The sequence below is a fragment of the Actinomadura mexicana genome (genome assembly GCF_900188105.1).
GTDB classification, from domain to species: Bacteria; Actinomycetota; Actinomycetes; order Streptosporangiales; family Streptosporangiaceae; genus Spirillospora; species Spirillospora mexicana.
This window is the reverse complement of sequence record NZ_FZNP01000016.1, coordinates 111604-166117: the sequence shown is the minus strand read 5'-3', so window position 1 is coordinate 166117 and position 54514 is coordinate 111604. Positions and strand designations below refer to the sequence as shown.

The window sequence follows — 54514 nt, the reverse complement described above, 5'->3', positions numbered from 1 at the left end:
TCGGCGTCGGCATGAAGACCCTGTCCAACTACACCAACCACATCGCCCACACGCCGCTCGACCCGGCCTGGAAGGAGCAGGAGTGGACGGCTCCCTCCTGACACCGCCCCCTCACACCGCGGCGGGCCGGGCTTCGGCTTCCGCGGCCGCCGACGGCGCGGGCTCGGGTTGCGCGCCGCGGCGGGCCGACGCCGCCACGACGACGGCGAGCACGGCGAAGATCGCGGCGGCGATGGCGCCGGTGGTGTGCAGGCCCGCCGTGAACGCGGCGTGGGCGCCGTCCAGCAGCTCCTCGGCCCGCGCGGGCGGCAGGCGGCCGCTGTCGGCGACGGCGCCGGCCAGGGTGCGGGACGCGGCCCCGCCGACGTGGTGCATCCGGGCCTGGTAGACCGAGGCGCCGACCACGCCGATGACCGCCAGCCCCAGCGATCCGCCGAGGTAGTTGCCGGTCTCCGACAGCGACGCCGCAGAGCCCGCGCGTTCGGGCGGGACGGACCCGACCACCAGGCCGGTGCCCAGCGCGAACAGCGGGCCGGTGCCGAGGGCCAGGACGGTGATGCCGGCGATGACGGTCGCGGGCCCGTCCGACACCGTCAGCGGGAGGCAGCCCGCCGCCGAGACCGCCAGTCCGGAGGCGATCGCGGTGGCGGGACGGATCCGCCTGGCCAGCGCGGGCGCCGCCATCGTCCCGGCCGCGACGCCCAGCCCCATCGGCGCGAACAGCACGGCCGAGGCCAGCGGCGAGTGCCCCAGCACGTCCTGCAGGTACTGGGTCACCATCAGGCCGGTCCCCGCCATGGCGACGCCCGCGAGGACCAGCGAGACCAGGACGGCGCCGAGCGGGCGGCCGCGCAGCAGCCGCAGGTCCAGCAGCGGATGGTCGAGCCTGAGCTGGCGCCGGACGAACATGGCGCCGGCCACCGCTCCCCCGGCGAGCGCGGCGGCCGGGGCGGCCCCGCCGCGGCCGTCTGCGAGGGCCAGCTGCTTCATCCCGTACACCAGCGGCAGCACGGCGGCCAGGGAGAGCGCGACGCTGAGGGGGTCGATCCGCCGTCCGGCCGACCGGTCCCGGAACTCCGGCAGCAGGACCGGCCCGGCCGCCAGCAGAAGCGCCATGACCGGGACGGCGACCAGGAACACCGACCCCCACCAGAAGCGCTGGAGCAGGAGCCCGGCCAGCACCGGGCCGAACGCCCCGCCCGCGAACTGGCAGGTGGCCCAGATCGCGATGGCCTTCCCGCGCTCGCGCTCGTCGCGGAAGATGTTGGTGATCAGCGCCAGCGTCGAGGGCATCAGCGTCGCCCCCGCCACGCCCAGCAGCGCCCGGGCGGCGATCAGCGTCCCCGGGTCGGGGGCGTAGGCGGCGACGGCCGACAGGACGGCGAACGCGGCGGCGCCGACGAACAGCAGCCGGCGGCGTCCGATCCGGTCGCCCAGCGTCCCCATGGTGATGACGAATCCGGCGACCATGAACCCGTAGGCGTCGCTGATCCACAGCTGCTCGGTGCCGCCTGCCCCCAGGTCGGCGCTCAGCCGCGGCAGCGCCAGCAGCAGCGCCGTCATGTCCATGGCCATCAGCAGCGACGGCAGCGCCAGGACGGCCAGCGCGAGCCACCCGCGCGTCCCGGCGCGGACCGCCGCGGTGCCCTGCCCGTTGTGCTCCATATCGGTGTTTCCTCGTCGGATCGGGATCACTGTCACGGGGTGGTCGGAGTGGGCGCGCGGTTCTCGACATCGATCCGCGAGGAAGAATGGGAAAGGCTGTCGAAGACGGCCGAGCGGCTCCGACGTCTCCCGTGCGAGGCGCCACCGGGGCGCCGGACCGGAGGGGAGACCACCGTGAAGTACATGCTCATGCTGTACGCGTCCCAGCGGGCCTACGACGAGATGGCGGGGAACGTGCCCGAGGACGAGGCCGTCTGGTCCGGCGAGGAGCTGGCCGAGATGTATGCGTTCATGGAGAAGTTCAACCAGGACCTCGTCGACTCCGGGGAGTTCGTGGACGCCCAGGGGCTGGCCGCGCCCGTCCACACCCGCCGCTTCCACACCAAGGACGGGGTGCCGGCCGTGACCGACGGCCCCTACCCCGAGACGGCCGAGGTGCTCGCCGGGTACACCGTCATCGAGTGCGACAGCTTCGACCGCGCCTCGCAGATCGCCGCGCGGCTCGCGCAGTGCCCCGGCCCGGCGGCGGCGCGGGAACGGGCGTACGCGGACCTGCGGCCGATCGTCGACGGGCGCGCCGACCTGGAGCCGTGACCGTACCGCCGGAGGGCGACTGGGACCTGCTGCGCCCGCTGGCGCCGCAGGTCCTCGGCGCGCTGGTCCGCCGGTACGGGCATTTCGACACCGCCGAGGACGCCGTCCAGGAGGCGCTGGTCGCCGCCGCGTCGCGGTGGCCGGAGCAGGGGGTCCCCGCCGATCCGCGCGCCTGGCTGATCACGGTGGCGTCCCGCCGGCTGACCGACCTGCTGCGCGCCGAGCGGGCCCGCCGGCGTCGCGAGGACGTCCTGGCCGCGTGGACGCCGCCGGACGCCTGGCTCGCGCCCGCCGCCGACCGGCCGCCGCCGGGCGGTGACGACACCCTGGTCCTGCTGTTCCTGTGCTGCCACCCGGTGCTGGCGCCGGACCTGCAGATCGCGCTCACCCTCCGCTCGGTCGGCGGGCTGACGACCGCCGAGATCGCCCGCGCGTTCTTCGTGCCCGAACCGACCTTGGGGCAGCGCATCAGCCGCGCCAAGCGGCGCGTCCGCGACAGCCACGTCCCCTTCCGGATGCCCGCCGCGGACGAGCGTCCCGCCCGGGTCGCCGCGGTCCTGCGCGTCCTCTACCTGATCTTCACCGAGGGCTACGCGAGCACGGCCGGGTCTCACCTGGCCCGGGGCGAGCCGGCGACCGAGGCGATCCGCCTGGCCAGGATCGTGCACCGGCTGCTGCCCGGCGACGCCGAGGCGGCCGGGCTGCTCGCGCTCATGTTGCTCACCGACGCGCGCCGGCCCGCTCGTACGGGCCCGGGCGGTGACCTCGTCCCGCTCGCCGAGCAGGACCGGAGCCTGTGGAACGCCGGGTACATCGCCGAGGGAGCGGAGCTGCTATCGGCGGCGCTGCCACGCGGGCCGGCAGGCCCCTACCAGGTGCAGGCCGCGATCGCCGCGCTCCACGACGAGGCCGCGACCGCGCGGGACACCGACTGGCCGCAGATCGCGGCCCTGTACGGAGTGCTGATGGAGCTGGCGCCCAACCCGATGGCGGCGCTCAACCACGCCGTAGCCGTGGCGATGGCCCGCGGGCCGGGCGCCGGGCTCGCCCTGGTGGAGGAGTTGCGGGACGACCCGCGGATCGCCGGGCACCACCGCATGCACGCCGTCCGCGCCCACCTGCTGGAGATGTCCGGCGACACCGCCGCCGCGCGGGCGTGCTACCTGGCTGCGGCCGCGCGCACCCACAGCCTGCCCGAGCAGCGCTACCTCAACGCCCGCGCCGCCCGCCTGGCGGGGACGGCCGTGCGGCCCGAAGGTCCGGCAGGCGACTAGCCGCGCATGCGGGTGATCGCTTGCGGGGTCAGGTGCCGCGCGAGCTCCTCGAGGAGGCCGACGATCTCGGCGACCCGTTGCGGGTCGTCGGTGTCCAGGGCCGCCGCCAGGGCGGTGTCGACGTTACTCCCTGCTCGGCGCGGATGTGCACGAGTTCCCCGGCGGCCACAACGGCAACACCACCCACCCCCGCGCCTACGCCGCCGCCCTGCGCAGTGCCCTCGCCGCCCTCTGAGGGCGGCCGTCACGGGTTCGGCGCGGCCGTGAGGGCGCCCGCGCGGGCGGCGGCGCCCGCGGACGCGGCGGCCCGGTCGGCGGCCGGCTCGTCGATCGGCTCCCCGGTGATGAACAGCCGGTAGTACAGGGGGGCGACGGCGAGGCGGACGACCTCGGCCGCGTCCGTGCCGGCGGGGGCCTCGCCTCGCTCGACGGCGCGCCTGACGATGACGGTGGCCTGCTCGTGGCGCCGGGCGAAGAACGCGTGCAGGGAGCGGGCGGCGTCGCCGCTCTGCGCCGCGGCCAGCACGAACGCGCGGGCGATCGGGCCCTGCACGGGATCGGCGAAGCCGGCCACGACGAGCCGGGCGAGGGCGCGCAGGTCGCCGGCGAGGGTGCCGGTGTCGGGGATCGGCCACGGTTCGGCGGCGGCCATGCCGAGGGCGTCGGCGATGAGGCCGTCGGCGCTGCCCCACCGCCGGTAGACGGTGGTCTTGTGCACCCCGGAGCGGGCCGCCACCGCTTCGACGGCGAGCCCCTCGTAGCCGTGCTGGGACAGCACGGCGAGGGTCGCCTCACGAACGGCGTCGCGCACCCGCGCGGTGCGTCCGCCGGGGCGGACGGTCCCGGGCCCGGAGGCGGTCACCGCGCGGCCCGGCGGTCCCGGCTGGTGTCCACGCTCCGATCGTAACGCAACTCCGGTTGCGTTAACTTCGTCCTTGGACGGAAACAGCAGTGGAGGGACGAGGGGGACGACATCCATGCCAGAGGGTTCGCACGTCACGATCAAGGAGTTCCGGGTGTCCGGCCCGGACGCGGGGCCGTACAGCGTCGCCGCCGGGCCGGACGGGGCGCTGTGGTGCACGCTCGTCCACGAGGGCCGGATCGCGCGGATGGCGCCGGACGGGGACCTCACCGTGCACGGGCCCGTCCCCGCCGGGCCGATGATCATCACGGCGGGTCCGGACGGCGCGCTGTGGTTCACCGCGTTCCACGGCGACGCGATCGGCCGGATCACCACCGCGGGCGAGGTCACGCCGTTCGCCCTGCCCGGGGGGTGGGGTCCGTGCGGGATCGCGGCCGGGCCGGACGGGGCGCTGTGGTTCACCCGCATGCACGCCGGCGGCGTCGGCCGGATCACCGTGGACGGCCAGGTCAGCGCTTTTCCCGTGCCGGGAGAGGGCGCGATGCCCTCGATGATCGCGGCGGGCCCGGACGAGGCCCTGTGGTTCACCCTCAACCAGGGCAACGCCATCGGGCGGATCGCGCCGGACGGGCAGGTCGCCGTCCACCCGCTGCCCACCGAGGGCTCCGCGCCGGTCGGCATCGCCGCCGGGCCGGACGGCGCGCTCTGGTTCGCCTGCATCGGCACCGGGCACATCGGGCGGATCACCACCGACGGGAAGGTGACCGAGTTCCCGCTGCCCGACCGGGCCGCCCGCCCGCACGCCATCGTCGCCGGGCCCGGCGGAGACCTGTGGTTCACCGAGTGGGCCACCGCCCACGTCGGCCGCATCAGTCCCGACGGCCGCATCGACGAGCACCCTCTGCCGATGCCCGGATGCGAGCCGCACGGCATCGCGGTCGGCCCGGACGGCGCCCTGTGGGTGGCGCTGGAGACCGGCGCGCTCGCCCGCGTCTCCGTCGCCTGACCCGCCCCCGGCCCTCGGGGACCGGACGGTTCGAGCCGCGCCGAAACGTGCGCGGGCCACCGTGGGCGGCATGGGTTCCCCAACACACGCGACCGAGACCCCCGCCCGGCAGGCCGGCCCCGCACCCCGGCGCGGGGTGATGCTCGCGATCCTGTGCGCCGGGATGTTCCTGGTGCTGCTGGACGTGACGATCGTCAACGTCGCGCTCCCCGGCATCGGCCGGGCGCTCGGCACCGGCCTGCCCGGCCTGCAGGGCGTCGTGGACGGCTACGCGGTCGCGATCGCGGGGCTGCTGCTGGGCGGCGGTGCCCTCGGCGACCGGATCGGGCACCGCCGGATGACGCTCACCGGGTTCGCACTGTTCGGGCTGGCATCGCTGGCCTGCGGGGCCGCGCCCGGCGCCGGCCCGCTGATCGCGGCGCGGGTCGCGCAGGGGGCGGGCGCCGCGCTGCTGCTGCCCGGCGGCCTCGCCCTGATCACCGCGTACTACCCCGGACGCGCCGAGCAGGCGCGGGCCCTCGGGGTGTGGGCCGGGATCTCCTCCACGGCGCTGCCGGCCGGGCCGCTGCTGGGCGGGCTGCTGGTCGACACGATCGGCTGGCGGTGGATCTTCCTGCTGAACGCGCCGATCGCCGCGGCGGCGATCGGCGGCGTCCGCGCGCTGGTCCGCGAACCCGACCGCGCCCGGCCGGGCGCCGCGCTGGACCGGGCGGGGATGGTGCTCGCGCCGCTCACCCTCGGCGGCCTGGTCTGGACGGTCATCGCCGCAGGCCACGGCCACCGCGACGGCGCCGCCGCCACCGCCGTGCTCACCCTGGCCGCCGGGACGGCGTTCGTCCTGGCCGAGCGCCGCGCCGCCGCGCCGATGGTCCCGGGCGGGCTGCTGCGGGCCCCGGCGTTCCTCGGCGCCGGCGGCATCGCGCTCATCATGAACCTGGTCACCAACGGGGTCCTGTTCGTGGCGACGCTGCAACTGCAGCAGGCCGGGCACCGCTCCGCGCTGGTCTCCGGGGCGATGCTGCTGCCGATGGCCGCGCCGCTGGCGGTCCTGGCCCCGGTGAGCGGGCGCCTCACCGCTCGGTTCGGGACGCGGATGCCGCTCGCGGCGGGCACCGCCGTCGCCGCGGCGGGGTCCTTGTCGCTGCTCGGCGCCGGTCCCGGCGGCGGCTATGCGGCGCTGCTGCCGGCGCTGCTGGCCATCGGGATCGGGGACGGCCTGATCGTCACCGCGGTGGTCGCCGCCGCGATGCGCGCCGTCCCCCCGGCGCACGCCGGGCTGGCCGGCGGGTTCAACAACACCGCCCGGCAGGTCGGGACGGCGCTCGGCGTCGCCGTCTACGGGGCGGTCGCGGGTCCCGCACCGCACCCGGCGTTCGCCTCCGGCCTGCACGTCCTGGCCTGGGCGAGCGTGGCGCTGTGGCTGACCGCGCTGGCCCTCACCCGCGTCGTCCCCGCCCGCTGACGGACCGAAAACCGGTTGGCAGGACCGGCGGCTCGGCCCTAGAACGGTCGCATGCTGCACAAGTACCCCCGGACCCGGCACATCGCGGGCTCCCGGCTCCAACCGGGCGACCACGATCTTGCCGCCGTGCCGTTCGAGGCGATCGCCGGGCGGTTCCTGGTCGTGGAGGAGAAGCTCGACGGCGCCAACGCCGGCATCAGCTTCTCCTCCGGCGGCGAGCTGCGGCTCCAGAGCCGCGGCCACTACCTGACCGGCGGGCCGCGCGAGCGGCAGTTCGGGCCGCTGAAGGCGTGGGCGGCGTCGGTCCAGCACGTGCTGCGCGAGCGCTTGCAGGACCGGTACGTCCTGTACGGGGAATGGCTGTACGCCAAGCACACGGTCTTCTACGACGCGCTCCCCCACTACTTCTGCGAGTTCGACGTCCTCGACCAGACCGACGGGACGTTCCTGTCGACCGAGCGGCGCCGCGAGCTGCTCGCCGGGACGCCGGTCGTGTCGGTGCCCGTCCTGCACGAGGGCCCGCTGCCGCACTTGGCCGCGCTGACGAAACTGGCCGGCCCCTCCACCTGCCGCACCCCGCGCTGGCGGGACGCGCTGCGCGCGGCGGCCGAGGCGGGCGGCGCCGACCCCGGCCGCGTCGCCGGGGAGACCGACGCCTCCGAGGAGATGGAGGGCCTCTACATCAAGGTGGAGGAGGGCGGGAAGACGGTGGACCGCTACAAGTGGGTCCGGCCGAGCTTCCTGACCGCGATCCTCGACTCGGGCACCCACTGGCAGGAGCGGCCCATCGTCGCCAACGGCCTGGCCGACCCGGAGGTGCTGTATGCGGGTGTTTGAGGAGTTGTGCCCGGCGCCGCCGCACTGGACCGTCCCGTGGGAGCGGATCCGGGACGCCTTCGCCTGGGTGCGCGACATGGCCGGCGTCCCGCAGGACGCCGTCTACCACGGTGAAGGCGACGTCGAGACCCACACCCGGATGGCGTGCGAGGCGCTGGCGGCGCTGCCGGGGTGGCGCGCCCGCCCCCCGCGGGAGCGGGTCCGCCTGTTCACCGCCGTGCTGATGCACGACATCGCCAAGCCGCACTGCACCGCCCGGGACGACGACGGGCGGATCACCGCGCGGGGCCACTCCCGCCGCGGCGACCTGATGGTGCGGCGCATCCTGTGGGAGCTGGGCGCACCGGTCGCCTGGCGCGAGCATGTGGCGGCGCTGATCCGCCACCACCAGGTGCCGTTCTGGGCCCTGGAGCGCCCCGACCTGCGGCAGATCGCGTTCCGCGTCAGCCTGCTGGCCCGCAACGACGACCTGGTGCTGCTGGCCTCCGCCGACATCCTCGGCCGGATCTGCCCCGACACCGAGGAGCTTCTGGACAACGTCGCCCTGTACGGGGAGTACTGCGCTGAGCAGGACTGCCTGGACGCTCCGCGCGCCTTCCCCTCCGACCACGCGCGGTTCTGGTACTTCCGCAAGCCCGACCGCGACCCCGGCTTCGCCGCCTACGACGACACGCGCTGCACCGTGACCGTCCTGTCCGGGCTGCCGGGGGTCGGCAAGGACCACTGGATCGCCGCGCACCGCCCGGACGTGCCCGTCGTCAGCCTCGACCGGCTCCGTGCCGAGATGGGCGTCGACCCGGCCGGCGACCAGCGCGCCGTGGCGGCCGCCGCGCACGAGCGGGCCCGCGAGCACCTGCGCGCCGGGCGGTCGTTCGTATGGAACGCCACCAACGTGTCCCGGCAGCAGCGCGAGCTGTGCACCGGCCTCGTCGCCGGCTACCGGGGGCGGGTCGAGGTCGTCGCGCTGGAGGCGCCGCCCCGGGTGCTGCGGGACCGCAACCGGGCGCGCAGCTCGCCGGTCCCGGACGCGGTGATCGATCGTCTCGTGCGCCGGTGGGAGACCCCGGATCCGACCGAGGCGCACCGGGTCGACTGGCTCAGCACGGCCTGAGCCGATCGGCGGGGCCCCGCCGATCGGCCGAACGCCGCCCGTTCACCGCGTGTCGGGGCGCCGCCACGTTTAGCCCATGCGCACGGGGAACGCCCTTTCCAGGTTTCACAACGTGGAGGGGGCCTGGAGGCATGAGCATCGTGCGGCAGCAACACGACGGCGACGGCCAGGCCGGGACGGCGGGCGCGCACCGGCAGGACTTCGGGAGCGCGCCGGAGTTCCGCGCCGAGCACCATGAGGCGGGAACGGGCGAACTGGTCCGGCAGGCCGCGCAGCAGGTGTCGGACCTGATGCGGGCCGAGATGCGCCTGGCCGTCGCGGAACTGAAGGACAAGGGCCGCCACGCCGGCACCGGCGCCGGCCTGTTCGGCGGCGCCGCGCTGGTCGCGCTCTACGGGGTGGGGGTGCTGCTGGCGGCGGCGGTGGCCGCGATCGCGCTGGCGCTGCCGGTGTGGGCGGCAGCGCTGATCATCGGCGTGTTCCTGCTGGTGGTGGCGGGCGTGCTGGCCGTGATGGGCCGGGCGCAGACCAGGCGGGCCACACCGGCCAAGCCCGAGCAGGCCATGGACGAGGCCAAGCTGGCCGTGGCCGAACTGAAGGAGAGGGCGACGCACCGATGACGATGCAGGGCAAGCACGGCGCCGAGGCGGGCACCGAGGAACTGCGTCAGGAGGTCGACCGGGCCCGGCACGAGCTCGGTGAGACGGTGGAGCAGCTCGCGGCGAAGGCCGACGTGAAGGCCATGGCGCGGCAGAAGGTCGAGCAGGCGCGCGGCAAGGCCCGCGACGCCGCGGCGTCGGCGCGGGAGATCGCGGGGTCCGAGCAGGGCAAGGCGAGGGCGCGCCAGGGCGGTGTGGTCATCGCCTCGGCTGGCGCGCTCGCGCTGGGCGCGGTGTGGGTGCGCCGCCGCCGCACGTCGCGGACCACGTCGCACATGCGGTCGCACCGCGGTCGCAAGGCCCCGGTCCAGGTGCGGATGCGCACCGGGCAGAAGCGCGCCGTCTCGGTACGCCGCACCGCCCGGCGCTGAGTGGCCGGGAAGAGGACACGTCATGAGCAAACGGCCGGAAGCACCCACCGACCTGCCCGCGCGTTCGTGGGGGCAGACGCTCAAACGCACCTTCGGCGAGTTCCAGAAGGACAACCTCTCGGACTGGGCCGCCGCCCTCACCTACTACTCCATCCTGTCGATCTTCCCGGCGATCCTGGTGGTGGTGTCGCTGGTGGGCCTGGCCGGCCAGTCGGCCACCGACAACCTGGTCAAGAACGTCGGGAGCCTGGCTCCGGGCGCGGTCCGGGACCTGCTCGTCAGCTCGATCAGGCAGCTTGAGGGCGGTGCCGGAGGCGCGGGCGTCGTCGCCCTGCTGAGCCTCGCGGCCGCCGTCTGGTCGGCGTCGGGCTACGTCGGGGCGTTCATGCGCGCCTCCAACGCCGTCTACGACGTCCCCGAGGGACGCCCGTTCTGGAAGACGGTGCCGCTGCGCATCGGGGTGACGCTGCTGACGCTGGTGCTGCTGTCGGCGTCGGTGATCGCAGTGGTCGTGTCCGGGCCGCTGGCGCGCAAGGCCGGCGACCTGCTCGGGCTCGGCTCCGAGGCGGTCACCGTCTGGGGCATCGCCAAGTGGCCGGTCCTGGTGGTGGTGGTCGGCTTCCTGTTCTCGCTGCTGTACTGGGCCTCCCCCAACGCCAAGCGCGGTTTCCGCTGGGTCACGCCGGGGAGCGTGCTGGCGATCGTGCTGTGGCTGGCGGCCTCCGGCCTGTTCGCGCTGTACGTGGCGAACTTCGCCTCCTACAACAAGACCTACGGCAGCCTCGCGGGGATCATCATCTTCCTCGTGTGGCTGTGGATCACCAACCTGGCGATCCTGCTGGGCGCCGAGCTGGACGCCGAGCTCGAACGCAGCCGCGCGATCGCCGCCGGGCAGGCCCCCGAGGAGGAGCCGTACGTGGAGTTCCGCGACACCCGCGCCTTCGACGAGGACGAGCGCCGCGAGACCGGCGTCGAGGACGAGCGCAGCGTCGAGGACGAGCACGGGGCGCACCGGCTGTAGCGCAGGGCGGCGGGCGGAGCGTGTTACCGGGGAATTACGGGTCGCACAAGACCGAATCCCCTGAATAGGATCATCGCATGCTCCGTCCCGCCTACCCGATCGAGACCGAGCGGCTGATCCTGCGGCCGTTCCGCGAAACCGACCTGGAGGGCCTGTACGCCTACCAGTCCCTTCCCGAGGTGGCGCGCTTCTTGTACTGGGAACCCCGCTCCCTGGAGGAGTCGCGGTCGTTCCTGAAGCAGAAGATGAGCGCCTCCACCGTGGAGAAGGAGGGCGACTGGCTGGTCCTGGCGGTGGAGTGGCGCGAGACCGGCGAGTTGATCGGCGAGGTCAACCTGCAGTGGCGCAGCCGGGAGCACCTCCAGGGCGAGATCGGCTACATCTTCAACCCCGCCTACCACGGCAAGGGGTTCGCCACCGAGGCCGCCGAGGTGGTGCTGCGGCTGGGCTTCGAGGGGCTGGACCTGCACCGCATCTGCGGGCGGCTGGACGGCCGCAACGCCGCGTCCGCCCGCGTCCTGGAGCGCCTCGGGATGCGCCGGGAGGCGCACCTGGTGCAGAACGAGATCGTCAAGGGCGAGTGGAGCGACGAGGTCGTCTACGCGATGCTGCGCCGCGAGTGGGACGCCCGCGCCGGGTCCTGACGGGGCCCTGCCCCGGGCCACGGTCACCGCCCGGCCTGTTCCCGAAGGGCCTGTGCCAGGTCGCGGACGTGGCCGCGCAGCTCCTCGGGCCGCCGGATGACGAACGGGAAGCCCAGGCCGGCCAGCATCCGCGCCATCCCGTCCAGGTGTTCGGCGCGCGTGGTCATCGATACTCCCCCGGCGGCCTCGGTCAGCGTCGCCGTCGTGGCGGGGATCCGGCGCCGCGCCTCGGTGAGGGTCGTCTCCAGCAGCACCTCGACCTCGTGGGTGTAGGGCACGCGCGCCAGTGACCGGGTGACGTGCTGGACGGGGTCGACGTCACCGGGGGGCTCGAAGCGGGCGGTGCCGGGCTCGGCGGCGGCGACGCGGTCGACGCGGAACGTGCGGATCTCCCCGCTGCGGTGGTCGTGGCCCGTGACGTACCAGCGTCCGGAGTGGAAGACCAGGCCGTAGGGGTCCAGGTCCCGCTCGGTCTCGGTGCCCTGCCAGGACCGGTAGCGGATCCGGACGCGGCGCTTCTGTCTCGCCGCCGCCGCGAGGGTCAGGACGGCTCCGGTGTCAGGTGCGGCGGAGTCACGGGCGGCGAGGGTGAACCCGAGCGTGTCCCGCAGCGCCTGGACGCGGTCGCGCAGGGCCGCGGGCAGGACGCGCTGCACCTTGGCCAGGGCGCTCTCGGTGGCCTGCCCGGGCAGGCCCATCCGCCGTCCGGCCAGCAGCCCCAGCACCACGGCGGTGGCCTCGTCGTCGGTGAGCATGAGCGGCGGCAGCTTGTAGCCGGGCATGAGCCGGTAGCCGCCGTAGCGTCCGCGTTCGGCGACGACGGGGACGCCGAGGTCGTCCAGGCGGGCGGCGTAGCGGCGGACGGTCCGCTCGTCCACGCCGAGCCGCCGCGCCAGTTCCGCCCCGCCCATGCGGGGGTTGGCCTGCAGCAGTTCCAGCATGGCCAGGACGCGGGTCGTCGGATGGGACGGCGCGGGGTGTGGCACGGGTCACTCACTTAATCCGGGCGGATCCTGTCCGGTATCGAGCCTAGCGTGGGGATCACATCCACCGAGAGGACGGCCGATCATGGCAACTGGCAAGGCGACGTTCGTACTGGTCCCCGGGTACTGGCTCGGCGCCTGGGCATGGGACGAGGTGGCGGCGGACCTGCGGGCCGCGGGCCACGAGGCGCACGCGGTGACGCCGGCCGGGCAGGCCGAGCGGGCCACCGGGTCAGCACCCGGAGCCGACGTCGGCGCGCAGGTCGACGACCTGGTGCGGGTCATCGAGGAGGGCGACCTGACCGGGGTCGTCCTCGTCGCGCACAGCGGCGCGAACATGGCGGTCACCGGCGCCGCCGACCGGGTCCCCGAGCGCATCGCCCGGGTCGTCTACGTCGACACCGGCCCCATGCCGTCCGGCCTGGCGGGAATCGACTTCCACGACCCGGCCTCGCGCGCCGACCTGGAGAAGGCCGTCGCCGAGCACGGCGACGGCTGGAAGATTCCGGTACCGGCGTTCGATCCGGAGGAGGACCCGGCCAACCTCGCCGGCCTGACCGGCGAGCACCTGGCCGCGATGCGCGAGCGCGGCACGCCCCAGCCGTTCGGCACCGCGACGCAGGCGCTCACCCGCCCCGACCCGCTGCCGGCCGCGCCCCGCACGCTCATCGCCACCACTATCCCGCTGGCCGCGGTCAGGGAGATGGGCGAGAGCGGGCACCCGGTCTTCTCGATGATGACCGGGCCCGGCTGGACCTACCACGAGCTGCCGACCGGGCACTGGCCGATGTTCTCCCGGCCCCGCGAGCTGGCCGCGCTGCTGGCCGGGACCGCCGCCGGCGGGGCCTGAATCACTCACTTCTCCACAGCCGCACGGAGAAATCTTGTAACCGGCCCACCTAGATCATTTCGGTGGAGGCGAGGACACTCTGCGGAAGTCGCACGGCCGCGGGGGTCGGGCCTGATCCGCGAGGTGAGCCTTGCACACGACACCGACCGTCCGCCGCCGACCGCACCGGGTGACCTGGCGGCGCTCGCTGGCCTCCGGGGCGGTCACCGCCGTGCTGGCGGCCGGCCTCGGCGCGGTCGGCACCGGTCCCGTGCAGGCGTACGCGGGACCGGTCAGGGCGGACGACGGGGCGCGCATCACCGCGGAGAAGAAGATCGCCTCCCGCGAGGTCGACGTCGCCATCGACTCCCCCGCCCTGGGCAAGGCGGTCAAGACCCGCATCCTGCTGCCGAAGAACTGGACGCGGAACGCGACGGCGACGTGGCCGGTGCTGTACGCCTACCACGGCGGCCAGGACGACTACACCTCCTGGACGCGCAACACCGACATCGAGGCGTGGGCGGCCAAGTACAACGTCATCGTCGTCATGCCGGAGGGCGACAACGGCTCCTACACCGACTGGTACAACTACGGCAAGGGCGGGACGCCCCGGTGGGAGACCTTCCACACCGCCGAGGTGCGCCAGTTGATGGAGCGCAACTACCACGCGGGCGCGCTGCGCGCGGTGATCGGCAACTCCTCCGGGGGTGCCGGCGCGATGTCCTACGCGGCCCGGCATCCGGGGATGTTCAAGTACGCGGCGTCGCTGAGCGGGACCCTGTCGATGCGCTCGATCGGGATGCCGGCGCTGCTGATGTTCACCAACGCGGGCAACGGCCAGGACCCGTTCGCGATCTGGGGCGTGCCGTGGTCCGACGACGCCAACTGGGCGGCGCACGACCCGTACTCGCTGGCGCCCAAGCTGCGCGGCACCGGCCTGTTCTTCTCCGCCGGCACGAGCGGGCGCCCCGGCCCCGGCGACCCCGACGTGGCGCCGTGGGACATCGGCCTGCTCAGCGAGATCGCGGTCGGCGCGAACAACAGGGACTTCCAGAAGCGGCTGGAGCAGCTGAAGATCCCCCACACCGCCCACATCTACGGCGACGGCCGGCACAACTGGCCGGCGTGGGTGCGTGAGGCGGCCGCGGTGTGGCCGGCGCTGATGAAGTCGATCGGCGCGCGCCGGGTCTGACGCGCGCCGCCGCGTCCCCTGGTACTGACCCGGCCCGTTTCCGGTGCGGCTGCGGCTGCCGGCCCGGGACCGGGCCGCCGCGCGTGCGGCCCGGTCCGGCGGTTCAGTAGCCCAGGCCGTGCCCGAACGGGTAGAGGGCGGTGTCCGGCTCGTCGCGGGCCGGGACGGCGACGGGCAGCCGCCCGCGCGGGTCCAGCTCGCCGAACAGGACCTTGGCGGCCGACCGCAGCGCCTCGGCCGTGTAGGAGTAGGTCGCCAGGTAGGTGGTCGTCTCGGGGAACCAGGCGATGTCGTAGGGGTCGCGGACGGCGACGACGACGACCGGTCGGCCGGTGGCCACGAGCGCCCGGACGAGGTTGGTCTGCCCGGGCCCGTTGTGGCCCGGTTCCTGCTTGACGTCCCAGGCGCGGTTGGTGACGGCGACGACCAGGTCCTGGTCCCGGGCGGCGGCGACGGCCTCGTCGATCTGGGCCTGACCGGGGCTGATGCCGGTCTGGCGGATGGTCGTGGCGGCGCCGCGGCGGGCGATCTCGGTGCCGAGGGACGCGGTGGTGGACACGCCCCATCCGGTGACCAGGACCTTGCGGGCGCCCGGGCGCAGTGGCAGGATCCCCGCGCCGTTCTTGACCAGGGTGGTGGTGCGGTCGGTGGCGCGCTGCGCGGCGGCCAGGTGCTCGGGCGTCCCGACGACCTGGCCGATCTTCGACTCGTCGGCGTAGGGGTCGCGGAACAGGCCGCGCCGCTGCTTCAGCTCCAGGATCCGGTAGACCGACTCGTCGATGCGCTTCTCGGTCAGCTCGCCGGACCTGACGGCGTCGACGACCGCGGCGAGCTGGCGGGGGAACACGCCGTCGCCCTGGGCGTCGGCGGGCGGCTTCAGCAGGACGTCCACGCCGGCCTTGAGGGCCAGGACGGGGATGTTCTCGTCGCCGTACTTGTCGCGGACTCCCTGCATGTCCAGGGCGTCGGTGACGACGACGCCGCGGTAGTGGAGGCGGTCGCGCAGGATGCCGGTGAGGATGGGCCGCGAGAGGGTGGCGGGGTCGCCGGAGGGGTCCAGCGACGGCACGACGATGTGCGCGGTCATGATGGAGTCGACGCGCTGCTCGATCGCTGCGCGGAACGGGGGCAGGTCGAGGCGCTCCCATTCGGCGCGGGTGTGGTCGATGTGCGGGACGCCGGTGTGGCTGTCGGTGGTGGTGTCGCCGTGCCCGGGGAAGTGCTTGACGGTCGGGGTCACTCCCCCGGCCCGGTAGCCGCCGATCTGCGCGGTCACCATGTCCGACACCAGGGCGGGGTCGGAGCCGAAGGACCGGACGCCGATGACGGGGTTGGCCGGGCTGACGTTGACGTCGGCGTCGGGCGCGTAGTCCTGGTTGACGCCGACGGCGCGCAGTTCGCCGCCGGTGATGCGGGCGAGCGCGCGGGCGTCGCCGGTGCGGCGCCCGGCGGCCAGGGCCATGCTGCCGGGCGACTGCGTCGCGGGCGGCTGGACGCGGGCGACGATGCCGCCCTCCTGGTCGATGGCGATCGTGGCGGGGACGCGCAGCGGCTGCGCCGCGGCGGCGCGCTGGATGCCGTTGGAGAACGCGGCGAGCTGCCGCGGGTCGGTGACGTTGTCGCCGTAGTAGATGAAGCCGCCGGGGTGGTAGCGGGCCATGACCTGCGCCGCGTTGTCGACCCCGTACAGGCTGCGGTTGGCGGCGACGTCGGCCGGCTCCGCGGTGGTGGCGCTCTTGCCGTAGATCTGCAGGACGAACAGCTGCGCGGCCTTGTCCTGCAGCGACATCGACCGCAGGATCCGCATCAGCCGCGGATCCTTGCCGGCGTGCGGCGCGGCCTGCGCGGCGGACGCGTCCACGCCTCCGAGGCCGGTCACCGCGAGTGCTCCGGCCGCGAGGCCGGCGAGCCACCGGCGGCGGCGCGTGCGGGGACGGTACATGACGGCTCCCTCCCGCCCCCGAGTTGCTTGATGATCAAGGTTCCTCCCGGCACGGTAGCCGCGGCGGGCGGCTCCCGTCCACGGCAATGCTCGACGATCCGCCCCGGAACCGTCCCCGATCCGGTAAAACCTCAGCCGCGGCGCAGCCACCGCCACCAGCGCGCGGGGGGCGCGTCCGGAGTGGTCAGGGGATGCTCCTCCACCTCGTAGCGGCGCACGTAGGCGCCGACGAACGCCTGGAGGCTGGCGCCGAGCGGGATCGCCAGCAGCACCCCGATGGGCCCGGCGACGGCGGCGCCGGCCAGGATGAGCCCGAACGCGACCGCCGGGTGCATGTCCAGGGTCCGGGCGGTGATGCGCGGTTGCAGCAGGTAGTTCTCCAGTTGCTGGTAGGCGATGATGAACAGCAGGATCCACAGCGCCGTGCTCGGTGACCTGGTCAGGGCGATGAGCACCGGCACGGCGCCGGCCAGGTAGGTGCCGACGGCGGGGATGAACTGCGAGACCACGCCCACCCACAGCGCCAGGGCCGCCGCGTACGGGACGCCGAGCCCGGCCATGGCGGCGTAGTGGGCGATGCCGGAGATGAGGGCGAGCAGTCCCCGGGAGTAGATGTAGCCGCCGGTCTTGTCGACGGCGATCTCCCAGGCGCGCAGGACCTCGCGCTGGCGGTGCGGCGGAAGCAGGGAGCACACCGTCCGGCGGAACCGGGGGCCCTCGGCGGACAGGTAGAAGGTGAACAGCAGGACGCCGAGGGTGTTGAACAGGACGCCGACGGCGGTGGTGCCGAACCCCCACACGTTCGCGGCGAGGCCCGACAGGTGCCGCGACAGCGCGCCGGTGACCGTGGGGAGCCGCTGGAAGACGGTCTGCTGCGACAGGTGCGTCCCGAACGTGGCGTTCACCCATCCGACGAACCGGCGGACGTAGCCGGGGAACCCGCCGATGAGGTTGGTGGCCTGGGCGGCCAGCAGCGACCCGATGCCGCCGAGGAACCCGGCGATGAGCAGCCCCACGACCACGAACATCGCCGCGGTCGCCAGGCCGCGGCGCCATCCGCGCGCGGCGAGCCAGTTCACCGCCGGCTCGATCGCGAAGGCCAGGAACAGCGAGATCACCAGCAGCAGCAGCAGTTCGCGCAGCCGCTCCAGCAGCCACAGGCCCGCCAGGAACGCCAGCACGCTCCCGCCGGCCAGCGCGAACGCCTTGGGCAGCCACGGCGGCATCTGGTGCGACCGTTGGGGGGCGTGCGCGGCGGCCTGCTCGGGGGCGGGGTCGCCGGACGTGTCGCCGGGCGGCTGGCCGGGCGTCTGCGGCATTCCTGCACGTTAACGGCGTCCGAGCGGGCATACCGGACGCCCCGCACCGAGGCAGGGGCAAGCTTTGCCGGGATTTCAGGCCCCGCCGCGGTCGTCCCCCGCCGGGGTCAGGGCCGGTGTCGCCGTCATCCCTCGATGGCCGCGGTCAGTTCGCCTCACCGTAGGACCCGGCTCCGACAGGCCGCCGTGAGCAGATCCCGAGCCGATGCCGTGTCGTGTTCGCCGGCGGCCCGCGGTGGGTTCAGGTGAGCCTTTCGAGGAGTCGCCGCGCGAGCCGCGGTTCCTGCCCGCCCGGGACCGCGCCGTGCTGGGCCGGGATGGTGCTGGCGCGGGTTAGGGGGCGAAGGCGCGGAGGGTGACGTCCACGAGCGCGTCGGCGTACTCGGGGGTGAGCGGGCCCGAGCGGTGCAGCCAGCGCTGGTAGAGCGGGGCGTACAGCACCTCCAGCACCAGGTCGAGGTCGGCGTCCGCGCGCAGCTGGCCCGCCCGCTGGGCGTCGCGCAGCCGTTCCTTCTTGGCCTGGTCGAGCGGGCCGGCCAGCTTCTCGCGGTACAGGGCGGCCAGGTCCGGGTCATCGATGATCTGCGTGTTGAGCGCCCGGAGGGGCGCCTCGAACGCCGGGTCGGCGAACTCGGCGACCGTCGCCCGCATGACGGTCCTGAGGTCGGCCTCGACGTCGCCGGTGTCGGGCAGCCGGACGCCCTTCTCCCCCTCACTGAGCGCCAGGAACGAGTCGAAGACCACCGCGCCCTTGGACGGCCACCAGCGGTAGATGGTCTGCTTCCCGACCCCCGCCCGCGCGGCGATCGCCTCGATCGTGACCTTGGCGTACCCGAGTTCGGAGACCAGCTCGCGCGCGGCGGAGAGGACGGCCTGCCGGGATCGCTCGCTGCGCCGTGCGGGGTTCGGTTTCCTGGTGCTGGACACGGTCGGGATCATACCGCTAACGAGACGAGACGCTCCGTCTTGACGAAAGAGCGCCGCATACCCATACTCATGACATACGAGACGAACCGTCTCGTCTCTGCAGAGTGAGGGAAGTGTGCATGACGACCGCCCGCGTATGGTTCATCACCGGCGCGTCCAGGGGCCTGGGCAGGGCCTTCACCGAGGCCGCGCTCGCCGCCGGGGACCGCGTCGTGGCGGCCGCGCGCGACCTGACCCCGCTCGACGACCTGGCCGCCGGCCACCCCGGCCGCCTCGCACGGCTGACGCTGGACGTCCGCGACCGCGCCGCCGTGCGGGCGGTGGCAGACCGGGCGGCGGCGACGTTCGGGCGGCTGGACGTCGTGGTCAACAACGCCGGAGCCATGCTGCTCGGCATGGTGGAGGAGGCGACCGAGGAACAGATCCGCGCCCAGTTCGACGTCAACTTCTTCGGCGCGGTCTGGGTGACCCAGGCCGTGGTGCCGCACCTGCGCGAGCAGGGCTCCGGCCACATACTGCAGGTCACCACGATGGGGACCGGCGGCGGGGTCGCGTCCGCCGGGTTCTACGCGGCGAGCAAGAGCGCGCTCGACTCGGTGGGCCAGGCGCTGGCGATGGAGGTGGCACCGTTCGGGATCAAGGTGACGATCGTGCAGCCCGGCGGATACGGCACGGACCTGTTCACGCGCGGCACCACGGCGACCCGGCCGCTCCCGGATTACGAGCCGCTGCGCGTCCGGCTGGCCGAGATGTGGGGCGAGGACGCCGGCCCCGATCCGAGCACCGCGGCCCCCGTGGTCATGGAGCTCGCAGACCTGGACGAGCCGCCGCTGCGGCTGATCGTCGGCGCCGCCTCCTACGACATGGTCCAGCAGATGGACCGGGCACGCGCCGAGGAGTACCGGGCCTGGGAGCACCTCAGCCGCAAGGCCCCCGGCTGACCCGAACCTGTCCGCACCGACGAGAAGGAGGTGGCGTCCTGCGCGCCCCCGCCCAACTTGCACTCGACCAGATCACCAAGCGCTACGGCACCCGCGTCGTCCTGGACCGGGTCTCGCTCACCGTCAAGCCCGGCGAGCGGCTCGGAGTGATCGGCGACAACGGGTCCGGCAAGTCGACACTGCTCAAGCTCATGGCGGGCGCCGAGCGTCCGGACAACGGCGAACGCACGGCCGTCGCGCCCGGCGGAGTCGGGTACCTGCCGCAGTCGCTCGCGCTGCCGCCGGAGGCCACCGTCGCCGACGCCGTCGACCTGGCCCTGGCCGACCTGCGCGACCTCGAAGCCCGGATGCGGGACGCCGAGCGCTCGCTCGGCGCGGCGGGCGCGCAGGGGCGGGACGGCCTGGACGCCTACGCGGAGGCGGTGGCGCGGTTCGAGGCGCGGGGCGGCTACGAAGCCGACCTGCGCGTGGAGGTCGCGCTGCACGGGCTCGGGCTGCCCGGCCTCGACCGGAGCCGCCCGCTGGGCACGCTCTCCGGCGGAGAGCGCTCCAGGCTCGTCCTGGCCGCCACGGTCGCGTCCGCCCCCGAGCTGCTGCTGCTCGACGAGCCCACCAACGACCTGGACGATCAGGCCACGGCCTGGCTCGAACAGCGCCTGCGCACCCACCGGGGCACCGTCGTGGCGATCACGCACGACCGGATGTTCCTGGAGCGGGTGACCACCGCCGTCGTCGAGGTGGACGGCGGGCGGGTGCGCCGCTACGGCGACGGGTATGCCGGTTACATCGCCGCCAAGGCCGCAGAACGCGCCGCGCAGGCGCGTGCCCACGAGGAATGGAGGACGGAGCTGGACCGGCATGCCGCGCTGGTGGCCGCCAACGCGGGCCGGCTCGCCACGATCCCGCGCAGGACGGTCAAGGCCGGCATGGGTACCGGCGCCTGGCGGGCGCGCTCGCGCACCCACGGGGCCGCCGGGCGCATCCGCCAGTCACGGCAACGGCTCCGGTGGCTCAACGACCACCCCGCCGCGCCGCCCCCGGAGCCGCTGCGCTTCACCGCCGTCCCCGCCACCGCGGGCGCCGCCGGGGACGAGGTGGCCGCGCTCGACGGCGTGGTGGTGCCGGGGCGGCTCCGCCTGGAGTCCCTGACCGTCCACGCCGGTGAGCGGCTGCTGGTCACCGGTCCGAACGGGGCGGGCAAGACCACTTTGATGCGGGTCCTCGCCGGAGAACTGAGCCCGGACGCGGGCGGGGTCAGGCGGACCGGCCGGGTCGGATTCTTCCGGCAGGACGGACCGACAGGCGCAGGCCACCGCACCGTGCTGCAGGCCTACGCGCACGGACGTCCCGGAAGCCCCGACGAGCACGCGGACGCCCTGCTTGCCCTGGGGCTGTTCCGGCCGTCCGATTTGGAGCTGCGCCTCGGGGAGCTGTCCCGTGGGCAGCGCCGCCGGGTCGAGCTGGCGCGGCTGGTGAGCGAGCCCCGGGACCTGCTGCTGCTCGACGAGCCGACCAACCACCTGTCGCCCATGCTCACGGAGCAGTTGGAGGAGGCGCTGGCCTCCTACCAGGGCGCGCTGGTGGTGGTCACGCACGACCGGCGCCTGCGCGCCGCGTTCACCGGCGCCCGCCTCGAACTGGCCGAGGGACGCCCGGCATCGCCGGTCAGGCCAGGCCGTGCCGGACGATCGTGAGCAGGCGGCGGACCTGGCCGGGGTCGGTGCAGGAGGCGGCGATGGCGTGGGCCAGTGTCAGCACCTCGGTCACGGTGAGGTCCCCGCGGACGTCGCCCGCCTGCTGCGCTCGGGCGAGGAGCTTCTCCGCGGTGGAGGTGAGCGCGGCGTGCCAGCGCGCGAACAGCTCGGTGCGCCGTGCGTCGTCGCCGCCCGCTCCGGCGAAGGCCGGGGCGCGCCCGGTCGCGACCTGGACGGCGAAGGCCTCCAGCCAGGCGTGGAGCGCCTCGCCGGCGTCCGCCTCGGCCAGGAGGGCGGCGCCCCGGCCGCACAGGGCCGCGACCTCGTCGGCGTAGACGGCGGCGAGCAGGTCGTCGCGGGTCGGGTAGTGCCGGTAGAGGGTCGCGTTTCCGACGCCCGCGCGCTTGGCGATCTCGTCCAGGGGGGCGCCGGGGCCCCGCCGGTCGAACAGCTCCCTGGCGGCCGCGACGAGCAGGCGCGCGTTGCGCTCGGCGTCGGCGCGGCGCGCCCGGCCGGGGGCGGCGGTCATCGCGGCTCCCTGGTTGTCGAACGGGGACGTTCCCGGTTAGCCTAGCGGGGCACTAAACGGGGATATCCCCGTTTAGTGCTTACGGCCGGACCCCGAGGAGGAGCGATGGCCTTCACCACTGACGACCGCACCGAGATCACCGAGCTGATCTGCATGCACGGCCACCTGTGCGACGGCGGGGACCTGGACCGGCTGGAGGAGCTGTTCACCCCCGACGTCGTCTACGACGTCTCCGACTTCGGGCAGGAGCCCCTGCTCGGCGTGGCGGCCTGCGCCGCCGCCGCGCGTGCGCTGGGCGGGCTCAACCCCGTCGGGCATCACGTCACCAACATCGTCCTCACCGAGACCGCCGGCGACCGGGTGCACGCGCGTTCCAAGGGGCTCGGCGTCAACGCCGACGGCACCGTCGGCAGCGTGACCTACGAGGACACCGTGGTCCGCACCTCGCGCGGCTGGCGGATCAGCCACCGGACGGTCCGCGCGCACCGCACTCCCCTGGGCGGACGCCTGTGACCCGCCGGCGGGCCCGGGAGTAGAGACCTGCCCACAGAGGCTGCACGAAGTAGCCCAGGCGCAACGCCGCGCCCGCTGTCTCGGGTTCCTCGACTACCTGCGGACCTCGGTCGCCGCGAAGGTCGAGGGCGCGCCCTAGCCGCAGGTGCGAGCGGCCGCGGTGCCGCCGGGCACGAACCTGCTCGGCCTGCTCAACCACCTGACCTTCGTCGAACGCGCGAACGAGGTCCTCGAAGGGTGCGCCGGCCTCGGCGCACCCGTTCCCCGACCGCGGCCGGGACGCCCCGCCCCCAGCATTCGCTGGGCACTGGCGCACATGATCGAGGAGACCGGCCGCTGATCTCGCCGTCCCCCGGCCCGGCGCGCGGGAGACCGACCGATGACCGTCGTGGACGGATGAACGCGTCGGGCTGGGCGTTGAGGCGCCCGCCGTACGGCGGGCGCCGGAACCGGTGGGCGCGGCGACCCGGAAGCGCGCGGAGTCGGTCGCACGGCGCACTCGGGTGATCTTGAGACCTCAGACACGGGTCGACGCGCGTCCGAGATCGCCCCCGAGTCCCCGCAGCAGGGTGTCCACGATGGAGGTGGTGAGGGCGTCGACGTCGGCGTCCGCGGTTCCCCCTTGGGTCACCTCGTGTATGAGCGCGTAGTAGCAGCGTCGCGCCCACGCGACGTCGACGTCGGACCGCAGGAGTCCGGTGGCCTGCGCGCGCCGGAAGAGCCGGTCGCACTGCTCCAGCACGTCGGCGTGCATCCGGGCGATCTCCGGATCCGCGGAACCGGCGGCCCTGGTCATGGCGAAGCCCCAGCCGATCTTGACGCGGAGCACGTCCGCGGTGACCCGGTAGAGCACGACCAGCGGTGGGGCGGTGTCGGACACGGCGCCCTCGACGGCCGCGGCGAACTGCTCGGTCGCCCATCGGGTCAGGGCGTCGACGAGCGCTTCGCGCGTGGCGAAGCGCCGGTGGACGGTGGTGCGGGCGACGTCGGCGGCCTCGGCGATCTGTTCCATGGTGGCCGTGGGATCGCTTGAGAGCACGCGTTCAGCGGCCTCCAGGATCGTGCGCACCGTCCGTTCCGCGTCGGCGCGGAGCGGCCTACCTCCGACGCGCAAGCGCGCCTGCTGCGATGTCACCCGCACACACTACATCCTGGTAGCCATATCGCGATAACTTGCAACATCAGTGTCGCAAGTTATAGCTTCAGTGCGTCGTCATCGATGCACAGAGGAGGCATGGAATGGATCTGCAGCTGAGTGGGCGAACCGCCGTGGTGACCGGGGCCAGCCGAGGGATCGGGCTGGCCACCGTCGCGGCGTTGACGGGCGAGGGCATGCGCGTGGTCGCGGCCGCGCGGACGGTGACGCCGGAGATCGAGGAGCTGGGGGCGATCGCGATCCCGGTGGATCTGGGGACGGCCGACGGGCCGGCGCGGCTGGTCGAGGCGGCGCTGGCGGAGCTGGGTGAGCTGGACGTGCTCGTCAACAATGTGGGCGGGGGTGACGGCGGAGCGACGGGCGGATTCCTGTCCTTCGACGATGAGCAGTGGGAGGAGATCTACGGGCTGAACCTCTTCGCGGCGGTCCGCACGACCCGTGCCGCGTTGCCCGGTCTGCTGCGGCGCGGCGGTGCCGTCGTCAACGTCTCCTCGAACGGCGCGCGGATCCCGCACGCCGGCCCGGTCCCGTACACGACGGCGAAGGCGGCCCTCACGGCGTTCGGGAAGGCGCTCGCGGAGGAGTTCGGCCCCCGGGGCGTCCGGGTCAACACGGTGTCGCCCGGGCCGGTGCGCACGGCGATGTGGGAGTCGCCCGACGGCTACGGCGCCCGGCTCGCGGCCTCGCTCGGACTGGCGCGTGAGCAGCTGGTGGCCGGGCTGCCCGCGACGATGGGCATGATCACGGGGCGCCTCGTGGAGCCGGCCGAGGTCGCCGCGCTGGTCGCCTACCTCGCCTCACCGCTCGCGGCGAGCACCACCGGAGCCGACCACATCATCGACGGCGGGGCGATCAAGACGGCCTGACGGGAGGCGCGCGGGCCGGCAAGGTGCGCCCGTGCGTCCACCTCGCCGAGCCCGGGGTCACCCGGATCGTCACCGTCCCGGTCGGGCGCGGCGGCGTCTTCCCAGACCGCGCGGACGGCGCCGGGGCCGGGGATGAGCCCGAGCTCGGTGTCCGCGGCGAACTGGCGGGCAGCCTCCGGGTGCCACGGCCATGCGGTCACGCGAAGCTCCTGACGCGTGACCTACCCCGCGGAACTCGAATACGGGAATGTATTCGGATACCGTGTTGTATCTTGATGGGCATGGCACGGGAGACGCGCGCTGAACGACGGCGGCGCACGCGCGAGGAACTGGTGGCGTCGGCGGTGCGGCTGTTCGCCGAGCGCGGGGTCGCCTCGACCTCGGTCGAGGCGATCGCGGAGACGGCCGGGTACAGCCGTGGCGCCTACCACAGCAACTTCGAGACCAGGGAGGAGATCCTCGACGCCGTCGTCGCTCGCGTGGTCGGGAGCCTGGGACCGGAACTGGTCGCCGTGCTGCGCGGCCAGGGCAGTGTCCTGGACAGGCTCGCGGCCTATGTCCGCGGCTTCCTTCTGTACTGTGCGCGGCGGCCCGTGGAGACGCGCGCCCTGGTCGCGGTCGTCGCCCACCGCACCGCAGCGGCGGCCGCCGTATATGACGAGCTCGTAGCGGCGTCGCTTGCCGACGTCATCGCGCTGCTGGAGGAGGGACAGCGCAACGGCGAACTGCGCGTTTTCGACCCCGTCATGATGGCCTCGATGCTCCGCCGCACCCTCGATGCCGAAGGACTGCGGGTCGCACACGGCGCTCCCGTGGACTCCGTCGGCGACGAACTGGTCGCCACGTTCAGCCGAGCGACACGCTCGGCCCCCTGATCGAGAGGCTGAAGTCATGCCCGCGCGGACCTTCCGCCAGATGGTGCTTCGTGAACGCCCCGCCGGCGGCATCACCCCCGGCACGTTCGCCGAGCAGCGCAGCCCCATGCCCGCACTCGACGACGGTGACGCCCTCGTCGAGGTCGTCTGGCTCGGCATCGACGCCACTCAGCGCACGTGGCTCAACGCTGGCGCCACCTATACGGCACCGGTCGGGATCGGCGAAGTGATGCGCGGCAGCGGTGTCGGGCGTGTGGTGGCCTCCCGGAACCCGGCGCTGCCGGAGGGGCAGTGGGTCTACGGCGACCTGGGTTGGCGGGAGTACGTCGTGGCGCGCGAGGGCGGTCTGTTCGGGGTCAACCCGGTGCCGGAGGGGATAGATCCGCGTCACATGCTGACCGTCTTCGGCGTGAGCGGGCTGACGGCGTTCGTCGGGATGTCTGGTGTCCTGAACGTCACCGAGGCGGACACGGTGCTGGTCACCGGCGCGGCGGGCAGCGTCGGTTCCCTGGCCGGGCAGATCGCACGGCTTCTGGGCGCTCGGGTGATCGGCACCGCCGGTTCGGCCGAGAAGGTCGCTTGGGTGAAGGATGTCGCGAAGTTCGACGCCTGTGTGGACTACCGCGCCGACAGCGTTCCGGACGCGTTGCGCGAGTTCGCGCCCGCCGGCCTCACCGCCGTTTTCGACAATGTGGGCGGTGTGCTGCTGGAGAACGCGCTCGACCGGCTCGCCGTCCATGCGCGCATCGCACTGTGCGGGTCGATCTCGTCCGGCTACACGGCCGCGGGATACGGCGCGGGTCCCGCCAACTACATGCAACTCGCGTTCCGCCGAGCCCGCATGGAGGGGTTCCTGTTCTTCGACCACCAGCCCCTCTTTCCCCGAGCGCTCTCTCACCTCTCCGGGTGGGTATCGGCCGGCGACCTGCGCTGGGCCGAGGACGTCGTCGATGGCCTTCCCAATGCCCCCGCCGCGCTGCAGCGCCTCTTCGACGGCGCCAACCTCGGCAAGCAGTTGGTCAGAATGACCTCGGCCGAAACGAAGGCGGACTGAATGACGGAGGTCAAGCAGATACTCCAACAGCAGCTGTCCACCGCTTGGGCACTGCTCGACCACCACGTCCAGCAGTGGCGCGACGACGACCTGTTCTGGGAACCGGCACCGTCGCACTGGACCATGCACCAGGTCGAGGACGGTTGGGCGCCCGACTTCGCCGACGTCGAGCCCACTCCCGTCCCAGCCCCCACGATCGCCTGGCTGACCTGGCACATCGGCTGGTGGTGGTCCACGGCACTCGCTCATCTGGAGCAGACCGACATCCCGGCGCGCGAAGCCATCAGCTGGCCGGGCACCTGCACCTCGATCACCGCATGGCTGGGGGACATCCACCAGGCGTGGCGAACGGCGCTGTCGGCCACCGACCGCCTTGACGACCGGTCGGCGTTCCCCTGGCCCGAAGAGGCGGGCCGCACCGTCGCCGACATGTGCGCATGGGTGAACATCGAGCTCACGAAGAACGTCGCCGAGATCGGTCAGCTCCTGATCCTTCGACACGCACAACTCTGACCACGAGTACACCCAGGCTCTCCGCAGCACAGCGGGCGACCGCGCCGCCGCGGGCGCGAGAGGGGAGACGGCGGCTTCGGCGGTCCCGCGTTCGAGCAGGCGGCCGTCGTCGGCCGTCCCGCCGGATCGAACTGATCACGTCCACGGTCGACGGGGCGGCAGGACAGGCCGGGACATCATCGCGGACGACTGCGCGGCATGTGTCGCCGGATGTGGCGGGCCCGCCGCAGTCACGAGGCACCTGGTGGCCCGGGTCGCGTTCGGGAACGGAGGGCCGCGAAGAGGCGGGCGACGTGCTCGGCGAGGGTGGCCTGGTCGGCCGCCTCGATGAGCAATGCGCCGTAGCGGGCGGAGGGCCAGGGCACCAGGGCCCACCAGCGGCCGGTCGCCCTGCCGTACCAGGTGATGACGCGGGGGCGAGGCGGTGCCGGCAGGACGCTGCCCCGGCGGTCGTAGGTCATGCCCGTCCACTCGCGAGACCCGGCCGCAGTGTTCATGGCGCGGCCGTCCGCAGGACGTGGACGATGCGGTCGGCCACGCCGACGATGTCGTCGGCCGGTCCGGCCTCCTGGCCCCACGTCCACCAGAAGGCGCACCCGTCGCAGGTGATGGCGTCGGCGAGGCGGGGCGCGTCGGGGTTGGCGACCGTGAGTGTTCCGGCGCGCAGCACCGTCCTCCATCCGCGCGCATCGAGTTCGTCGGCAAGGCACCGAAGTGCGTTCGTCGTCTCCATGAACACGGACCGTAAAATGGCGAGCACGCTATGCGTTCACTGGCGTGAACTCGCAGCGAGCAGCCCGGTCCCGGCCCGCGGGTCAGTGGGGCAAACCCATGCGGGCGGCCATGCCGCGCAGTTCACGGCCGCCGGCGTCGGTGCGGGCCTGGCTGAGCAGGACGGCGACCGCTTCTCGTACCGGCGTGTTGTTGCGGATCCACTGGGGTGCGGTGTTCTCGGCTCGGCGAAGCCAGCGGATCGCCTGGTCCTTGGTCTTGCGGTCGCGGGCCAGGCCGCGTCCGACGTCGGCGAGGAAGGCGGCGTGCCGGCCCTTCCTGCCGGTGAGCTTGGTCTCGTCGACGACGCGGGCGAGGTCGAGGACGGCGCCGCCGCGCCGGCCGCATTCGACGTTGACCGCGACGTTCCATACGCCGACGTTGCTGGTCGAGAAGCTCATCCAGTTCTCGTCGGGGGCGTCGGGCATGGTCCGGGCGAGGCGGGCGGCTTCGGCTGTCCAGTCGGTGGCGCGTCCGGCGTCGTGGGTGACGGCCGCCGCGAGGGCGGCGGACAGGGTGAGCATGCCGAGTACCTGGGCGCCGAGTTCACTGCGGGCGTGCGGTTCCAGGCGGTTCGCGGAGCGTTCGGTGGCGCGCAAGGTCCGGTCCCATGAGCCCGCGCGCGGCATGGTGTGGATGCGCAGGAAGTCGGACTGGCCGCGGCGGACGGGGTCGTCCAGGATGGTCGCCGCCTGCTCGGCGCGGACGGCCGCCAGATGGGCCAGGTCGGGGTAGCCGAGGTCCTTGGCGGTGAAGGCGGCCGCGACGCAGGCGTCGACGAGGGTCTCCAGCGCGGTGCGGTGGGCCGCTTCGTCGGCGGGGTCGGCGGCGTGCAGGTGCAACTCGTCCAGCAGGTCGGGCAGCACGTGTCCGACGCGCACGTAGTCGCAGGCCTGGTGGTGGGGTTCGACACGGGCCATCTCGGCGACCAGTTCCAGCAGTGGGCGGGCGCGTTCGACGGCGGGGTCGCTCAGGTCGTTGGTCTGGAGGGCGAGCCTGATCGGGGGGATGACGGCGTGCGGGTCGGCCTGCCCGTGGTCGGGGCCGAGGTGGGGGCCGCCGACGAGGTCGGTCTCGGAGACTCGGAGGGCGTCGGCGAGGGCGGCGATGTGGGAGCGGCGGTCGAGGCTGCGCTGCCCGCGTTCGGCCATGGACAGGAAGGATTTGGATAAGCCCGCCTGTCCGGCGAGTTGGTCGAGGGTCATGCCGCGCCAGCGGCGCAGGGCGCGCAGTCGGGCGCCGATGGTGGTCTCCTGGTGCATCGCCGCACCTCCTCGTGAGGCATCCCGCCCTCCAGGCTACGGCCCTGCGCGGGCGTGCGGTGGTGGATCAGGGACGGGTGTCGGCGAGGAGGCGTTTGCGCTCGGGGGTGTAGTGCCACCAGGGGCGGGCGGGCTTTCCTTCGGCCTGGTCGACGGCTGACATGACGGTGTCGAGCAGGCAGGGGTCGAGGCGGCGGCCGTGGGCGGCCGACATCCGCTCGTACAGCTCGACGGGGTCCTGCCCCTCGAGGTCGGCGACGGCGGTGACGCCGATGCGGTCGAAGTAGGCGGCGACGGCCGGTCCCACGTTGGCCAGTTCGGAGAGTTCGCTGCTCATGGGGCCAGCGTAAGCACGGTGGTGCGGCGCGGTCTTGTCGGAATCGGTCAGGGGACGGCGATGTCGAGGGCCTTGAGGCGGGCGGGGTCGGCGACCATCTCGTAGCCGGTGACGCGGCCGCCGTGGACGGTGACGGCGAGGGCGAGCAGGAGGCGGCCGTGCGGGGCGACGACGGCGCCGACCGCGCCGTCGATGACGGCGGGTGCGGCGTATCGGGCGCGGCGGCCGAACAGCTGCATCTCGCGGGCGACGGAGTCGGCGCCGCGCAGGACGGCGGGGCGGCCGGGGGTGAGTGCGGCGCGGTCGGCGCGGCGGACGACGTCGGGGGCCAGCACGCCGAGGAGGGCGTGCAGGTCGCCGCTGCGGGCGGCGGCGAGGAACGCCTCGACGACGCGGCGCTGTTCGGCGAGTTCGGGTTGCGGCGGGGTGCCGGCGCCGCGGACGCGGCGGCGGGCGCGGCTGGCGAGTTTCTTGGCGGCGGCCGGGGTGCGCTCGACGATGGGGGCGATCTGGTCGAACGGGACGGCGAACACGTCGTGCAGGACGAAGGCGACGCGTTCGGCGGGTCCGAGGGCGTCCAGGACGACGAGCATGGCGCGGCCGACCGACTCGATGAGGACGGCCTCGGTCTCGGGGTCGCCGTCATCGGTCTGGACGGGCGAGTGCCATCCGTAGGGTTCCTCGCGCCGGGAGGTGCGGGCGCGGAGCATGTCGAGGCAGATGCGGGCCACGACGGTGCGCAGCCACGCCTCCAGGTCGTCGATTCCGTCGGGGCCGGTGCGGTCGAGCCGCAGCCACGCCTCCTGGACGGCGTCGTCGGTCGCGCCGGGGTCGCCGAGCATCCGGTAGGCGACCGCGCGCAGGTTGGGGCGGTGCGCCTCGAAGCGTTCGGCGAGTCGGTCGTGCATCGGTCACCTTTCCGTGCCGCGTTGCGTCTGCTTCGTGGCATCCGAGAGACGACGACGGCGGGAAGACAGATGATCCGACATGACGAGGATAGCGAGCCGGGCGGGCAGCCGCTGCTGCGGCCGGTGGCGCTCGGGGACCTGGCGTTGCCCAACCGGGTGGTGATGGCCCCGTTGACGCGGTCGCGCGCGTCCGGTCCCGGTCTGGAGCCGACGGGCCTGCACGCCGCCTACTACGGGCAGCGCGCCACGGCCGGGCTGATCGTCGCCGAGGGGGCGTGGGTCGGTGAGCGGGCGATCGGGTTCCCCGGCGTCCCCGGCGTCTACGACGAGCGGCAGGTGCGGGGCTGGCGCCGTGTCACCGATCTCGTCCACGCGCTGGGCGGGCGCATCGTGCTGCAGTTGTGGCACACCGGCGCCCACTCCCATCCCGACCACCGGGGCGGGGCGCGGCCCGCGGGGCCGTCGGCCGTCGATCCGGGCGAGGTGTGCTGGACGGCGGAGGGCCCCAAGGCGACGGTCACGCCCCGGGAGATGACGCGCGCGCAGATCGAGGAGACGGTCGCCGACTACGGCGCGGCGTCCGCGCGGGCGCGCCGGGCGGGGTTCGACGGGGTGGAGGTCGCCGCGAACGGCACGTTCCTGATCGCGCAGTTCCTGAACCCGCGCATGAACCGCCGCACCGACGCCTACGGCACCGACCGCAGCCGCCTGCTGCTGGAGGTCGTGGACGCGGTGACGGCGGCGTGGGACGGGCGCCGCGCCGGGGTCCGGCTGTCGCCGCACTGGACGGTGCACGACACCTCGCCGGAGGCGCGCCGCGCCGGCTACCCCTACACCGCCGACGAGGCGACGCTCGCCGCCTACGACGCTCTGGTGGCGGAGCTCGTTCGGGCGGCCGTTCGTCGCCAATCCCGATCTGGTCGCCCGGTTCGCGCTGGGCCATGCCGTGGCGCGCGGCGATGGGAGCACCTACTACGGCGGCGGCGCGCGCGGGTATGTCGACTATCCGGTCTGGGCGGGGTCCTAGGCGCCGCTTTCGGGGGGCGTGACGAACTCGGGCTGGTCCAGGACGCGCAGCCAGCTGCCGTCGGGCTGGCGGCGGACGACCTGCGCGCGCGCCCCGGCCCCGTCCTTGGGCGGGGTGGAGGTGAGGGCGAGGTCGCCGCTGATCAGGGTGGGCAGCGGCTCCTCGGGGGTGAAGCGGGGGCGCGCGGCCAGGACCTTCTCCCACAGTTCGGCGATGGCCTGGCGTCCCACGGTCTGGGAGCCGGGCGGGTAGGCCAGCACCGCGTTCTCCTCGTAGAGGGCCGCGACTCCGGCCGCGTCGCCGGCGTTGGAGCGTTCGACGAACAGGCGGGTGATGTCCTCCGGCCGCATGGCCTTCTCGTACTGCGTCATGGTTTCCCCCCAGGTCGTTGGTGCTGTCACCTCCCATCGTGGTCGCCCTTGCGTGAGAAGTCCAAGAGATGATTCTTCTGCCTTCCAGAAGCGTTCCTTATCGAAGCGGCGGCTCAGGGCGTGCAGGCGGCGGCAGGAGTTTGATGGGATAGGGCGGGGGTGGGCGATGACCTTGCGGCGCCGGAAGCGGGGCGGTACCGGGAGGGCGGCGTCCGGAACGGCTGAGCCCGGCGGGGGCGACCGGTTGGCGCGGCGGCTGGGCACCGGGGACGCGGTGCTGATCGGGCTCGGGTCGATGGTCGGGGCGGGGGTGTTCGCCGTGTTCGGGCCCGCGGCGCGGGTGGCGGGCACGGGCCTGCTGGTGGGGCTGCTGGTCGCCGCGGTGGTCGCTTACTGCAACGCGGTCGCCTCGGCGCAGCTTGCGGCGGTGTATCCGACGTCCGGCGGCACCTACGTGTACGGCCGCGAGCGCCTGGGCCCGTGGTGGGGGTTCGCGGCGGGCTGGGGTTTCGTGGTGGGCAAGACCGCCTCGTGCGCCGCGATGGCGCTCACCTTCGCCTCCTACGCGGTGCCCGGTCCCGGGTGGGCCCGCCGCGCGTTCGCGGCGGCGGCCGTGGTGGCGCTGGCGTCGCTGAACTACCGGGGAGTGACCAGGACGGCGCTGCTCACGCGGGTGCTGGTGGTCGCGAGCCTGGCGGCGCTGGCCGTCGTGGTGGCGGGGATCGCGGCGGGCGGGCAGGCGGGCGCGGCGCGTCTGGGCGGGTGGACGGCGGTGGGCGCGGGCGGCGCCTACGGCGTTCTGCAGGCGGCGGGGCTGCTGTTCTTCGCCTTCGCCGGCTATGCCCGCATCGCGACGATGGGCGAGGAGGTGCGGGACCCGGCCCGCACGATCCCCCGGGCGGTCCCGGTCGCGCTGTTCATCGCGGTGGCGGTGTACCTGGTGGTGGGGGCGGCGGCGCTGCTGGCGGCGGGGCCGGACGTTCTGGCGGCCGCGGCGGCGCCGCTGGCGGCCGCGGTCGAGGCGGCGGGGGCCGGGGCGCTGGCGCCGGTGGTGCGGGCGGGCGCGGCGCTGGCGTCGCTGGGCGCGCTGCTGGCGCTGATCGCGGGGATCGGCCGCACGGCGCTGGCCATGGCGCGGCACCGCGACCTGCCGGGGTGGCTGGCGGCCGTTCATCCCCGGCACCGGGTGCCGCACCGTGCCGAGGTCGCCGTGGCGGTCGCGGTGTGCGCCCTGGTGGCGGCGGCGGACCTGCGCGGGGTGATCGGGTTCTCCTCGTTCGGCGTCCTGGTGTACTACGCGGTCGCCAATGTGTGCGCGTTCACCCAGCCGGCGGCCGACCGCCGCTGGCCGCGGGCGCTCAACGTGCTCGGCGCCGCCGGGTGCGTGGTCCTGGTGGCGGCGTTGCCGCGGACGTCGGTGCTGGCGGGGGCGGCGATGTTCGCCGCGGGGCTGGGCGGCCGGTGGCTGGTGCTGCGGCGGCGGGGCCCAGGCGCGCCCGGCGGCGTGCACAATGCCCGGTATGAGTGAGATCTTTGCGCATCGGCTGCGGGTCCGGTACAGCGAGTGCGACCAGCAGGGCGTGGTGTTCAACGGCCACTACCTGTTCTTCTACGACGTGGCGTTGACGGAGATGTGGCGGGCGCTGTTCGGCGACTACGCGCAGATGGTGGAGCAGGGCTACGACCTGGTGGTGGCCGAGGCGCGGATCCGGTTCCGGGAGGGCGCGCGGTTCGACGAGCTGCTGGAGGTGTCGATGCCGGTGGCGCATCTGGGGACGACGAGCATGGTCGTGCGCCCGGTGTTCCGGGTGGAGGGGCGGCTCATCGCCGACGGGGAGGTGCGGCACGTGTTCATCGACCCGGCGTCCAAGGCCAAGAAGGAGATGCCGCCGCAGGTGAGGTCGGTGCTGGAGCCTTACCTGGACGGAGTGGCGGGACAGGCGGCCGGCGCTCCGTCAGGTTCACAATCGCCTTAACGATGTTTCGAATATCGCGCGTTTTCCCGGATTTGGAATCGGGGTTCAGCCTGACGTGCCCGGCACAGTTCCCGCGGTACTGATTCAACCGGGCACCGCGCCCCGGGGGCAACCCCTTTTTCATCTTCGGGGACGCCCCCCCGGGGGCGGTCAGCAGGCGAACAGGGACGCGTAGACGGTGCGGTCGCCGTCGGTGACGATCTGCCCGGCCAGGCGGGGGCCGGTGACGGTGGACAGCCGCAGGTCCAGGTAGCGCTCCTCCTCGCGGACTTCGACGGGTCCGGTGGGGGCGCCGGCGAGCCAGCCGCCGATCTCGGTGAGGCGGGCGGAGCGGTCGCGGTCCAGGGCGGCGCGCAGCCCGGCGAGCCCGGCCCCCGCGTACGGCGTCCCCGCGTACGGCGTCCCGCCGCCGGGCGTCCCTTCCTGGAAGGCCAGGTCGTGGGGGGCGAGGTCGTAGGGGGCCGGGTCGGGGCCGGGCGGGGCGGGTTCGGCGTGCCAGGCGGCGACGCCGTAGGCGAAGCAGACCAGCGCGGTCCACATCTCGGCGAAGTAGCGGGGGTCGGGTGCGATCTCCAGGCCGGCGAAGCGGCCGGAGACGAAGAACAGGGCGCCGAGCTGGCCGGGCTGCGGTTCCAGGCGGGACTGGAACTGGGTCAGCACGGCCCGCTTGCGGGACAGGATCTGCTCCAGGTGGCCGCGGCGGGGCAGTCCGTGGCGGGCGTTGAGGGCGGCGATGTCGTCCCACAGCTTGCTGTAGCCGGTGACGCCGCGCAGGTCCAGGGCGCGTGCGCGCAGTTCCAGCGGCAGGACGAAGAACCCCTGGTCGCGTTCGCTGAGGTAGCCGCCCTGGCTCTGCTGGACGCAGCAGGCGTCGTCGAAGCGCACGGTCTGCCCGGCGGCCAGGAACGCCGACCGGCACAGGGCGTGGTTCTGGGCGTGGTCCTGGATGTAGCCGATGTGCAGGGGGACGATGGCGACGCCGGAGTCGGCGCGGTTGGCGAGTTCGACCTGCCCGTAGCCGACGACGCGGGTCAGTTTGAGGCCGGTGCGGGGCGGCACGAAGCCGGGGTGGGCGGGTCCGGAGATGGGCACCATGGTGAGCGCGCCGGCCTGCTGGGGGGTGCCCAGGCGGTGCCCGGCGAGGCTGAGGCTTCCGGGGACGAGGGTGTCGAGCGCCGCCATCTGGGTCATGCGGTGCTCCCTTCGGTTGGTGTGGGCGCGCATCGGGGGTGCGCGACGCGGCGCGTCCCCGCACGGGGGCCGGTTCAGGCGGCGATGCGGGCGGTGAGGGTGTCGGCCTGCCGGTCGAGGGCGTCCAGGCGGTCGTGCAGGGCGGCGCGCAGCCAGGGCGCGCCGGCGTCGCAGTGCCCGAACATCCAGGGCAGCAGTTCGGCGAAGTCGTCCTGGTGCCAGAAGCCGCGCTGCGGCAGGGACGGGGCGGGGCGCCGCAGCGTGAGGTCGTCGCTGCCGGTGAACAGGGCGTGGCAGAACACCACGGGGGTGGTGATGCCGGCGTGCGGCAGGCTCGCCACGACCCTGGCCAGGTCGCCGGGGAAGACGTTCTCGTAGCCGTCGGACACGACGGCGACCAGGTCGGGGTCGGCGCCCAGGGCGTCCAGGACACCGGTGGCCAGGTCGGTGGCGCCTCGCGGGGCGCGTTCGTCGCCGCCGGTCTCGATGACCTCCAGCCGGGTGCACACCTGCGAGAGCACCATGCGAAGCGCGGCGGCCTGGGACAGCGCGGCCCATTCGCGGTCGCCGTAGCCGCGCATGGACGCCGAGGCGTCCATGACCAGGGCGACGGTGCCGGTGAAGCGGGGGAAGGCCGCGGCGGCGGCGCCGACGTAGCGGCCGAGGGCGGCGTAGAGGTCTTCGGCGGGCCCGCCCCGGTACAGGTGGACGAGCGTGGCGGCGATGTCGCCGCGGTTGGTGGCGGTGATGGTGGCGGGCCGTTCGCGGACGGTGTCGACGGGCAGCGCCGGCTCCCCCACCGCGGCGGGGCCGCCTGCCGTGTTCCCGGCCGCCGCGCTGTCGGCGTCGTAGAGGGCCTGGACGCGGGCGGGCGCGGCGGCGGGGTCGGTGAGGAAGCGCAGCAGGCGCCGCTGGAGGTAGTCCGATGCGGTGTCGCCGCCGGCGATGCGGCCGGCGCAGCCGCGGGCGGTGGCGGTGCCGAGGGCGTGCTCGAAGCAGTCGCGCAGGGCGGGGCGGCGCGCGGCGATGAGCGCGTCGGCGGCGGGGTGCTCCAGGACGAACCGCAGCGCGGTGCGGGTGGTGTGCTTGTGGTTGGCGCGCAGCCGCCGCAGCGCGAGCAGGACGGTGATGACGTGGGCGGGCGGCAGGCCCAGGGTCAGGACGCGGGCGACGCGGGCCTGCACGGCGCGGGCGCGGTCGTCCAGGCCGGCCTGGGAGGCGGCCAGGATCTGCAGCAGCACGCGGGCGCGCTGCCAGGGCCGCACGCCGGGGGCCAGGCCGAGCAGGGCGTAGCCCTCGGGGTCTTCGGTGTGCGCGGCGCGGTGCAGGTCCGCGTCGTCCCAGCGCAGGTAGGCGCCCCGGGGCAGGGTCAGGGCGGTGTCGTGGTGGTGCAGGTGGGCAAGGAGCGTGGGGGTGTCCATGGTTGTTGGCCTCCGCAACCATGAAGTCTAGGAATGATCCGCGGTGGGCCGACACTCAATTTCCGGCGACCGGGCCTTCGGCCGCGGTTTCGGCGGGGGTGCCGGCCGTGCCGGCGGCGTAGCGGCCGAGGCCGTGTTCGAGCAGGTCGAAGGCGCGGGCCGCGGCGGCGTAGACGTCCTCGGCCATCTCCTGGAGGGTCTCCCCCGCGCTCTTTCGGTCGGCGATCTGCTCGACGAGCGTGTTCTGCACGGCGAAGATCATGGCGGCGGCGGCGCGGGGGGCGATGTCGTCGGGGCCGGCGCCGGTGGCCTCGGCGAGCAGGTCGGCGAGGCGGTCCTGGGCGCGGCGGCCGATCTCGCGCTGGCGGGCCATGAGGGCGGGGCTGTCGCGGACGGTGCGGGTCCAGACCTCCGAGCCCTCGTGGAAGGCGGTGTGGTAGGCGCGGGCGTCCAGGCCCTCGAAGAAGCGGCGGCGGAACAGCGCCACGGCGCCCTCGCCTGGGCGGCGGTCGCGGAAGTCGCGCCCGGCGGCCTCGATGACCTCGTCCTGCCGGTCGAAGAACAGGTCCTCCTTGGTCCTGAAGTAGTTGAAGACGGTGTTGACCGACACGTCGGCGGTGCGGGCGACGTCGGCGATGGTGACGTTGTCGAACCCGCGGGTCATGAACAGGCCGGTGGCGATGTCGGCGATGCGGCGCCGCGTCTCGCGCTTCTTGCGTTCCCGCAGTCCCAGTTCCGGCTCTACGTCGGGGACGTGGTCCTCACCCATGCACGGAAATATACCTTCACTGGTGTCACCGCAAAGTTGGTGTGACTGCAAAATTGGAGTTACGCTAGCGGCCTTCGTTCTCCAGGAGGTCAACGTGATCGAGGCTCGCGGGCTCGCCCGCACCTTCACCGGCGGGCACGGGACGGTCGAGGCCGTCCGCGGCGTGGACCTGTCGGTCGCGCCCGGCGAGGTCGTCGGGTTCCTCGGCCCCAACGGGGCCGGCAAGACCACGACGCTGCGGATGCTGACGACGCTGCTGGCGCCGACCGCGGGGACCGCGACCGTCGCCGGCCACGACCTGCGCGCCGACCCGGCGGCGGTGCGGCGCCGCATCGGCTACGTCGCGCAGGGCGGCGGCACCGACCCGGGCGTCCCGGTCGCCGAGGAGCTGGACCTTCAGGCCCGCCTGTACGGCGTGCGCGACCGGTCCGCGCGGATCGCGGAGCTGTGCGCGCGGCTGGACCTGCAGGGCCTGGGGCCGCGTCCGGCGGGGGCGCTGTCGGGCGGCCAGCGCCGCCGCCTGGACATCGCGCTCGGGCTGGTGCACCGTCCGCCGCTGCTGTTCCTGGACGAGCCGACCGCGGGCCTGGACCCGCAGAGCCGAGGCAACCTGTGGGACCACATCCGCGCCATGCGCGACGACGGCGCGACGGTGTTCCTGACCACGCACTACCTGGACGAGGCCGACGCGCTGTGCGACCGGCTGCTGATCATCGACCGGGGCCGCATCGTCGCCGAGGGCTCCCCCGCCGAGCTCAAGCGCCGCGTCGCCGGGGACGTCGTCACGGTGGAGCTGGCGGAGGCGGCGGGCGTGGACGGCGCCCGCAGGGCGCTGGCGGCGCACCCGGCCGTCCGCGAGGCGGCCGTTTCCGGCGGGACGCTGCGGCTGACCGTCGAGGACGGCGAGAAGGCGCTGATGCCCCTGATCCGCGCGCTGGACGGCGCGGGGGTGGAGCTGGCGTCCCTGAACCTGGCCCGTCCCACGCTGGACGACGTGTTCTTCACCGTCACCGGCCGCTCGCTGCGCGACGCGGCCTGAACCGAGGAGTCTCCCCCATGTCTCTTGCACAGACCGCGTCTCCCGCACAGACCGCGCCTCCCGCGGACACCGCGGCGCCCGGACGGGTCGCCGCCCTCGGGCGGGTCGCGTCCGACACCCGCCTGGTCTTCCTGCGGTCCATGCGGCAGACGCTGCGCAGCAAGGTCGCGGTGGTGTTCGGCGCGGTGCAGCCGCTGCTGTACCTGGTGCTGTTCGGGCCGCTGCTGTCGGACCTGGTCGATGTGCGCGGGTTCGGCGCGGGCAGCGCCTGGCAGGTGTTCGTGCCCGGGGTGCTGGTCCAGCTGGCGCTGTTCGGCGCCGGGTTCGCGGGGTTCGGGCTGATCGCGGACCTGCGGTCGGGGGTGGTGGACCGGCTGCGGGTCACCCCGGCCAGCCGGACCGCGCTGCTGCTGGGGCGGGTCCTGCGCGACACCGTCGTGGTCGCGTTCCAGGGCGCGGCGGTGGTGGCGGCCGGGCTGGCGCTGGGGCTGCGGGCCCCGGTGGGCGGGATCGCCGTCGGGCTGCTGCTGGTGGTGGCGCTGGCGGTGAGCGTGGCGTCCCTGTCCTACGTGGTGGCGCTGCGCACGCGCAGCGAGGACGCCTTCGCGCCGATCCTGACGTCGGTGACGCTGCCGCTGATGCTGCTGTCGGGGATCCTGCTGCCGATGAGCCTGGCGCCGGGGTGGCTGGACGCGGTGTCGCGGTTCACGCCGTTCCGCTACATGGTGGACGCGGCGCGGGCGGCGTTCCTGGGCGACTACGCGACGGCGGCGGTCGCGGAGGGGGCGCTGGTGGCGGTGGTGCTGCTGGTGGCGTCGGTGGCGCTGGGCGCCCGCCGGTTCCGCCGCGAGAACGCCTGACCCGGCCCGGTCACCGGGGCAGGGCGGCGGTCCGGGCCTGCGGGCCCGTCCCGCCGCCCTGCGCGGCGTCCCGCGGGCCGTCCGCCGGGGAGCCGGCGGTGGCGTTCAGGACCTCGGGGTGGGTGACGGTGGCGCGCTGGGCGATGTAGGCGCCGGCCAGCACGATCGCGCCGCCGGTCATCTGCGCGGCGGTGAGGCGCTCCCCGAGCGCGGCCCAGGCGATGAGGGCGGCGGCGACGGCCTCGGTGTAGCAGATGGCGCCGCCGACCTGCGCCGACAGGCGCTGCAGCCCGGCGACGCCGGCGAGGTAGGCCAGGACGGTGCTGACCAGGCCGATCCAGGCGACCAGCGCCCAGCCGGGCGCGGCGTGCCCGGCGACGGGCACCGGGGCGGGCAGCACCTGCCAGGGCAGCGTCCACGGCGCGGCCAGGGCGGTGAGGGCGACGGCGGCGACGACGCCGCCGACGGAGGTGATGACGACGGGGTCGACCTTCCCGGTCAGGCGGTCGACGATCAGGAAGTAGCTGGCCTGGCAGGCGGCGGCGCCGAGCCCGGCGGCCAGGCCGACGGGGTCGAGCGACAGCCCCGTCCACACCTGAACGACCAGCGCGAGGCCGACCATGGCGATCGCGACGCCGGCGGCGGCGGTGCGGTGCACGGGGGCGCGGCGCACCAGCCGCAGCCACGCCAGCACGATGACCGGGCCGCTGAACTCCAGCAGGATCGCCACGCCGACCGGCAGGCGGGCGGCGGCCACGAAGTAGAACGCCTGGCAGCCGGCGACGCCGGTCAGGCCGTAGAGGGCCAGTGCGGGCAGGTGGGGCCGCAGGCCGCGGGCGGCGGCCCGGCCGCGCAGCAGGAACGGCAGCGGCGCCAGGACCAGCGCGGCGACGGTGATGCGCAGCCACACCGCCTGCAGGGGGCTGAGCCCGGCCTCGATGAGGGCCTTGCCGAACGGCCCGGACGCGCCGAAGCACACCGAGGAAAGCACCGCCAGGGTCAGGCCCCAGGCGCGGGTGCGTGCGGCGCCGTCCATCCTCACCCCCGGGTCGCGCGGTGTGCCGCCGAGCCCGCTCCCGGCGAGCTAATGAGCATCCTGCCATAACGGTCCTTACACGTCGATCACGGGATACCAGCCCGTAATGCGTGCGATGCCGGACGCGACGCCCGCTGCTACTACTATTCGCCGGATGAGCTGGCAGTCGGCCGGGGCGGGGCCCGGCGGAACCGGAGGGGGCCCGAGCGGCGACCTGTTCGCCTCGGTCGAGGGCAACGTGCGCGAGCTGGTGGCCTCACCGTGGTGGCAGAGCGCCCAGCCCGCCGACCGGGCGGCACAGATCGCCGCGCGGATGCTGTGGGGCGCCGGCGAATGGTGGCTGTACGGCGCGTGGGGACGCTGGTACCGGTGCGGACTGGACGGCACCTGGCACCCCTGCCCGCCCCCCGCGCAGTCCGAGGACCGCCGCGTCGCCGTCCCCGCGCCCCAGGGCGCCGGGACGCCGCCCGTCCCGCCGCAGCTGTTCCCCACCGGCCCGGACCTGTCGGCCGGACGCGTCGCACCGCTGGGATTCCTCGGGCCCGTCCCCGACACCGCCGTCGTCGCCCGCATCTCCCAGGCCCTGACCACCGCGCTGGCGGTGAACCCGCAGCAGTTCGCCCAGCGCGACCCGATGTTCCAGCCGGGCACGCCCAGCACCGTCGCCGCCGCGTGGGGCGCGCTGCTGTGGTGCGCGGGGTCCCCGGTGGTGCTGACCGAGCACCCGCTGATCGAGTCGTTCATCCCGTTCCTGACGACCTCGGCCGACCACCTGCACTGGATGATGCCGCCGGACTTCGCCACCCTGGCCGGCTACTACGTCCACCGCCTCGGCGCCGGCGACGGCGGCGGCGCCGCGCACATCGCCCGCGTCATGTACGAGGTCGCCGCCGGGCTGCAGGCCGACCCCCGGTTCCGCCCCGGCGCCGACGCGCTGGCCGCGGTGACCGCGGCGTCGCTGCGGATGGTGAACCAGGACATGGCCACCGTCCGGTACGGGCCCGAGGCGATCCTGCAGGAGTGGCGGCGCCGCTGCCCCGCCGAGTTCGCCACCCCGATGGTCCGCGACACCGCGCCCGGGGAGTACCTGCGCCTGGCCCTTTACGACCTGCAGGAGATCGTCGCGGGGCTGACCGGGCCGCGCCAGGCCGCGGCGGGACGCAGCCACGACGAGGTCCGCCGCGCCGGGATCGCGGTCCTGGCCGCCGACCTGCAGGCCGCGCCGGGCGCGCTGCCGGCGCTGCAGCGCTGGCTGGACGCCGACAGCGCCCGCACGCTGCAGGCGGTGCTGACCGACCCGGCGAACCCGCTGCGGTCGCTGTGGCCGCGCGACGGGCGGCTCCCCGACGCGCTGCGCAGCGAGGACTCCGACGCCCTGGCCGCGCTGCTGGCCACCAGCTACACCCTCGGGCTGACGTGGTGCCGGCTGGCGCAGGTGCCGCCGCCCTCGACCGGGTTCGCGGTGCCGCAGGCGGTCGCGGCGGAGCTGACGTCCCCGGCGATGCACACCCCGCCCTCCACCGACGAGCTGTCGGCGTGGGACATCATCAAGGCCGCCCGCGCCCACATGGCCGCCGAGCGCGCCGCCTCCGGCGCCGACCTGCCGGTCGCGCCGGTGCCCGAGCCGGCGCAGGAGGCCCCGGGCCCGCCGCCGGCGGTGGCGCCCGCCCCTCCCCCGGCCGCCCCGCCGGTTCCCGCGCCCGCCGCGCCCGAGCCGCCCGCCCCGGCCCCGCTGGAACCGCCCTTCCAGTACGCTCCCCCGCCCCCTCCGGCAGCGCCGCCGGAGCAGAGCTCCCACCACGAGCAGGGCCCGCCCGGGCAGCCACTCGGCGGGCAGCCTCTCGGCGGGCAGCCTCTCGGCGGGCAGCCTCTCGGCGGGCAGCGCCGCCCCGAGCCCCCCGCGCCGCCGGACCCGTTCGGCTCGGACGTGCCGCCGCCGCGGATCGCGCCGCCCCCGGCGCCCGAGCCGCCCGCCCCGGCGTGGGAGCAGGCCCCCGAGCGGCCCGCGGTGAGCGAGCCGGTCCCGGAGCCGGTGTGGCCGTCGGAGCCGCACGAGACGCAGCTGGACACCGACGCGTTCCGCACCCAGCTCGACCCCGGCCCGGCGTGGCCCGGCGCGGACGCGCCGCCGGCCCCCGACCGGCCGTCCCCCGTCCCGGCGCCCGCCCCGCACGCGGATCTGCCGCCCCCGGCGCTGCCGCCGCCCCCGGCGCCGGTGCCCGAGCCGCCGCCCCCGCTGCCGTCCGCGCCCGTGGCCGAGCAGGCCCCGCAGGTCGCCGAGGCCTACGGGATCCGGTTCCTGTGCGGCGCCGACGACATCGAGCGCGTCGTCACCGAGGTGCGGCGGCGCGGCAAGTGGGCGCGGCGGCTGCGCGGACAGGAGGTGTCGAGCGCGTCGGCGCCGGCCCTGCTGCTGATCGGCGCGCCCTCCAGCGGGCAGCGGCGGCTGGCGCGGATGGTGGCCCGCGCGCTGGCGGAGGTGGAGGCCTCCAGCGGCGAGGTCCACGCCGTCCACGCCGAGGACCTGCGCGAGCACGGCCCCGACGGGCTGCGCGCCGCGCTGGCCGAGCACGCGGGCCACGTCCTGCTGCTGGACGGCCTGGACGGGCTGATCCTGGACGAGTCGCAGGGCCCCGCCTACGCCTCGGTGCTTTACCGGACGCGGCTGGAGGGCGTGAACGACTCGGCGCTGCTGGGCACGTGCGAGCCGGACCGCGTCGGGGAGCTGTCGGCGGCGTCGCCGGAGCTGGTGACGGACCTGCGGGCGGTGCGGCTGCCGGACCTGACGGGGACGCAGGCGCGCGCGGCGCTGGTGCGGCTGCTGGCCGAGGAGCGCAGCCTGCGGCTGGGGTCGGACGCGTGGGCGGTGGTGAACCGCGAGGTGGGTTCGCTGCGCCCGCGGGGCCGGCTGACCGGGGCGCGGCTCGTGGAGGCCTACCTGGACCGCGCCGCCACGCGGCATCTGGGCAGCGCGGAGGCCACGCAGGCGATCGGCAGCGCGCTGTCGCTGACGGCGGCCGACTTCCAGGGGCTGGCGGTGGAGCTGTCGGGCCGCTGACCCCGCACCGGGCGCCCCGCCCGGCCAGGGCGCCCCTCCCGGCGCGGCCGGGGCCCGAAACCCCGCGCCGGTAAGGGTTTCAAGCCCCTGCGGAAGGGTGAATCGCCGGCGGGCGGGGTGACGATGGGGGCGTGGATCGCGTAGATCGGCTGCTGGCCCTCGTCGCGGAGCTGCGGGCGGCCTCACCCGGCCCGCTGGACCGGGCGGTGCTGTCGGCGCGGCTGGGGGTCAGCGAGCGGACCGTCCGCCGCGACCTGGAGCTGCTGAGGCACGGCGGGCTGCCGGTGCGGGCCGGGAAGGGCCGCGGGTACGCGCTGCCCGCCGCCGCCGCGCGCGAGCCGCTGAGCGAGGTGGCGTCGCTGATGGGCCCGGTGCACGACACGCTCGCCGAGGCGGTCCGCGCCCGCCGGGTCGTGCGGCTGGCCTACACCGATCAGGCGGGGGCGCGCAGCTTCCGCGACGTGGAGGCGCACGGCCTGGTCGTGGCCTCCTACAGGGAGTACCTGGTGGGGTGGTGCCGCATGCGCGACGGGCCGCGGATGTTCCGGCTGGACCGGATCGGGGCGGCGGTGCTGTCGGGGCGGGGCGCCGAGGTGCGGGATCTGGACGATCTGCTGGCGGCGCTGCGGGTGCCGGTGCCGCGCCCGGCGGCCGAGGCGGGCCCGGGGGGCCCGGCGGGCGCGGTGCGGGCGCGGGCGTGGACGCTGGACCGGCTGGAGTTCGTGCGGTCGCGGCTGCGGGACGCGGCGGCGCAGGTCCGGGGCGGCGGTGCGGGCGCGGCGGCGCTGCGGGGGGTGCTGGGGCATCTGGCGGAGTGGACGCGGTGGCAGGCGGCCGCGATCCGGTCGGCGGCGACGGGCGAGGAGCCGGTGCTGCAGGGCCGCCCTCCGCCGTTCCCGCCGGCCTTCGGGCGGGAGCTGCCCTATGACGCGCGGGAGCGGATGATCCAGGACGCGATGGCGCTGCGGTCGCTGGGCGATCTGGCGCGCGACCTGCAGCAGGTGCTGGAGGCGGTGGCGCACTGGGCGGCCGGCTGCGACGACGCGCTGTGGGAGGCCGAGCTGCCCGACCCGCGCCCCTACGGGCCGCCGGGGCCGCCGCGCCCGCTGGCCGACCTGCTGGCGGGCTGGCGGGGCCCGCTCGCCCACATCGAGTGGCATCTGGACCGGCTCACCGACGAGCCGCCGCTGCCGCCGGCGGGCGGCGATGAGGAGGACGTGTGGGTGGTGGACCGCTGCCCCCTGCAGGCCTGACCCCCTCTCCGGGCCGCCGGTCTCGACGTGTCAGTCGGCCGGTGCGTCAGTCGGCCGGTGCGTCGGCGGTGAGGGCGGGGGCGTCCAGGGGGTCGAGGTCGCGGGTGAACCAGATGGTCTTGCCCGGCGGCGCGGGCCGGGCGCCGAACTCGGTGGCCAGGGAGGCGACCAGGAGCAGGCCGCGGCCGGCCTCGGACCAGTCCAGGACGGGGGGCGGCCCGGCGGGCGCGCCGGGCGCGCGGGGGTCGGCGTCGCCGACCTCGCCGGTGAGGCGGGCCCCGGCCTGGCCGGCCTCCAGGCGCAGGGCCAGGTGGACGGGCCCGGTGCCGTGCACGACGGCGTTGGTGACCAGCTCGTCCACGATGAGGACGACGTCGGCGACGTCGTCGGGGCCGGTGACGCGCCATCGGCGCAGCGACCGGCGGGTGAGCGCGCGGGCCTGTGCCGCGGCGCGGATGTCGGCGGCCAGGTCCCAGGCCGCCGACACGCCGCAGCAGTCTCTTTCCTCGGTTCCGCCGCCCGCAGGCCTGGTGGTCCCCGTCCCCGTGGTGCGCACTGCCCCGTCTCCTCATCTGTGCCGGGTCTGGCCGCCGGTCGATGTGCGGGTCGGTGCGGGGCCCCCGCGCGGTGGCCGGCCGGTCTCCCCGCATTCCCCGCATCGACTCATATTCGTGGACGCTTCTCCCGGCATGGCGGTGCACGGTCGCAGGCGACCGTCACCGCGGGGTGAGGTGAACTTCACGTGCGGGGTGGCGGTGGAGGTGGCACTGGCGCGGAGCCGCTAGAGTGGGGGCGTCGGTGTGGCATGTGTCCCCCGGGCTCTACCTGATGCCTTCGGGGAATACCGCCGGTCCCATGCGGTCCGGGCTGGAGCTTCGTTGTGCCTTTCGCCGTGAGGCGACCACCACACCGGCTTGACGCCAAGGCCCCGGTGGGTTGATCCCCGCCGGGGCCTTGGCGTTCGCGCGTCCGGGGCTCTCGTCGCGGTCCGGCCGTGCCCGCCGGCCGTGCCCGCGGGAGCGGGCGGGGCGCCCCGCGGATCCCCGGGGCCGTCGCGGGGCGTGCTGGTCCGGCGGACGCATCTCCGGCGGACGCATCGCGTGGCGTGCGTCCGCCGCTGGCCGGTGCGGAGGGGCCAGGGCTGTCAGAGCACGGCGGCGGCGATTCCGGCGCCTATCGCGGCCAGGACGATGATGACGGCGGCCGCGGCGAGGACGACCGTGCGGGCGCGGCGGGCGCGGGGGGTGCCGAGGCGGGCGAGGCGCTGGGCCAGCCGCGGGTCGTCCTCCTTCAGGCGGACCTCGATCTGGCCGAGGATCCGCTGCTCCTCCATCGACAGCGCCATGCTTCATACCTCCGGGGGGTGGTCAGGTGTGAGATTCCTCCCCACGGAGCATGATCATTATCCCTCGGGGGCGGTGGCCGTTGCGCCGCGTCCGGGGCGGCTCTCGTGGTGGAGGCGGTCCAGGGCGGTGACGGAGTAGGTGTAGGAGCGGCCCGGTTCGGCGGTGGGGTCGATGATGCCGCCGCCGCGGACGTCCGCGATGAGGCGGCGGGGGTCGACGGGCGCGCAGCCGGGCTCGGCGTCCTCGACGCGGTAGACGGCGTAGGAGGCGGCGCCCTGCGAGGTGCGCCAGGTGACCTTCACGCCCTTCACGCCCTTGCCGTCCTTGCCGGTGGCGGGAGCGGCGGCGGTGCCCTGGACGGGCGGGGGCGCCTGCCCGCCGCGCCGGGCGGGGACGGGCGGGACGGCGGGGCCGGTGTAGTGGTCGGCGCGGATGCGGGCGGCGAACCCGCGCCGGTTGGCGGCGATGTCGGAGGCGCTGAAGAACACGTCGCCGCCGATCTGGGGGTACTTGGCGTTCAGGGTGAGGTGGCGCGACAGTTCGGCGGGTTTGCGCCAGGTGGCGTCCGCGCCGACGCGGTAGGCGGCCTGCCCGATGGTCAGCTGGACGCCGGTGCCCTTGACCTGGCGGGCCCACCAGGCGGCGAGTTCGGCGTAGTCGGCGCGGGCGTCGCCGATGGGCCAGTACAGCTGGGGGGTGACGTAGTCGAGCCACCCCTGCCTGATCCATTTGCGGGTGTCGGCGTAGATGTCGTCGTAGCTCTGCAGGGCGGCGGTGGGCGACCCGTCGGGGTCGCTGCTCTTGTTGCGCCACACGCCGAAGGGGCTGATGCCGAACCGGACCCAGGGTTTGGCGGCGTGGATGCGGCCCGACAGCGACTCCACGAGGGTGTCGACGTTGCGGCGGCGCCAGTCGGCGCGCTTCATGCCGTTGCCGTAGGCCTTGAAGGCGGCGCCGTCGGGGAAGTCGCCGTCCTCGGGGTAGGGGTAGAAGTAGTCGTCGAAGTGGACGGCGTCGATGTCGTACTTGGTGACGACGTCCATGACGGCCTTGGTCGCCAGGTCGCGGACCTGCGGCAGGCCGGGGTCGTACCACAGGCCCTTGCCGTACTTGCGGACCCAGTCGGGGTGCTGCCGGGCGGGGCTCTTGGGCGACAGCTTCTTCAGGTCGTCGTGGCGGGACACGCGGTAGGGGTTGAACCAGGCGTGGAACTCCAGGTTGCGGGCGTGGGCCTCCTTGAGCATGAACGCCAGGACGTCGTAGCCGGGGTCTTTGCCCTGGGTGCCGGTGAGCCACTGCGACCACGGCTCGTACGGGGAGTCGTAGAACGCGTCGGAGTTGGGGCGGATCTGGACGAACACCGCGTTCATGTTCATCGCTGAGGCGGTGTCGAGGAGGCGGGTGAACTGCTTCTTCTGGTCGGCGGCGGAGGCGCCGGGGTCCCTGGGCCAGTCGGTGTTGCCGACGCTGGCGATCCACATGCCGCGCAACTGCCGTCCCTTGGCGCCGTCGGGGGCGGGGACGCTCGGGCACTCGGCCTTGGCGTCGGGGGGTACGGGCCCGTCCTCGCGCCCGGTCGTGCCGCCGAAGGCGGTGATGCCGCAGGCGGCGAGCGCGCCCGCCGACGCTCCCGCCGTCAACGCCGCCGCCACTTGCCGGGTCCTGGATCGCCATGCCATAGCGGCCCATTGTTACGCACGTGCCGGGATGCCATGCACGAAACGCCGCCGCCCGTGTGATCCCTCACCGTCCTGTTTCGCCTGATCTCCGCATTGCGATCTTCGAACACACGTTCCATACTGACCGGACGTATCGTCGCTCATGCGTTCGAGGAGGTGGGGGGTGCGCTGGGATCATCTCCGGCTGGACGGGGACGAGGGGCCCGCGCGGCCGCTGATCGAGCGCGGCGCGGTGGCGCGCACATTCGACACCCCGGAGTTCCGCGGCATGACCTTCTACGAGGTGCGCGCCCGGACGGTCGTCAACAAGGTGCCCGAGGCCTCCCGCGTCCCGTTCCGCTGGACGGTCAACCCCTACCGGGGCTGCACTCATGCCTGCAACTACTGTTTCGCCCGGAAAAGCCATGAGTATCTGGATCTGGATGCCGGTGCGGACTTCGACTCGCGGATCGTGGTGAAGGTGAACGCCGCCGAGCGGGTCCGGGCGGAGCTGGCGGCGCCCCGGTGGCGGGGCGAGCACATCGCGATGGGCACCAACGTCGACTGCTACCAGCGGGCCGAGGGCCGCTACCGGCTGATGCCGGGGATCCTGGCGGCGCTGACGGAGGCGGCCAACCCGTTCTCGATCCTGACCAAGGGCTCGCTGATCCTGCGCGACCTGCCGCTGCTGCGGGAGGCGGCGGCCCGCACGCGGGTCGGCACGGCGGTGTCGGTGGGGGCGCTCGACCGGGACCTCGGGCGGGCGGTGGAGCCGGGCGCGCCGCCGCCGCGGCGGCGGCTGGAGGTGTGCGCGGCGCTGAACGAGGCGGGCGTCGGCTGCGGGGTGCTGATGGGCCCGGTCCTGCCCTACCTGTCGGACTCCCCCGCCCAGCTGGAGGCGGCGGTCCGGCAGATCGCCGAGGCGGGCGCCACGTCGGTGTCGGCGATCACGCTGCACCTGCGCCCCGGGGCCCGCGAGTGGTTCCTGTCCTGGCTGCGCGAGGACCACCCGGAACTGGTCGTGCCGTACGCGCGCCTGTACCGCGGCGGCGCCTACGCGCCCCGCGAGTACCAGGAGCGGATCGCGCGCCGGGTCCGGGACCTGGCCGCGGAGTACGGCGTCGGCGGCCGCGCGGCGCACCGCCCCGCCCGCACCCCGGCCCCCGCGCCACCCTCTGCGCCGCCCGGCCCGCAGCAGCTCGCTCTTCTGTGACGCCGCCTACCCCGTCGGGGACGGGCGGCGGTGGATGGCGAGGCCGGTGCGGCCCGGAGCCAGGTCGGGGCGCAGGGTGAGGTCGTCGGTGTAGTCGCCGCCGTGCTCGCTCCGGTACGGGATGGGGCCGGCTGTGGGCAGGGCGTGCAGGCGGGCGTCCAGCGCGGCGGCGGCCGCGGCGCGGTCGGCGGGGGTGGCGCGGTCGGCGCCGGTGATGACCAGGGGCGGCAGGACGTCCATGCCGGTGTAGAACAGCGTGCCGTGCAGGAGGGGGAACAGGACGTCCTCGGCGGCGCCGTGCACGCCGCGGGGGCCCAGGCTGGAGGAGCGCGCGCCGGCTGTGGTGACGACCAGGGCGCGGCGCCCGGCCAGGCCGCCGTCGCCGTAGCGCAGGGTGCGGCCCGCGCCGTCGGTGACGCCGAACGCGAAACCCTGGACGAACACGCGGTCGAACCAGCCCTTCAGGATGGCGGGCATCCCGTACCACCACAGGGGGAACTGCACGATCAGCGCGTCCGCCCAGGCGATCTTGTCTTGTTCGGCACGAATGTCGGGGGCCAGGGCGCCGGCGGCGTGGGCGCGTTCGGACGCGGCACCGACGATGAGGCGGTCCGCCGGGTCGTGGCCGAAGTCGGCGGGGCCGACCAGGGGGTTCCAGCCCATCGCGTACAGGTCGGAGTGGCGGACGCGGTGGCCGTCGCGGCGCAGCGTGGCGGCGCCGTGGTCGCGCAGCGCGCCATTGAGGGAGCGGCCCTCGGGGTGGGCGAAGATCCATAGAACGTTCACGGGGCTGTCTCCCTTTCCCGGTGTGGTGCGGGTTGAGGCTGGGGGCGTCTCCGATGCTGCCGGGCGGGCGGCGGCGGCGGTGAGTGGCCGGTGGGCCATGGTGTGCGAGGATCGGGCCATGTCGGGCGGGGTTCACCGGGTGGCGGTGCTGGTGCGCGAGGGCGTGCTGCCGATGGAACTCGGCATCGTCCACCAGCTGTTCGGACAGGCGCGGTCGGCGGGGGGCGCGCCGCTGTACGAGGTGGTGTCGTGCGGGGTGGAGCCCGGGGCGGTGCGGGCGGACGCCGATTTCGCGGTGGCGGTGCGGCACGGGCTGGAGGCGCTGGAGGCCGCGGACACGGTGGTCGTGCCGGCGTCGCACGTGCTGGACGAGAGCCGTCCCGGGCAGGGGCCGGTGCCGGGGGCGCTGGCGGCGGCCGCCGCGCGGGGCGCGCGGGTGGCGTCGGTGTGCACGGGCGCGTTCGTGCTGGCGGCGGCGGGGCTGCTGGAGGGCCGGCGCGCCACGACGCACTGGCTGTCGTGCGGGCGGCTCGCGGAGATGTTCCCGGGGGTGCGGGTGGACGCGGCGGTGCTGTTCGTCGACGAGGGCGCGGTGCTGACCTCGGCGGGCGAGGCGGCGGGCATCGACCTGTGCCTGCACATGATCCGCCGCGATCACGGCGCGGCGGTGGCGGGCGACGTGGCGCGCCGCACGGTGGTGCCGCCGCACCGGGAGGGCGGGCAGGCGCAGTTCACGGCGCTGCCGGTGCCGCCGGTGCGGGCGTCCTCGACGGGCCCGGCGCGGGCGTGGGCGCTGGAGCGGCTGGAGCGGCCGGTGACGCTGGCGCAGCTGGCGGCGCGGGCGTCGATGAGCGTGCGGACGTTCACGCGCCGGTTCCGGCAGGAGACCGGCGTGTCGCCGCAGGTGTGGCTGACGGCGCAGCGGGTGCAGGCGGCACGGCGGCTGCTGGAGGAGACCGACCTGCCGGTGGAGCGGGTCGCCGAGCGGGCGGGGTTCGGGACGGCGGCGTCGCTGCGCCTGCACCTGCACGCGGCGATCGGGGTGTCGCCCTCGTCCTACCGCGCGACGTTCCGCGGCCCGGGCGGCCCGGGCGGCGGGTAGAGGGGGGTCAGGCGTGCTCGGCGCCGAGCTCGACGGGTTCGGCGATGACGTCGACCATGGCGCCGTTGCGCAGCACGGTGATCGGCAGGGGCCGCCCGATCGCGTCGGCGAACATGAGCCGCTGCAGGGACTGGGCGTCGGTGACCGGCGCGCCGCCGGCGGTCAGGACCAGGTCGCCGCGCCGCAGCCCGGCCCGCTCGGCGGGGCCGGCGGGCACGATCTCGGCGACGCGCAGCGCCTCATCGCGGCCGGTGCGCTCGCGCAGGTCGGCGGGCACCGGGACGGGCGCGGCGGCCAGGCCGAGGAACGCGCGGCGCACGCGGCCGTCGCGGATGAGGGCGTCGATGATGCGGCGCGTGGTGGCGTTGACGGGGACGGCCAGGCCGAGGCCGATCCCGGCGACGGCGGTGTTGACCCCGACGACGCGGCCGCGGGCGTCGGCGAGCGCGCCGCCGGAGTTGCCGGGGTTGAGGGCCGCGTCGGTCTGGATGACGTCCTCGATGACGCGGACGGCGGTGCCGGCGCGGGTGGGCTGGGAGGTCGGCAGCGACCGGCCGAGGGCGGACACGACGCCGGCGGTGACGGATCCGGCCAGGCCGAGGGGGTTGCCGACGGCGACGACGAGCTGCCCGACGACCAGGGAGTCGGCGTCGCCGAGGGTGACCGGGTCGGGGACGGGCCCCTCGGCCCGCACCACGGCCAGGTCCGACAGAGGGTCGGTGCCGACGACCGTGAACGCGCCGGCGGCGCCGCCGGCGAACGCCGCGTGCCCGCCGGTCGCGGCCCCGACGACGTGGGCGTTGGTGAGCAGGAACCCGTCGCCGGTGAACGCCACGGCCGACCCCGCGCCCTCGCCGCGGCGGTGCCGGACGCGCAGGGCCGCCACGCGCGGGGTGAGGTCGCGGGCGACGGCGGTCACGACGCGGGAGTAGGCGTCCAGCGGCGGCTCGTCCCCGCCGGGCCGGTCCGCGCGGGGGTCGCTCTCGTGGGGGATCATCGCACCTCCCGATGATTACATCGTTACACGGTAACGGTGTGCGGGGAAGGCGTGTTCCCGGCCGTCCCGGCCGCGGGGTCAGCGCAGGGTGGACAGGCCGCCGTCGACGTGCAGGACCTGCCCGGTGACGTAGGACGCGCGGTCCGACAGCAGGAACACCGCCACGTCGGCGACCTCCCACGCGGTCCCCTGCCGCCGCATCGGGATCAGCCCGGCGACCCGGTCGCGGTCGGTGTTCCCGGCGGAGGCGTCGCGGCCCATCACAGTGTCGATCAGTCCGGGCGCCACCACGTTGGCGCGCACGCCGCGGGGCGCGCCCTCGGCGGCGATGTGGCGCACCAGCCCTGTCAGGCCCGCCTTGGAGGCGTCGTAGGACGGCGACCGCGACCCCGGCTTGGTCCCGGCCAGCGACCCGATGAACACCATCGCCCCGCCTGCCTCCAGCGCCGGCATCGCGGCCTTGCCGACCAGGAACGGCGCCCGCAGGTTGACGTGCAGGACGCGGTCCCAGTCGGCCAGCGCCGTGCCCGCCAGCCCGTACCCGATCCCGATCCCGGCGTTGAACACCACCCCGTCCAGGCCGCCGAGGCCCTCGATCGCCAGGGCCACGACACGGTCGCAGGCCTCCGGGTCGGTCACGTCCGCCGCCACGACGCAGGCCCGGCCCCCCTCCGCCACGATCATCGCGGCGGTCTGCCCGGCGGCGTGCTCGTCCACGTCGGCGCACGCGACCATCGCGCCCTCCCGCGCGGCGGCGACCGCGATCGCACGGCCGTTGCCGACCGGCGCGGCGGGATCGTCGCTGGGGCGCGTCCCCGCGCCGACGACCAGGATCCGGCGGCCCGGCAGCAGCCCGCCGGGCGGTTCGTTCTCGGGCATGACCGGCACCGTAGCCGACACCGCCGCCCCCGCCCAGCCCCCGCCCGCCCGCCCGCCCCGAGATCGTCCGGCCCGGCCCCGGCGGCTAGGGTGCGGTCATGGGATCGGCTGCGGACACACGCGTGGAACCGCCGGCGGCGCCGGCGACGGTCGTCGAGCGCGCCGCCGGCCTCGGCGGCGAGCTGGTGCTGCGCCGGGCGGGCGGCGACTACGAGATCATCAGCAACGGCGTGTTCCTGATGGACACCCGCAACGGCGAGTCCGAGCGGCTGCTGGTCCGCGCCGCCCTCGACGCGGCCGCGCAGCGCCCCGGCGGGCCGGCGCGGGTCCTCATCGGCGGCCTGGGCGTCGGGTTCTCCCTCGCCGAAGCCCTCACCGGCGACGGCGCGGCGCACGTCACCGTCGTCGAGCGCGAGCCCGCCGTCATCGCCTGGCACGCCACCGCGCTGAGGCCCTGGTCCCGGGGCGCCCTGGAGGACCCCCGCGTCACCGTCGAACGCGCCGACCTGCTCGACTACGTCACCGCCCCGGGCGCGGGCCCCTTCGACGCGGTGTGCCTGGACATCGACAACGGCCCCGACTGGACCGTCACCCCCGGCAACGCCCGCCTGTACGGCGCCACCGGCCTGGACGCCCTCGCGGCGCTGCTGACGCCGCGCGGCGTTCTCGCGGTGTGGAGCGCCAACGCCGCACCGGCGTTCGAGTCGCTGCTGCGGGACCGGTTCGACTCCGTGCAGGTCCGGCCCGTCCCGGTGCCGCGCGGCGAACCCGACGTGGTCTACCTCGCCCGCGACCCGCGCACCGCCGTGGGTTGAGGGCGTGGGCCGAGGGCTGCGACAAAGCGGGGGCACCCGTTTCTGTAGGCCGCGCCGTCCACTCCGGAAAGGCAGTTCGCTAGGTTTCGGCCTGACACAACCGTTTTGGGAGGATCTGTGGCTACTGCCCACGCAACCCGGCGGCGTCCCGCCGTCCTGGGCGACCTGCTGCCCGGCTCGCTGGCCCGCGACGCCGCACTCGTCATCGGCGCCGCCGCCTTCGTCGGCCTCGCCGCGCAGATCGCGGTCCCGCTGCCCGGCACCCCCGTACCGGTGACCGGGCAGACCTTCGCGGTGCTGCTCGCCGGAGCCGCCCTCGGCCCCGGCCGCGCCGGCCTGGGCATGCTGGTCTACCTGCTGGCCGGGATGGCCGGCGTCCCCTGGTTCACCGACGGCACCTCCGGCGCCGCGTTCCCGACGCTCGGCTACGTCATCGGGTTCGTCGCCGCCGCCGCCGTCGTGGGACGCCTCGCCCAGCTCGGCGGCGACCGCACCCCGCTGCGCACCGTCGGCACCATGCTCACCGGAACCGCCATCATGTACGCCGCCGGCGTCCCCTACCTGATGGCCTCCCTGCACGTCGACCTCCCCAAGGCGCTCGACCTGGGCCTCACACCGTTCCTGGCCGGCGACGCGCTGAAGGTCCTGCTGGCCGCCGGGCTGCTGCCCGCCGCCTGGAAGCTCACCGGCGCCGCCCGCCGCTGACCCCGCCCGGCGCGCCGCGCCGCCGCGTCCCGTCCCCGCGCATGGGGACGGGACGGACGGGGCATACGCGCAACCGAGCCCCGCGGCCGGCCCCGGACCGGCCCCCACCCGGCCGCCCGCGCGGGCCGGTGTGGCGCACACCTCACCACCCACCACCACCCCGCCCGTTTGAACAGGTTCAAATCTGGCGTACAGTGGCTCACGTGAAGCTCGCCGTGACAGCACCGGACCGACTCACCGTCCGCACCGTCCCGATCCCCGACCCGGGCGACCTCATCGCGCGGCTTCCGCACCCCTCCGCGCTGGCCTGGATCCGCCACGGCGAGGGAATCGTCGGCTGGGGCGAAGCCGCCCGCCTCACCCTCCCCGGCGGCCACGACCGCTTCGACGCCGCCGCCCGCATGCTCCACGACCTGTTCGGCGCCGCCGCCGTCGACGACACCGTCAACGTCCCCGGCTCCGGACCCGTCGCCTTCGGCACCTTCGGCTTCGACCCCAAATCCCCCGACTCCACCCTCATCGTCCCCCGCCGCATCCTCGGCCGCCGCGACGGCCGCGCCTGGCTCACCACCATCGGCGACGACACCGACCCCCTCACCCTCGCCAACCCGCCCCAACCCCCCACCGGCCTGCACTGGAGCGACGGCGCCCTCCCCGAACACGCCTGGAAGCACGCCGTCGCCACCGCCGTCGACCGCATCCGCCGCGGCCACCTCGCCCCAGGCACCGGCCCCGCACAGCCCGGCCACCCCACCGCCCCACCGCCCCGCCCCGCCGACAACACCGGCCACCTCGGCAAAGTCGTCCTCGCCCGCGACCTCACCGTCCGCGCCGACACCCCCATCGACGCCCGCGTCCTGCTCCAGCGCCTCGCCGCCCGCTACCCCGGCTGCTA

The 54514-nt window shown here is 74.8% G+C and carries 56 protein-coding genes and 1 pseudogene (2 of these 57 running past the window's edge); 33 read left to right on the top strand and 24 right to left on the bottom strand.

From position 1 onward, the window contains the following. Window positions 1–101 carry the 3' portion of a carboxymuconolactone decarboxylase family protein gene (locus CHC11_RS32665; RefSeq protein WP_089315715.1) on the top strand. The gene continues 454 nt to the left of window position 1, outside the view, so the window shows 101 of its 555 coding nt (coding positions 455–555); its start codon lies beyond the left edge, outside the window; the stop codon is at window positions 99–101. Window positions 102–111: 10 nt separating this feature from the next. Here the strand turns inward: CHC11_RS32665 and CHC11_RS32660 are convergent, their stop codons facing one another. Then, the gene (locus CHC11_RS32660) at window positions 112–1665 is read right to left on the bottom strand and encodes an MFS transporter (protein ID WP_089315714.1); all 1554 of its coding nucleotides are present in this window, start codon (window positions 1663–1665) and stop codon (window positions 112–114) included. Window positions 1666–1848: 183 nt separating this feature from the next. Between CHC11_RS32660 and CHC11_RS32655 the strand changes: the two genes are divergently transcribed. Continuing rightward, window positions 1849–2259: a YciI family protein gene (locus CHC11_RS32655; RefSeq protein ID WP_245920072.1), complete on the top strand. Its 411-nt coding sequence runs from the start codon at window positions 1849–1851 to the stop codon at window positions 2257–2259. After that, window positions 2256–3533, top strand: coding sequence for an RNA polymerase sigma factor (locus CHC11_RS32650; RefSeq protein ID WP_089315712.1), 1278 nt, complete (start codon window positions 2256–2258; stop codon window positions 3531–3533). The genes CHC11_RS32655 and CHC11_RS32650 overlap by 4 nt, the downstream gene beginning before the upstream one ends. Window positions 3534–3777: 244 nt before the next feature. Here CHC11_RS32650 and CHC11_RS32640 read toward each other — a convergent pair whose 3' ends face one another. Beyond that, a complete protein-coding gene (locus CHC11_RS32640; protein ID WP_245920060.1) occupies window positions 3778–4395 on the bottom strand; it encodes a TetR/AcrR family transcriptional regulator in 618 nt (205 codons plus the stop codon). 115 nt (window positions 4396–4510) lie between these two features. Here CHC11_RS32640 and CHC11_RS32635 point away from each other — a divergent pair, with 115 nt between their 5' ends. From CHC11_RS32635 to CHC11_RS32600, 8 genes are all read left to right on the top strand, one after another. Next, the gene (locus CHC11_RS32635; protein ID WP_089315710.1) at window positions 4511–5401 is read left to right on the top strand and encodes a Vgb family protein; all 891 of its coding nucleotides are present in this window, start codon (window positions 4511–4513) and stop codon (window positions 5399–5401) included. A gap of 70 nt (window positions 5402–5471) precedes the next feature. Further along, window positions 5472–6863: an MFS transporter gene (locus CHC11_RS32630; RefSeq protein WP_245920058.1), complete on the top strand. Its 1392-nt coding sequence runs from the start codon at window positions 5472–5474 to the stop codon at window positions 6861–6863. Window positions 6864–6914: 51 nt separating this feature from the next. Then, a complete protein-coding gene (locus CHC11_RS32625; RefSeq protein ID WP_089315709.1) occupies window positions 6915–7700 on the top strand; it encodes an RNA ligase family protein in 786 nt (261 codons plus the stop codon). Beyond that, window positions 7687–8811 carry an AAA family ATPase gene (locus CHC11_RS32620; RefSeq protein WP_089315708.1) on the top strand — a complete coding sequence of 375 codons (1125 nt, stop codon included), beginning with the start codon at window positions 7687–7689 and terminating at the stop codon, window positions 8809–8811. Before CHC11_RS32625 ends, CHC11_RS32620 begins: the two co-directional genes overlap by 14 nt. Before the next feature lie 131 nt (window positions 8812–8942). Continuing rightward, entirely contained in the window at window positions 8943–9431 is a 489-nt protein-coding gene (locus tag CHC11_RS32615; protein WP_089315707.1) for a phage holin family protein, read from the top strand. Beyond that, a complete protein-coding gene (locus tag CHC11_RS32610) occupies window positions 9428–9841 on the top strand; it encodes a DUF3618 domain-containing protein (protein WP_089315706.1) in 414 nt (137 codons plus the stop codon). Before CHC11_RS32615 ends, CHC11_RS32610 begins: the two co-directional genes overlap by 4 nt. Before the next feature lie 22 nt (window positions 9842–9863). Further along, complete coding sequence (locus tag CHC11_RS32605; RefSeq protein WP_089315705.1) at window positions 9864–10862, top strand: YihY/virulence factor BrkB family protein; 999 nt, start codon at window positions 9864–9866, stop codon at window positions 10860–10862. Window positions 10863–10939: 77 nt separating this feature from the next. Beyond that, entirely contained in the window at window positions 10940–11506 is a 567-nt protein-coding gene (locus CHC11_RS32600; protein WP_089315704.1) for a GNAT family N-acetyltransferase, read from the top strand. 23 nt (window positions 11507–11529) lie between these two features. On the opposite strand, the gene CHC11_RS32595 is transcribed toward CHC11_RS32600, so the two are convergent. Continuing rightward, a complete protein-coding gene (locus CHC11_RS32595) occupies window positions 11530–12492 on the bottom strand; it encodes a helix-turn-helix transcriptional regulator (RefSeq protein ID WP_245920056.1) in 963 nt (320 codons plus the stop codon). An 82-nt stretch (window positions 12493–12574) separates the two neighbouring features. Between CHC11_RS32595 and CHC11_RS32590 the strand changes: the two genes are divergently transcribed. Beyond that, on the top strand, window positions 12575–13339 hold the full coding sequence (locus CHC11_RS32590; RefSeq protein WP_089315703.1) for an alpha/beta fold hydrolase: 765 nt from the start codon (window positions 12575–12577) through the stop codon (window positions 13337–13339). Window positions 13340–13469: 130 nt separating this feature from the next. Next, window positions 13470–14510 carry an alpha/beta hydrolase gene (locus CHC11_RS32585; RefSeq protein ID WP_179279116.1) on the top strand — a complete coding sequence of 347 codons (1041 nt, stop codon included), beginning with the start codon at window positions 13470–13472 and terminating at the stop codon, window positions 14508–14510. A 103-nt stretch (window positions 14511–14613) separates the two neighbouring features. On the opposite strand, the gene CHC11_RS32580 is transcribed toward CHC11_RS32585, so the two are convergent. The 3 genes from CHC11_RS32580 to CHC11_RS32570 form a co-directional block, all read right to left on the bottom strand. Further along, window positions 14614–16452 carry a glycoside hydrolase family 3 protein gene (locus CHC11_RS32580; RefSeq protein ID WP_089315702.1) on the bottom strand — a complete coding sequence of 613 codons (1839 nt, stop codon included), beginning with the start codon at window positions 16450–16452 and terminating at the stop codon, window positions 14614–14616. A gap of 131 nt (window positions 16453–16583) precedes the next feature. After that, window positions 16584–17771 (bottom strand): AI-2E family transporter, encoded by a 1188-nt coding sequence (locus CHC11_RS32575; RefSeq protein ID WP_245920054.1) that lies wholly within the window; start codon window positions 17769–17771, stop codon window positions 16584–16586. Window positions 17772–18104: 333 nt separating this feature from the next. Next, complete coding sequence (locus CHC11_RS32570) at window positions 18105–18710, bottom strand: TetR/AcrR family transcriptional regulator (protein WP_089315701.1); 606 nt, start codon at window positions 18708–18710, stop codon at window positions 18105–18107. A 107-nt stretch (window positions 18711–18817) separates the two neighbouring features. Here CHC11_RS32570 and CHC11_RS32565 point away from each other — a divergent pair, with 107 nt between their 5' ends. Together CHC11_RS32565 and CHC11_RS32560 are read left to right on the top strand one after the other, a co-directional pair. Beyond that, window positions 18818–19639 (top strand): SDR family NAD(P)-dependent oxidoreductase, encoded by an 822-nt coding sequence (locus CHC11_RS32565; protein WP_089315700.1) that lies wholly within the window; start codon window positions 18818–18820, stop codon window positions 19637–19639. A gap of 38 nt (window positions 19640–19677) precedes the next feature. Continuing rightward, window positions 19678–21333, top strand: a complete 1656-nt coding sequence (locus tag CHC11_RS32560) for a TlrC/CarA/OleB/SrmB family ABC-F type ribosomal protection protein (RefSeq protein ID WP_089315732.1) — start codon at window positions 19678–19680, stop codon at window positions 21331–21333. Here the strand turns inward: CHC11_RS32560 and CHC11_RS32555 are convergent. Beyond that, the gene (locus CHC11_RS32555) at window positions 21305–21862 is read right to left on the bottom strand and encodes a TetR/AcrR family transcriptional regulator (RefSeq protein WP_089315699.1); all 558 of its coding nucleotides are present in this window, start codon (window positions 21860–21862) and stop codon (window positions 21305–21307) included. The genes CHC11_RS32560 and CHC11_RS32555 overlap by 29 nt on opposite strands. Window positions 21863–21967: 105 nt before the next feature. Here CHC11_RS32555 and CHC11_RS32550 point away from each other — a divergent pair, with 105 nt between their 5' ends. After that, window positions 21968–22375 carry a nuclear transport factor 2 family protein gene (locus tag CHC11_RS32550; protein ID WP_089315698.1) on the top strand — a complete coding sequence of 136 codons (408 nt, stop codon included), beginning with the start codon at window positions 21968–21970 and terminating at the stop codon, window positions 22373–22375. 145 nt (window positions 22376–22520) lie between these two features. Further along, on the top strand, window positions 22521–22715 hold the full coding sequence (locus tag CHC11_RS32545) for a DUF664 domain-containing protein (RefSeq protein ID WP_245920050.1): 195 nt from the start codon (window positions 22521–22523) through the stop codon (window positions 22713–22715). A 177-nt stretch (window positions 22716–22892) separates the two neighbouring features. On the opposite strand, the gene CHC11_RS32540 is transcribed toward CHC11_RS32545, so the two are convergent. After that, window positions 22893–23510 (bottom strand): TetR/AcrR family transcriptional regulator, encoded by a 618-nt coding sequence (locus CHC11_RS32540; protein ID WP_245920047.1) that lies wholly within the window; start codon window positions 23508–23510, stop codon window positions 22893–22895. Between the two features lie 104 nt (window positions 23511–23614). Here CHC11_RS32540 and CHC11_RS32535 point away from each other — a divergent pair, with 104 nt between their 5' ends. The 4 genes from CHC11_RS32535 to CHC11_RS32515 all read left to right on the top strand — a co-directional run bounded on the left by CHC11_RS32535 (window position 23615) and on the right by CHC11_RS32515 (window position 26839). Then, complete coding sequence (locus CHC11_RS32535; protein ID WP_089315696.1) at window positions 23615–24397, top strand: SDR family oxidoreductase; 783 nt, start codon at window positions 23615–23617, stop codon at window positions 24395–24397. A gap of 281 nt (window positions 24398–24678) precedes the next feature. Continuing rightward, entirely contained in the window at window positions 24679–25272 is a 594-nt protein-coding gene (locus tag CHC11_RS32525) for a TetR/AcrR family transcriptional regulator (protein WP_179279115.1), read from the top strand. Between the two features lie 16 nt (window positions 25273–25288). Further along, a complete protein-coding gene (locus CHC11_RS32520; protein ID WP_089315693.1) occupies window positions 25289–26326 on the top strand; it encodes an NADP-dependent oxidoreductase in 1038 nt (345 codons plus the stop codon). Continuing rightward, on the top strand, window positions 26327–26839 hold the full coding sequence (locus tag CHC11_RS32515; protein ID WP_089315692.1) for a DinB family protein: 513 nt from the start codon (window positions 26327–26329) through the stop codon (window positions 26837–26839). A 230-nt stretch (window positions 26840–27069) separates the two neighbouring features. Here CHC11_RS32515 and CHC11_RS32510 read toward each other — a convergent pair whose 3' ends face one another. The 5 genes from CHC11_RS32510 to CHC11_RS32495 all read right to left on the bottom strand — a co-directional run bounded on the left by CHC11_RS32510 (window position 27070) and on the right by CHC11_RS32495 (window position 30117). Further along, entirely contained in the window at window positions 27070–27300 is a 231-nt protein-coding gene (locus tag CHC11_RS32510) for a hypothetical protein (protein WP_089315691.1), read from the bottom strand. Between the two features lie 32 nt (window positions 27301–27332). Continuing rightward, window positions 27333–27572: a hypothetical protein gene (locus CHC11_RS40760; RefSeq protein WP_143227408.1), complete on the bottom strand. Its 240-nt coding sequence runs from the start codon at window positions 27570–27572 to the stop codon at window positions 27333–27335. Window positions 27573–27654: 82 nt separating this feature from the next. Next, window positions 27655–28872 carry a helix-turn-helix domain-containing protein gene (locus CHC11_RS32505; RefSeq protein ID WP_089315690.1) on the bottom strand — a complete coding sequence of 406 codons (1218 nt, stop codon included), beginning with the start codon at window positions 28870–28872 and terminating at the stop codon, window positions 27655–27657. Window positions 28873–28939: 67 nt separating this feature from the next. Then, the gene (locus CHC11_RS32500; protein ID WP_089315689.1) at window positions 28940–29209 is read right to left on the bottom strand and encodes a helix-hairpin-helix domain-containing protein; all 270 of its coding nucleotides are present in this window, start codon (window positions 29207–29209) and stop codon (window positions 28940–28942) included. Window positions 29210–29256: 47 nt separating this feature from the next. Then, window positions 29257–30117, bottom strand: coding sequence for a sigma-70 family RNA polymerase sigma factor (locus CHC11_RS32495; protein ID WP_089315688.1), 861 nt, complete (start codon window positions 30115–30117; stop codon window positions 29257–29259). Between the two features lie 69 nt (window positions 30118–30186). Here CHC11_RS32495 and CHC11_RS32490 point away from each other — a divergent pair. Beyond that, window positions 30187–30981, top strand: a pseudogene (locus CHC11_RS32490) (oxidoreductase); the annotation flags it as partial. Between the two features lie 159 nt (window positions 30982–31140). On the opposite strand, the gene CHC11_RS32485 reads toward CHC11_RS32490, so the two are convergent. Continuing rightward, window positions 31141–31494 (bottom strand): YybH family protein, encoded by a 354-nt coding sequence (locus CHC11_RS32485; RefSeq protein ID WP_245920071.1) that lies wholly within the window; start codon window positions 31492–31494, stop codon window positions 31141–31143. 187 nt (window positions 31495–31681) lie between these two features. Here CHC11_RS32485 and CHC11_RS32480 point away from each other — a divergent pair, with 187 nt between their 5' ends. Together CHC11_RS32480 and CHC11_RS32475 are read left to right on the top strand one after the other, a co-directional pair. Further along, the gene (locus CHC11_RS32480; RefSeq protein ID WP_089315686.1) at window positions 31682–33043 is read left to right on the top strand and encodes an APC family permease; all 1362 of its coding nucleotides are present in this window, start codon (window positions 31682–31684) and stop codon (window positions 33041–33043) included. Continuing rightward, window positions 33036–33491, top strand: a complete 456-nt coding sequence (locus CHC11_RS32475; RefSeq protein ID WP_179279114.1) for an acyl-CoA thioesterase — start codon at window positions 33036–33038, stop codon at window positions 33489–33491. Before CHC11_RS32480 ends, CHC11_RS32475 begins: the two co-directional genes overlap by 8 nt. Window positions 33492–33641: 150 nt before the next feature. On the opposite strand, the gene CHC11_RS32470 is transcribed toward CHC11_RS32475, so the two are convergent. The 3 genes from CHC11_RS32470 to CHC11_RS32460 all read right to left on the bottom strand — a co-directional run bounded on the left by CHC11_RS32470 (window position 33642) and on the right by CHC11_RS32460 (window position 36872). After that, entirely contained in the window at window positions 33642–34682 is a 1041-nt protein-coding gene (locus CHC11_RS32470) for an ARPP-1 family domain-containing protein (RefSeq protein ID WP_089315684.1), read from the bottom strand. A 74-nt stretch (window positions 34683–34756) separates the two neighbouring features. After that, entirely contained in the window at window positions 34757–36103 is a 1347-nt protein-coding gene (locus tag CHC11_RS32465) for a hypothetical protein (RefSeq protein ID WP_089315683.1), read from the bottom strand. Between the two features lie 55 nt (window positions 36104–36158). Continuing rightward, entirely contained in the window at window positions 36159–36872 is a 714-nt protein-coding gene (locus CHC11_RS32460; RefSeq protein ID WP_089315682.1) for a TetR/AcrR family transcriptional regulator, read from the bottom strand. 94 nt (window positions 36873–36966) lie between these two features. Here CHC11_RS32460 and CHC11_RS32455 point away from each other — a divergent pair, with 94 nt between their 5' ends. Beyond that, window positions 36967–37911 (top strand): ATP-binding cassette domain-containing protein, encoded by a 945-nt coding sequence (locus tag CHC11_RS32455; protein ID WP_089315681.1) that lies wholly within the window; start codon window positions 36967–36969, stop codon window positions 37909–37911. Window positions 37912–37928: 17 nt separating this feature from the next. Beyond that, window positions 37929–38771: an ABC transporter permease gene (locus tag CHC11_RS32450; RefSeq protein WP_089315680.1), complete on the top strand. Its 843-nt coding sequence runs from the start codon at window positions 37929–37931 to the stop codon at window positions 38769–38771. Window positions 38772–38781: 10 nt separating this feature from the next. On the opposite strand, the gene CHC11_RS32445 is transcribed toward CHC11_RS32450, so the two are convergent. Then, complete coding sequence (locus CHC11_RS32445) at window positions 38782–39807, bottom strand: EamA family transporter (protein WP_089315679.1); 1026 nt, start codon at window positions 39805–39807, stop codon at window positions 38782–38784. A 154-nt stretch (window positions 39808–39961) separates the two neighbouring features. Between CHC11_RS32445 and CHC11_RS41745 the strand changes: the two genes are divergently transcribed. Further along, a complete protein-coding gene (locus CHC11_RS41745; protein ID WP_089315678.1) occupies window positions 39962–42865 on the top strand; it encodes a hypothetical protein in 2904 nt (967 codons plus the stop codon). Between the two features lie 131 nt (window positions 42866–42996). Continuing rightward, window positions 42997–44118 carry a helix-turn-helix transcriptional regulator gene (locus CHC11_RS43585; protein WP_218826343.1) on the top strand — a complete coding sequence of 374 codons (1122 nt, stop codon included), beginning with the start codon at window positions 42997–42999 and terminating at the stop codon, window positions 44116–44118. A 46-nt stretch (window positions 44119–44164) separates the two neighbouring features. On the opposite strand, the gene CHC11_RS32430 is transcribed toward CHC11_RS43585, so the two are convergent. From CHC11_RS32430 to CHC11_RS32420, 3 genes are all read right to left on the bottom strand, one after another. Next, the gene (locus CHC11_RS32430) at window positions 44165–44605 is read right to left on the bottom strand and encodes an ATP-binding protein (RefSeq protein ID WP_179279113.1); all 441 of its coding nucleotides are present in this window, start codon (window positions 44603–44605) and stop codon (window positions 44165–44167) included. Between the two features lie 657 nt (window positions 44606–45262). Next, window positions 45263–45463 (bottom strand): DUF3040 domain-containing protein, encoded by a 201-nt coding sequence (locus CHC11_RS32425; protein WP_089315676.1) that lies wholly within the window; start codon window positions 45461–45463, stop codon window positions 45263–45265. 57 nt (window positions 45464–45520) lie between these two features. Continuing rightward, window positions 45521–47116, bottom strand: a complete 1596-nt coding sequence (locus tag CHC11_RS32420) for a glycoside hydrolase family 10-like protein (RefSeq protein WP_245920045.1) — start codon at window positions 47114–47116, stop codon at window positions 45521–45523. Window positions 47117–47306: 190 nt separating this feature from the next. Here CHC11_RS32420 and CHC11_RS32415 point away from each other — a divergent pair, with 190 nt between their 5' ends. Continuing rightward, window positions 47307–48335: an Rv2578c family radical SAM protein gene (locus CHC11_RS32415; RefSeq protein ID WP_089315674.1), complete on the top strand. Its 1029-nt coding sequence runs from the start codon at window positions 47307–47309 to the stop codon at window positions 48333–48335. A 6-nt stretch (window positions 48336–48341) separates the two neighbouring features. Here the strand turns inward: CHC11_RS32415 and CHC11_RS32410 are convergent, their stop codons facing one another. Next, window positions 48342–49121 carry an NAD(P)H-dependent oxidoreductase gene (locus CHC11_RS32410; protein ID WP_218826342.1) on the bottom strand — a complete coding sequence of 260 codons (780 nt, stop codon included), beginning with the start codon at window positions 49119–49121 and terminating at the stop codon, window positions 48342–48344. Window positions 49122–49239: 118 nt separating this feature from the next. On the opposite strand from CHC11_RS32410, the gene CHC11_RS32405 reads away from it, so the two are divergent. Beyond that, a complete protein-coding gene (locus CHC11_RS32405) occupies window positions 49240–50223 on the top strand; it encodes a GlxA family transcriptional regulator (protein ID WP_218826341.1) in 984 nt (327 codons plus the stop codon). Window positions 50224–50230: 7 nt separating this feature from the next. Here the strand turns inward: CHC11_RS32405 and CHC11_RS43580 are convergent, their stop codons facing one another. Continuing rightward, window positions 50231–51220 (bottom strand): S1C family serine protease, encoded by a 990-nt coding sequence (locus tag CHC11_RS43580; protein ID WP_089315671.1) that lies wholly within the window; start codon window positions 51218–51220, stop codon window positions 50231–50233. Between the two features lie 78 nt (window positions 51221–51298). Next, the gene (locus tag CHC11_RS32395; RefSeq protein ID WP_179279112.1) at window positions 51299–52099 is read right to left on the bottom strand and encodes an SDR family NAD(P)-dependent oxidoreductase; all 801 of its coding nucleotides are present in this window, start codon (window positions 52097–52099) and stop codon (window positions 51299–51301) included. A gap of 98 nt (window positions 52100–52197) precedes the next feature. Between CHC11_RS32395 and CHC11_RS32390 the strand changes: the two genes are divergently transcribed. The 3 genes from CHC11_RS32390 to CHC11_RS32380 form a co-directional block, all read left to right on the top strand. After that, entirely contained in the window at window positions 52198–52914 is a 717-nt protein-coding gene (locus CHC11_RS32390; RefSeq protein WP_089315669.1) for a spermidine synthase family protein, read from the top strand. A gap of 117 nt (window positions 52915–53031) precedes the next feature. Further along, window positions 53032–53619, top strand: coding sequence for a biotin transporter BioY (locus CHC11_RS32385; protein WP_089315668.1), 588 nt, complete (start codon window positions 53032–53034; stop codon window positions 53617–53619). Window positions 53620–53822: 203 nt separating this feature from the next. Next, window positions 53823–54514, top strand: partial view of an isochorismate synthase gene (locus CHC11_RS32380; RefSeq protein ID WP_179279111.1) — the 5' portion only. 622 nt of this gene lie beyond the right edge of the window; 692 of the gene's 1314 nt are visible here — the first part of the coding sequence; its start codon is at window positions 53823–53825; its stop codon lies off the right edge, out of view.

Bases quoted from the DNA above. Each gene is read 5' to 3' on its own strand.
- CHC11_RS32520 (WP_089315693.1), top strand. From the start codon at position 25,289: ATGCCCGCGCGGACCTTCCGCCAGATGGTGCTTCGTGAACGCCCCGCC.
- CHC11_RS32535 (WP_089315696.1), top strand. From the start codon at position 23,615: ATGGATCTGCAGCTGAGTGGGCGAACCGCCGTGGTGACCGGGGCCAGC.
- CHC11_RS32575 (WP_245920054.1), bottom strand. From the start codon at position 17,771: ATGCCGCAGACGCCCGGCCAGCCGCCCGGCGACACGTCCGGCGACCCC.
- CHC11_RS32580 (WP_089315702.1), bottom strand. From the start codon at position 16,452: ATGTACCGTCCCCGCACGCGCCGCCGCCGGTGGCTCGCCGGCCTCGCG.
- CHC11_RS32590 (WP_089315703.1), top strand. From the start codon at position 12,575: ATGGCAACTGGCAAGGCGACGTTCGTACTGGTCCCCGGGTACTGGCTC.
- CHC11_RS32655 (WP_245920072.1), top strand. From the start codon at position 1,849: ATGCTCATGCTGTACGCGTCCCAGCGGGCCTACGACGAGATGGCGGGG.
- CHC11_RS32465 (WP_089315683.1), bottom strand. From the start codon at position 36,103: ATGGACACCCCCACGCTCCTTGCCCACCTGCACCACCACGACACCGCC.
- CHC11_RS32395 (WP_179279112.1), bottom strand. From the start codon at position 52,099: ATGCCCGAGAACGAACCGCCCGGCGGGCTGCTGCCGGGCCGCCGGATC.
- CHC11_RS32495 (WP_089315688.1), bottom strand. From the start codon at position 30,117: ATGCACGACCGACTCGCCGAACGCTTCGAGGCGCACCGCCCCAACCTG.
- CHC11_RS32610 (WP_089315706.1), top strand. From the start codon at position 9,428: ATGACGATGCAGGGCAAGCACGGCGCCGAGGCGGGCACCGAGGAACTG.
- CHC11_RS32510 (WP_089315691.1), bottom strand. From the start codon at position 27,300: ATGACCTACGACCGCCGGGGCAGCGTCCTGCCGGCACCGCCTCGCCCC.
- CHC11_RS32565 (WP_089315700.1), top strand. From the start codon at position 18,818: ATGACGACCGCCCGCGTATGGTTCATCACCGGCGCGTCCAGGGGCCTG.
- CHC11_RS32635 (WP_089315710.1), top strand. From the start codon at position 4,511: ATGCCAGAGGGTTCGCACGTCACGATCAAGGAGTTCCGGGTGTCCGGC.
- CHC11_RS32600 (WP_089315704.1), top strand. From the start codon at position 10,940: ATGCTCCGTCCCGCCTACCCGATCGAGACCGAGCGGCTGATCCTGCGG.
- CHC11_RS32615 (WP_089315707.1), top strand. From the start codon at position 8,943: ATGAGCATCGTGCGGCAGCAACACGACGGCGACGGCCAGGCCGGGACG.
- CHC11_RS32450 (WP_089315680.1), top strand. From the start codon at position 37,929: ATGTCTCTTGCACAGACCGCGTCTCCCGCACAGACCGCGCCTCCCGCG.
- CHC11_RS32390 (WP_089315669.1), top strand. From the start codon at position 52,198: ATGGGATCGGCTGCGGACACACGCGTGGAACCGCCGGCGGCGCCGGCG.
- CHC11_RS32570 (WP_089315701.1), bottom strand. From the start codon at position 18,710: ATGATCCCGACCGTGTCCAGCACCAGGAAACCGAACCCCGCACGGCGC.
- CHC11_RS32525 (WP_179279115.1), top strand. From the start codon at position 24,679: ATGGCACGGGAGACGCGCGCTGAACGACGGCGGCGCACGCGCGAGGAA.
- CHC11_RS32550 (WP_089315698.1), top strand. From the start codon at position 21,968: ATGGCCTTCACCACTGACGACCGCACCGAGATCACCGAGCTGATCTGC.
- CHC11_RS40760 (WP_143227408.1), bottom strand. From the start codon at position 27,572: ATGGAGACGACGAACGCACTTCGGTGCCTTGCCGACGAACTCGATGCG.
- CHC11_RS32605 (WP_089315705.1), top strand. From the start codon at position 9,864: ATGAGCAAACGGCCGGAAGCACCCACCGACCTGCCCGCGCGTTCGTGG.
- CHC11_RS32405 (WP_218826341.1), top strand. From the start codon at position 49,240: ATGTCGGGCGGGGTTCACCGGGTGGCGGTGCTGGTGCGCGAGGGCGTG.
- CHC11_RS32470 (WP_089315684.1), bottom strand. From the start codon at position 34,682: ATGACCCAGATGGCGGCGCTCGACACCCTCGTCCCCGGAAGCCTCAGC.
- CHC11_RS32480 (WP_089315686.1), top strand. From the start codon at position 31,682: ATGACCTTGCGGCGCCGGAAGCGGGGCGGTACCGGGAGGGCGGCGTCC.
- CHC11_RS32505 (WP_089315690.1), bottom strand. From the start codon at position 28,872: ATGCACCAGGAGACCACCATCGGCGCCCGACTGCGCGCCCTGCGCCGC.
- CHC11_RS32460 (WP_089315682.1), bottom strand. From the start codon at position 36,872: ATGGGTGAGGACCACGTCCCCGACGTAGAGCCGGAACTGGGACTGCGG.
- CHC11_RS32625 (WP_089315709.1), top strand. From the start codon at position 6,915: ATGCTGCACAAGTACCCCCGGACCCGGCACATCGCGGGCTCCCGGCTC.
- CHC11_RS32515 (WP_089315692.1), top strand. From the start codon at position 26,327: ATGACGGAGGTCAAGCAGATACTCCAACAGCAGCTGTCCACCGCTTGG.
- CHC11_RS32475 (WP_179279114.1), top strand. From the start codon at position 33,036: ATGAGTGAGATCTTTGCGCATCGGCTGCGGGTCCGGTACAGCGAGTGC.
- CHC11_RS41745 (WP_089315678.1), top strand. From the start codon at position 39,962: ATGAGCTGGCAGTCGGCCGGGGCGGGGCCCGGCGGAACCGGAGGGGGC.
- CHC11_RS32660 (WP_089315714.1), bottom strand. From the start codon at position 1,665: ATGGAGCACAACGGGCAGGGCACCGCGGCGGTCCGCGCCGGGACGCGC.
- CHC11_RS32630 (WP_245920058.1), top strand. From the start codon at position 5,472: ATGGGTTCCCCAACACACGCGACCGAGACCCCCGCCCGGCAGGCCGGC.
- CHC11_RS32445 (WP_089315679.1), bottom strand. From the start codon at position 39,807: ATGGACGGCGCCGCACGCACCCGCGCCTGGGGCCTGACCCTGGCGGTG.
- CHC11_RS43580 (WP_089315671.1), bottom strand. From the start codon at position 51,220: ATGATCCCCCACGAGAGCGACCCCCGCGCGGACCGGCCCGGCGGGGAC.
- CHC11_RS32425 (WP_089315676.1), bottom strand. From the start codon at position 45,463: ATGGCGCTGTCGATGGAGGAGCAGCGGATCCTCGGCCAGATCGAGGTC.
- CHC11_RS32620 (WP_089315708.1), top strand. From the start codon at position 7,687: ATGCGGGTGTTTGAGGAGTTGTGCCCGGCGCCGCCGCACTGGACCGTC.
- CHC11_RS32555 (WP_089315699.1), bottom strand. From the start codon at position 21,862: ATGACCGCCGCCCCCGGCCGGGCGCGCCGCGCCGACGCCGAGCGCAAC.
- CHC11_RS32500 (WP_089315689.1), bottom strand. From the start codon at position 29,209: ATGAGCAGCGAACTCTCCGAACTGGCCAACGTGGGACCGGCCGTCGCC.
- CHC11_RS32485 (WP_245920071.1), bottom strand. From the start codon at position 31,494: ATGCGGCCGGAGGACATCACCCGCCTGTTCGTCGAACGCTCCAACGCC.